Genomic DNA, 57671 nt, shown 5'->3' with positions numbered 1-57671 from the left:
TGGCAATGTTTTTACAAGTGAAGCTAACTTTGAAAATCCAAAGAAATTTCAAGCATACCAATCACCCTTTGCTTTCGATTTTATAGAGAAAGATGCTGTAAAAATTTATATAAAAATGAGTACTTAGTAATTACTGTTCTTTCTAACATAACTTGTTATCTACTGAAAAAACGTGTATAAGCATCCGCAAGGTTGCGAACAGACCACTGAATCGCAATACTATCCACTTCTTTTAGCCAAACAAACTCTCTCTTCATGACAGGTAGTTTGGCAGAGCATGTACTATAGGTCAATCCTTTTCCTGTCTCTTTATATGCGTGATCCCATAAAGATAGGAAATGATTGAATACAAAGCGAGAACAACCAATCGTTTTGTTGATTAGAATTGCTTGTGCTTGATTTGGATAGATACGAAACTTTTAGACTTTATCAATCATCATTTCATTCACCTTCATTTCGGTATATGACTATCCCGAACCGAACCAAACATACATTCCATTCGTAGTGAAGTAACACTTTCTGTATGTCGAACAATTAAGATGGCTTCCTTCCATCCCTTGTTCGAAGCCAATTCATCTCCCACCTACTCACTAGTTTATGACCCTTCACCCGAAGGATTCTTCTTCGCTAAAATGATAAATTAAAATCTAATGGTAAAGAGAAATTCACTTTTTATTTTTTAAAAAATAAGAAGTGAGTTTTCCGTCTATTATTAATGATAATATTTAATTTTTAACACTATAAATGTTAGTCGAGCATATATTATAGTATTGGAATTGGTTTCACTCACTTATTTCAATTTTATAGCTTCCTTTTAAGAACATCAACGGACATTGGTGTTCTTTTTAAGTGGGTTGACCTTGTAAAATAAGAAGTTTTCTGAGTTAAAAATTTATAAAACAAAGAAGCACTCAAAATGAGTGCTTCTTTGTTTTATCCTAGTACTTGTACTTGTTGTACTTGTAAAACTTTTAAAGTAAGGTCTAGTACAATTTTTTCACGAAGAGTATCAAATGATTCGTTTAATTCTGTTGGACAAGGGGAAAAGTCTAATTCAAAAAATTGAGCACTGACTAATTCACAATATGGTTGTTCGTTATAAAAAACTGCATTTTCGAAAAAGTATTTGTCTAGACGTGGTAAATCACCATTTTTAGGATTAATAAAGTGCGATGTTGTGTCTGAAGAAGAAGCTACTAAAGCTAATGATAGAAAATCATCTTCCGTCAGATCTGCAAACCCACTAAAATTAATATTAGCGATACGATCAAATAAAGGTGCGTTACACTCGCTAGATGCATACTCAATGTTTTTACGAATATATCCTTGTACAAATAATTTTGCTCTTGTAACTCGGCGATAAGGTGTACCATCTACTGGAGTGAATGCAACAGGAACTAACTTACATTGTGTTAAAAATACGTTTTTTAACACACGTTTAATTTCAACTGCTGGAGGATCTAATGGAACATCCGATTCTACAACAATTTGAATTGTTCTTTCTGCTAATACAACTGGGATTTTTACAATCGGTGTTCCTGGCGTAGTAATTGGTGCTGCAGCTGCATCACTTAATGGTGTTTGAGTTTGTCCTACTGCCTGACAAGGTACATTGATTGGACATTGTTCGCTCATATTATCTAATCTCCTTTTAAAATCACTTTAAATTTTTTAAAACTTTTCAATGACAATATATTCGTTTTTTTTATTGATGTATAAGCTTGTATAATAGGTTTTCAATTTTTTTTATGTTTTGTAGATATTTTATTAGCTTTCTCATTAAAATTTTAAAAGTTGCAGGTTTTAGGTTAAAAAAATGAGTAAGTTAATTTAAACTACGATCTTAACAGCATGGATGTTAAGATGTGCGTTAATTTAACGAATTTCCCGAAAGAATTCTTCTTCCTCAAGCGTGTGAAGGGCGTAGCCCAACGATAGGTGGGAGATGAATTTCGGTTTGACGTAGCCAAAAGGTTTTCCTTTTTATTTCGCCTCTGATATAATCAGTCTTATAAATTATAAAGGCTGGTATATAAATGAAATTAGATAGTAATAACCATTCAGTATTCTTGTTGTATTATCACCTTGTGTTGGTCGTGAAATACAGAAGAAATGTGTTTGATGATGATATGTCAGACTATGCAAAAGATATGTTTGTTCGACTATCTGAAAACTATAACATCACATTAGTTGAATGGAATCACGATGTAGACCATGTTCATATTTTGTTCAAGGCACACCCTAATACAGAAATGACAAAATTCATCAATGCTTATAAAAGTGCAAGTTCTCGACTTATTAAAAGAGACTTTCCACAAGTGAAAAAGAAACTTTGGAAAGAGATGTTTTGGGCAAGAAGTTTTTGCTTGCTAACTACTGGTGGTTCACCAATAGACATAGTAAAAACATATATTGAAAATCAAAGTGAAAAGTGAGGTGAAATGATATGACAAAGCTGAATAAAGCATATAAATTCCGTTTGTATCCAACAGAAGACCAAGCACATCTTATGCGTAAAACCTTCGGTTGTGTACGTTTCGTGTATAACAAAATGTTAGCTGAACGGAAAGAAGCGTATGAAAAACATAAAGATGATAAGGATCAACTCAAGAAACAAAAGCTTCCCACTCCTGCAAAATACAAAGCAGAATTTGAGTGGTTAAAAGAAGTTGATTCATTAGCTTTGGCAAATGCTCAACTAAACTTGCAAACTGCCTATAAAAATTTCTTTCGTGGTCAAAATGACTTCCCAACATTCAAAAGCAAAAAAGACAGAAAGTCTTATACAACGAATGTAGTGAACGGAAATATTATGTTGCTTAACGGTCATATCAAATTGCCAAAACTGAAAATGGTACGTATCAAACAGCATAGAGAAATACCACAAGACCATATAATCAAGTCATGTACGATTTCTATGACACCTACTGGTAAATACTATGTGTCCATTTTGACTGAATACGAAAAAGAGATCGTACAAAAAGAAGTAGAAACAGTTGTTGGATTAGACTTTGCGATGGATCAATTATACGTCAGTTCTGAGGATGAGAGAGCCAATTATCCTAAGTTCTATCGTGAAATGTTAGACCGATTAGCAAAGGCGCAACGAGTATTATCAAGACGTACAAAAGGTTCAGGGCGTTGGAATAAACAACGTATCTGTGTAGCTAAACTGCATGAAAAAGTAGCAAACCAACGTAAGAACTTCCTTCATCATAAGTCTAAAGAGTTAGCTACTCATTTTGATGTTGTAGCTATTGAAGATCTAAATATGAAGGGAATATCGCAAGCACTTCATTTTGGAAAAAGCGTCGCTGATAATGCTTGGGGTATGTTCACGTCTTTCTTAGCTTATAAACTACATGAACAAGGCAAACAGCTTGTGAAAATAGACAAATGGTTTCCTTCCACAAAAACATGTAGCAGTTGTGGAAATGTGAAAAATATGTCATTGTCTGAGCGAGTCTATTCTTGTATATGCGGTGTAAATCTCGATAGAGATTATAACGCAGCTATCAATATCAAAAATGAAGCAATACGCCTATTGGCGTTAGCATAGATAGCAATAAAATAACCCTTGGAACAAGGGAGTTAGCTCGGCTGTCTTAGGACGAATTCGTTAGCTACCAAAAGTAACGACTAACCGAGAAGCCCCCACTTCAAACAGTCCGTTAGGACGTTAAGTGGCGGGTAGTTCACAAACAGCTCTTTATAATATCCTTTGTGAAAATTTTACATAATCATACATTTAGGTTGAACTTGAGTCACTTCACCCTTTAAACATGTAACAGAATAAGGAAATCAATCATAGAAGTTAGGATTTAGTTAATATAGATCCGCCTATTACGACTATTAAAAGCATCACAAAAAACAGGATTTTTTTATCCAACCTCTTTATTTACAACTACAAATTTAGACCTCTTCCTCTTCTTTACTATCTTCTTTTCCTCTTCCCTCATACTAATCACTGACTGTGAACTACCCGCCACTTAACGTCCTAACCAACCATCTATCTCATTTGCGGTGTACACTATCTCCATTCCTGCCATAGCACTACCCCACCTCCTATAAGGAAAATTCAATACGCCTAGTTTCTTTTCCGTTTCTAATAAGTTTGCTTGCTACATCTTATTAACTTCTTATATTCTAGTCCAAAAATAAAATATGAAATACATAAGCATTTTATCGCCATCTCTACAAATGCTAATGATGCAATAGGAACGATAAAAACGGAAGGTTTCGCCACAACTAGGATCAGTGCACCCACCGTCCATATAACACAATGATTGATTATAAAAAAGAAGCTATGTTGAAGATTCTTCAACATAGCTTCTCTACATTTCATTATTATCGACTAAATCTAAGAGCTGTTAGAGTATTTACTCCTTGTACAAATAAATTAGGATTTCCTACAGTTACTCGAACTTGGTATCTAACATCAAAAAGTTGAGTTGTTGGAACATCTACATGTGAAAAAGGAGTTTGGATTTGATCATCATCACCCTCATTATCAATTTCAAATACTTGTGTATAAATGACCTGAGGTGTTCCTGATAATGGAGATGTTTTTGTAATAGTTAATGTAACTGTTGAAAATACATTGTTATTGTTATTTAGACTGACGATACCACTCAGCCATACACGGTCCCCTGTATTTATTTTATCAAAATTTACTGTTAATATTGTAAGTGGTGCCGCTGGAGCAGGAGGAACAAGTATAGGAGTGGTAATTAATCTTTCGTCATATTCAAATTCAATAGATTCTTTATTATGGCTATGACAAGATGAACCTTTATAGTACTTGTAATCGCCTTCACCACAAGATGAACTTTTATAATATTTGTATTTTCTATCATAATAGCTTCCTATTGTAATCACCCTTTCTAAATTAGAATATATAATTCTATATAATTTATTCATGCAAAAAAAAATAGATTGTACTATATCCTATTGAATCTATAAAGGTTTCAAAATTTATATAAAAGGTGCGATACTCTGTCATTTGCAATTCAAGACTTCTAAATGAGTTTTAATCAAACCTTATTTCAAAATTACATAAACAAGTAAACGTGGATTAAAGAAAAAAAGAGTAAGGAGTGAATTGGTTGTTCACTCCTTTGAATTATAAACATAGAGGTCCGTTTAGCTTTGAATTAAAAATTGATAAAAAATTGCTTTAAGCCTTATTTAATAAAAAATGTCAGGAATTAAGTAGCATAAAAAACTTTCATGTATAAGTTTCTGAAATGAGTTAGTAGCGAATTGTTAACCAATATCATTTATTGCTTTCAATGAATATCAATTTTCATTTTTTCTAGCGCCTGTATATGCCCATCAAGATACTATATTGAAAACACCATAACAATTTAAACATATTATTTCACTTTTTGAATGAGTAATTTTTTAGATTGAAAAAGAAATAAACTTTGTTCTTTTCTTTTTATGTAAAATACTCTAGCTTTGCATTAGGAAAGAACTGTTTCATATATGAATACAGATATTTTTTTATATCCTCTTCTTCCTTTTGATAAATGTATTTTCCAATTCCCCCCCATTTATATCTTCTTTTCTCTTAATCTAATTCAAATTTTGTCATCGGATAGTTTTTTTTATCACTCTCTTAGCTGATTTTGTAAAACGATGTTGAATAAATTCAAATGTTTCTCCAGGCTGTAGTTGCTTCAAAATCTGTTTCACATCAATTTGTATATGTTCCGATTGTTTCTTAATTGTACCGTTTTTAAAGTATTCTGGGTTTGGATTTTTCACATATACATTCGTGTTTAATTTCAAGCGAGAAATATAGTATGTACCTCGTTGATCCATTTGATCTAAGTTCTCCAATAAAAAGCAACCCAAATCGCGAATACATAACTCTCCTGGTCGTAAGGTATCTAAGCACTCCGTACCAAATGTTTTGTCATTATTTTTGCCAGGTCCCACTTGAAAATCAAGAAATTTTCCACTATGTAAATCATATTGATACCCGCTGTTTAAGCCCATCTTCCAGAGCCTGGATATATATTCTCTAAAGCATTTGGCACTTGAAATACGGTGGCATCTAGGATACGGATTCGCTCAAAATATGAAACAACTTGATTTTTAAACGACTCTATTGTTATATCTTTAAGTACAGTGAAGTATCTTATATCGAAAATTAAATAACTATATTTTAACCCCGTTCTAAATTTAGAACGGGGTTATGCTTGTTTTAGGTTTTAAAATTAAATAACTTGATTGTCTTTTTACAATAAAATCTTTCTACACTTTTTTATTACTTAACTAAATCTAATTTCTCTTATTTAAATTTCTAATTACCTTATTCAAAATTAAAAAGAAACAATATATTACACATTTTATTATGAACAAGATTATCATTTAATTTACCATAATATTTTAACTATACAGTCTATATACAATTAATTCTTTTTAATAAATCATTTCTTATTTTAGATTTTCTTGTTTTGGCACGATTTTAATAGATTTCTTACTAATCCGTATAAGCATGCCAAAAGAGAGAAAGATAAAAAAACCGCCAAATAGAGCAAATACAACGGTAGGCTTAAAATGTGCTAATAATAATCCCGAAACAATTGGTCCGACAGCCATTCCCATATATCTAATAAAGTTAAACATTCCCATTGCACTTCCCCTATTATGTTCAAATTCATTTGCAATCATAGTAGCAAATAAAGGAGTGAGGATACCAATTGATATTCCGTGGAGAATTAAAGCAACTGTTACACCAATTAAAGTATTCGAGTGTGTCACAGCAAATAATATAACGCTCAAAGCTAAGACTACATTTCCAGTTATAAAAAGCTTTTTTTGTGAAATTTTTGATTGAATTGTTTTAAAAGTCATGCTGCCAGTTATTAAACTAATAGCCATTGGTAAGTAAAGTAAACCCACTACCTGTAAACTTAATTGATAATGATCAGTTAATAAAATTGGTAAGTAAACAATGAAGGAGAAATAAAGAAAAAATGCAAAGAAACTTAATATTAATATGGAACTGCCCACTTTGCTTTTAAATATAGAAGCATAGTGAGATATAAGTGTTTTCCCACTCAATTCTTTTTTACTTCCTACACGATCCTTAGGGAAATATATCCAATTAGTTATAAATAGAATTACAGATACTGCTACAAGTAGCCAGAAAACACCTGGGTAATTATATTTTTCCCCAATAAAACCTCCTAGCACAGGTGCAACAGCAGGAGCAATGGATAACATGGTTTGATATGTACCCATTGCACTTCCTCGTTGTTCTCCTTGAAATACAGTACCAATTGTAGTCGCAGCAATAAGTGGTATTGCTGCTGTCCCTACAGCCTGTAAAATTCTACATATTAAAAATACTGTAAAGTTACTTGTAATTGCACAACCAATACTCGCTATAATTGTTAAAATAATACTCGGAATAAGAATAGTCCTAGCACCTTTAAAATCAATTATAGAACCAAAAACAATTTGCATAATTGCCGTAATAAAAATAAATATGGAAACGGAAAGGTTAACCATTGTTATAGATACTTGGAATGAATCCCGAATTATGGGGATTATTGGAGAATATATATTTTGATTTAAAGAAGCGAAAAAAGCACTAATACACAACAAATATAAAAGAAAAGAAGCACTTGATTTAACACGGTTCATGCTATCCCTCCTAAAAGATTATTAATAATTAACTAATGTATTTAAGTTATAATAACTTTATTTTTCCAACATTTTATCATTTATATTTTGTAAAAACTTCAATATTGCGTTTTGTTCAATTTCAGAAAATGAATCAACGAACTGATAAAATTCATTTTCTTTCTGGTCATGAATTTTCTGATGTAATTCACAAAGTGATTGTCCTGCCGGAGTCAGTTGATAAAATACCTCCTTTTTATTATCAACTGACTGAAAACGAGTGATTAAATTTTCTTTTATTAATTTGGTGTTAATTTTTGTGATATTCGCTTTAGATAAATTCATTTTCCTTGCAATTGTAATATTATTTATTGGTTGATTCTCACCAATACAGGCAATTACGTGTATACTTGTCATATTTGTCGGTACATGTTCTATTTCTTCCATTTTTGCTTGCTTAAAAAAAGTCTCAATATCCTTATCTGCCTTTTGTTCATTGAGATGTAACAAATGTAGATAATTATCGTAAATTTTCTGTTTTATGCCCTTATTCATTTAAATGTTTCTACCCTTCTTTATCTATTTCATTTATTTTTGTTTACCGGTAAACTATTTTGATTTTATATCCTCATTTAGCAATTGTCAATTGCTAAATTGGAATTTAACTAATTATGTAAGAACCTTTAATGTATCTGTTTTTCATAATTTACCCTAATAAAGCCCTATTATATTAAAGAGTTAGTTTCAATGCATAAAATTCCTTTTTTAAATTGTTGACCTAATTATTGTTTACTGGTAAACTTTATATTGTTAACCGGTAAACAATAATTCTAGATAGGGGAAATTATTATGACAAATTTTGTCCATGAACAAACCTTAAAAGCTATTGAAGACTTTGTCATAACAAGAGAAAAGAAAAAATATGCATCTCAAGAGATGATAAAAGAATTAGTTAGTGAATATGAAAATATAAATAAAAATTGGACTCTAACGCAACTACATATTGTTTCGGTTATTCATGAGAGTAAACAACAAATGAATAACACTCTACTATCTATGGAACTTAATATTTCTAAAGCAACCATCTCTAAAGCTATTCGCGTTCTTATTGATAATAAAATTTTATTGACGCATCAAAATACAGATAATAAGAAGGAAATCTTTTATACTTTAACTGATAAGGGAATACAGTTAGCTATTGTTCATAAAAAGTTACACAAAATTGCACATGAGCGTTACAGTGAGTTATTCCAACAATTTAATGATTCCGAGTTACAAGTTGTAACAAAATTTTTAGAAGCATGGAAACAATGTATTTAATTTTTTGTTATATCATCTTAGAAGGTATATATGTTGACCTTCTCATAAAAATAGAAAAACTAAGGGGTTTTAGCCCCTTAGCAAAAATTGAATTATATTAATAACTAAAATAGCCATGTTTTTTTAAACTAACTTATCAAAAAGAATAGGCATGGAAATAGGTCCACGTGTATAAAGCCCTTTTTCAACATATTGAAAATCTTCTTCTAATTTAATGTTTTTCATATTATCTAAGACTACATTTACAACTATTTCAATTTCTGATTTTGCAAACGCTGCTCCTACGCAATTATGGATACCTGATCCGAATGCAAGATGTCTTGCAGCACCACTAAATGCCTTTTTAATATCAAGATCCGGACGATAAATGTTGAATTCATCAGGTCTTTCAAATGCATTAGGGTCACGGTTCGCTGCACCAATCATACAAAATACCGTAGTTCCTTTGGATAGTTGGATACCACTTATTTCCGTATCTTTTGACAATTGACGTGGGATCAATTGCACTGGTGGATTGTAACGTAAAGTTTCTGCAATAGCTAATGGTACTAATGAACGATCACTTAATACATCTTGCAGTTGTTTTGGTTGGTTAATTAAATTATAGATTAATAAAGCAAGAGTCTTATCACCAGGTTCTGTTGCAGCTAATAATATATTTAAAATCAATGCTAGAATATCAGTATCAGTCATAGCTATTCCTTCATATTTTGCACTGCATAATTTAGAAATTAAGTCTTCCTGTGGGTTTAATCTTCGCTCTTTAATAATTGGTTCTAAATAATTAGCTAACTGTTCACTGCACCAAAGAGAATGTTTTTTTGCCTCTGGTGGTTGATTTATACTGGTAATAAAGTCAGCTACACCGCTATGCCATTCTCCTATCTTCTTATGATCTTTCTTATCTAATCCAATCATATCCATTGTTACATAAACAGCAAATGTTCTGCCAAAATCATTAATTAAATCTACCTTTCCATTTGGAAGGTGTGGAAATAGTAAATCTTCTGCATTCTTTTTAATTAAAGGCATTAATTTTTGTAAAGCATCTCCCATAAAACTTCTTAAAACAATTTTTCTTTTCGCAACATGCTCTTTTCCACGCATTTGTGCTAATACTGGTCCACGCATTACTGGCTCAGCACGTTCAGCTAATGATTTTGTTGTAAATGTTTCAGTATCGTTCAATATATTACGGACATCTTGATATCTACTAATAAAATAACTATCAATCTCAGGTTCATAATGTACTGGGTCATTCTGACGTAGGTATGAAAAATACTTATATGGATTTTCTTGAAATTCCTCTGTTAATATATTTACCGTTTGCATAGTATTTGACATATTACTTCCCCCTTGTATTAGATACTTACTATTTGCTAAGATAAATCTTCCAATTCTTGAACCATTAAATATCCTTGATTTGGTTTCATCTTAATAGAAAAATCATTTCGAACTATCTGTTGACCAAGCTCCCATGGTTTATGATAAATAAGTACAGCTTCTTGAGCTCCTAAAATTTCAGCTCCGCCAATGAAAAATGGGAGTTCTGCAATTACATATTCTACTGCAATATTTAGCATGTCATTTGATATTTGATCAATATCTATATTGGTACCCCTTGCCCTACCTAAGATGGCTGCATGTGACATTTCTAAGCAAGCATTTCGAAAATCAGTTTCGCTTAAAAAAATATGTTCTGCTTCTGCTCTCATGCAGCTATATGCATTGTTGTCATTAAAATCAGAAAAAGTATGGATAGCGTTTACATTACCACCATGCTCTTTAAGTGCCTTTTCAGCTGATCTTCTATTTCGAGATACTTCTTTCCTAACTTTTCTTTCCGCTTTACCTTTTGGTGTTCCTAGAGCCTCAAGTAAATTTGCAGCTTCTTTTCCAGCTAATAAAACACTAACATCATCAAAAGTATGTAATGCCCATTCAATGAGTCTATTAATATATTCATCAGAAAATCTACTATTAAACGGACTAATACCTATTATTGCATGCTTACTACGTTTTAATATTTCAGCACAATTAGTAGATAAGGGTTGAGAACTAAACTTTCGTACATTTCTTAACGCTATAGCATTCGTCATATAATCATCCCTTTATTTTTTTATCAATATAAACTATTTTATTAATTATTAGTGATTGAGAATACATCGCACTACATATATTAAGAGATAGAAAAAGTTACTAAATATGAATACTAAATAAAAAGCTACTTATAATGTTCACCGGTGAACAAAAATAATTCTATATCGCAAATGTTTATTTGTCAATATAGATTATTCTGAAAAATAACTAAAACAAAAAACTTATATTTTTATACACATTTTTGTGAACATTTAAAAAATTATAATAAAAATAATACAAATGTTTAAACATTATACATGCATTGCAGTTTGGATAGATTAGATAATTTCACAAAAATAATTTATTATTTTTCTATATTTTTAATTGTACCTAGATTAAAACTGAGCAGTATATAAATACAAAGTTAATTGCTTTCTCCGTTTTCCGAACTAAGCGATTCTCTGTATAACGAAAATATATTCCGTACTTTTTTATTTAACCACATAATAAATACATTTATTACTTTAAGAATATTGTAGTTTTTCATAAAGTTTGTCCATATTCTAACTCTGTACAAAAAATACGAAATTTTAGTTTTTATATTTTTTTAAAACCTTGATTTTTATAAGAATCTACATATTTATTTAATTTTGGATCCCTTGAGGAAATGTAAATATATTACACGGATCATACTCTTTATTTATTTCCTTTAAACGTTCGGAGTTTTCTCCATAGTAAGCGTACATATAATCTTTTAATTCGCTATAGGGAAAATTTATAAAGGAACCATTTGTAATAGTTTTTATATAGCTAAATCGCTGTTCAACCCATTTAACATTATCTTTTTTAAACATAGGCTCTTCCCATATAGATTGAATCCCCAAAATATAGTGAGCATCCCGGTAAAAAAATGCTGTATCGTTCTTATTTATATCATTTACTTTGCCCCCAAGAGCATAGAGGCTTATTGCTGCAAAGATACTGCCCCTTGGTCTCTCCTGAATAAGATGGATTATATTTTCAATTTCCTGATCATTATAATATCTATGGACAAATCTTCCTGTAGATTTAAATTGTTCTGATTTAGGATAAGATGCTTCAATTTTTTTCATTGCATCTAAAAAGCCAATATACTCCAAGCTAGTTGTTCCTCCCTCTATACAAACTAATGATTGCAAAATGTCCCTTGCTTCTTCTGGAGTTCCGTAAAATATCCCTCGTCCATATATGGCTAATCCTTCGTTAGCAGAGTTATATAAACTAACCCCAAGTGTAATCCTATAATCCAGGTCCACTAACCATTTTTGCCATTTCTGTAAGAACGCTCGCTGTATTTCTGGTGATGCTTTGGGCCAATATACTTCAATTAATGTAATTTTATCGACTTTTGGAGGTATTTTAAATGTCATTGAAACAATAACACCAAAGTTCCCACCACCACCTCCTCTACAAGCCCAAAATAGATTGCTATGACATTTTTTATTCGCTACAATTAACCTGCCTTTATAGTCTACTAACTCAATTTCTATTAAACTGTCACATCCAAGTCCAAAATTTCTACAAGAATATCCCCAACCGCCTCCTAATGTGTATCCTGATACTCCCACAGTAGGGCACGTACCTCCTGGAAAGGGATACCCTTTAGAGGAGACAAAATCATAAACTTGTTCATTTTTGGTCCCCCCCTGTATTTTTAATGTTTGTTTTTTTGGAGTAAATTCTAGACGGTCCATTTTACTAATATCAATAACAATAACGTTATTGCCCACAGAATATCCCTCATAATGATGGCCACCTGAACGTATGCGAATATCCACTTGTTTTTTCCTTGCCCAAATAATTGCATTGCTTACATCATACTTTGTATAGCAATAAACAATAATGAGTGGAAACTTTTGTACAGAGCGATTCCATTCTTGCCTCGCCTTTTCATACTCACAATGTGATTTTGTAACCACTTTCCCTGTTAGTCCTTTGAGATTCAATTTACACATTATTATAAGCACCCTCCATTTCAAGATAGAACTTATCATTTTTATAACTAGTGTATGTTATTGTCATATATAAGTGATTTTCAAGAAAATAATCATCAACGGGATTCTAAATATAAAAATATTAGGTTTATTTGAACATCTGCCATAAGATAACTCTTAGTACTTGATTAAGTTCTATTGCTTTGCATAACTTATATCTATGCCTCTTAAATAAATTATATTAAAATATACAAATGAATAGAGTATCCATTCACCTAAAGCGTTAATTAATGTTCTAAAGGAAAGAACGCATAAAATACGAAAAGATGTCAAAGAATTATGATCGTATTTATTCAGTTTCGTTTATCCTATTAATTAATACTTATTTGTAGTAGTGTGATTATCATAGGAGCTACAGGAGGAAAATATGGAGTGTTTTTATTGTTAACAATTTTACTTAATGCACGTATTACGAAAGAATCTCAAAAGAGTATGAGCACTATTCTAATAAAGGGCCTATTTAAAATCATACATATCTTAAAAGGAACAACCTAGATGTACATTCAAAATATCCCTTTATCCTCTCCTGTTAACTGGTAAAAGGAACTTTATATAAATCATTTTTAGCAATGTAGAAATAGAAACCGTATCCTAGTAAAATGTTATTTCCGTTCCTATAATGAATTATCCTTCTAGCATATTTATAAGATTTATATCATATATTTGGAGAAAAAATGCAAATTAGAAAGGAGTCTTATAGAATGAGTTATTCGGAAGGAAATGACTTGAGTGAACAACATATGGTAAGTACGCCTAATCCCTACGTATATCAGACATTACAATCAGTAATTGGTAAATATGTGGTTATTGAAACTGTAAGAGGTAATGTAAGAGGACAGTTAAAAGATGTGAAACCAGATCATTTGCTCATTGAAGATACGGCGCCATATATTGTACGCATTCAACAAATTGTATGGATTATGCCAAAGCAATAATCAAATTTATAAAAAATTAATGTCATAGTCCACCAAGTAAAAACACAGGGTTTTATCTCTGTGTTTCTTCAAATTTCCGTTTTTGAATATATGCTTGAGCATGAATAAGTTCTTCCTGAAGCTCTTTTAATTCTTTGGTAGATTCAGATTCAATAGCCATATAAGTAGTAACTAAACTAATCATCATATCCATCTTCTCTACTATATTTTGAATGACTTGTTCAGATTGCTCTTTTTTAGGATGTTGTATTGCTATTAATACATTCTCTATATAATTGTTCTTTCTTTGCTGGATATCATAAATAAACTGTTTTGTGTTTGAGTTCATTTGTTTTCCCTCCGTTTTGGATATATCTTCATTCTATCATATTTGAATAGAAAATATTGAATGGGCCGTTCTTACTCGCAACATTCATCGGTTAAAGGGATTGTCACAAATGATTTTGGTCAAGAACTCAATTATAAAATGGTATCTAATTAAGAGGTAGGTGAAAGAGTATCCTAAACCGTTTCACTCTTTTGTTGTATAATTTTTAAATGTTAATAAGTTAAATGTATTGTAAAGAAGAACAAAGTGATAGTGAACACAACAATTTTTTAACATTTTGTTTAGGAGGTGTTACTGTGAAAACTATAGAAATTGAAATAGTTAGATCTGGGAGTCGTAAGGATTTAAAAATGGAATTAGATTAAATTGTAAATAAGTTTCGTTCAAAAGGTTTAGAGGTTGTAGTACAATATCGAACACAAGCAATTGTAAATGGAATTGAATATTCAGCTTCAATCGTGGGGTGTAAATCAGAATGATTGAAGCTGAACGAGGAAAAGAAGGATTAGGAGAGAGTAAAAAAACGGGAAATAACATAGGGAGACCAAAACTAGAAAAAGAAAAACTTTTAATTGCACTACGTATATATAATAGTGACCAATATTCCATCTAAGAAATCCTAGAATAAACTATAATATCACAGGACTCTCCTTATCGAGCTATTAATAAACGAAAACTTGAAGAAACAAAGAAGTAAAAATACTTTGTGTTTCTTCAAATTATACTATTTTATGGAAGGGATTTTATTAGTTAATCTTATTTACAAATATCATTCAAAAATAAAAACCGATTTCTTAACGTACAGGGAATCGGTTTTTTCGTGTCCGAAATGTGTCTAAACTTACAATCTTCTTTTCTTGATATGGTGAGGCCTATAAGGAAGAAGCATATTGCTCCCATCTTCTCCGATTTCTCCAGGTAATCCAACTGGTGCTGCGTTATGTGATTTAAATCAAAACACGTATCTTTCTCTGTAGATTTCGCATCAAATGCTATAGCTCGTCCTTTATATACCGTCGTAGTCTACAGTGTTTTTAGATTCATAATATCCTGTTAATACCTACCCCCCCTTACTCTTTAGCCCTTTACAGGATTCGGACGCTTGTTTATAAGTGCCACTCTACCTCTTTGATACATTTCATTCGATAGATTAATAAGTTTTTCAAACGCCATTCCGCGGTTTCCTTGTCCCATTTTTATTCACCTCTTTCTACTAAAATGATTATTTCGTTGAGTTTTAATGTCCCCAATGGTCAACTGTTTCACGTGATGATGTCCAAGAACTATCATCTAATGTATGAATGGTTACTTTTACTGGAATCAACTCATCAGATGCATTATTTTCAACGATATACTTTGAGCCATCTCTTCAGTTGGTAAAAACAAGTAGCTGTATATCCTATTGTTGTATCTTCTTCTGCAAAATTATACTAAACATCTTCTAGTATAAATACGCTAATACCCAAAACTCCATTTATGTTCATCCTTCCTATTTGAAATACGGATAACTTTCAACTGTATACCTCCAGTAATCATTTTCTGTTAATGCAATTAACTCTTTGCCTTTCTCAATTGCTTCCTCTTCTTTTACGAATACACCATATATACCACTCTCATTTTCCTGTTCAAGTAACTCAAGAACGAATACTCTATCCATTTCCCTCTACCCCTGAATAAAACTCCAAATTCCGTCAATACTGTAGAGACATGGTTATCTTTCTCTGTTTTCCTTGGATGAGCAGTTAGCTTTTGCTATCTGCTCTTTTATTTTCTGGAATCACCAACAATAAGTCGTAATCTGATTTTACGAATTCTACACACAGCAATTTATTTGTTCCATTTCCTAAATACGTATCAATCAATCTCATTTCTTCTTTAGTGAAGCTTGTCCCTAAGCTTTTTAAAATCTTCGTTGACCAATAGCACTTAGTCCCATACTTATAGGTCTTGATAACCATGTGAACAATTTACATTTAAAATCTAATTCGCTTTCGACATCTTCTAAATGAAAATACATTTTGTTTTTAGGTTCAAATATTAGCTCGTTATAACTCTCTACAAATGACTTAGGAAAGTACATTAATGCCTTATCTACTAATCGCTGTACCTCTTGTTTCATATTCATTCCCCTTTTCTACAAAATGAAATTTTTATACAAAATACACACAACTACATCCACATAATTTCATATGATATATTGCATCATTTCTTTTTAGAGTGGATAGTCGTTACAGAGAGGCACTTTTCTAAGTGCTCTTCTATTTACATACCAAATAACGTTTTTGTTTAAAATAACAGTTCTAAATGAATCAGATAAATTTACCAGTACGTTTAAAAAATATTCATTTTAAAATCCCTTTTGAATACGACATAACTCAACCTTACGAAAACCTACAACTCTTCGCGCGCGGCTCTTTTTTATTTAAATTAACAATTTCATTAAGTGTTTTATACAAATAGTACATCCTTTATCACTGCCTATTTCCTCTTATTCTGCATTCCTATAAATAGACAACAGCATAGGATAAACAGAAAATGATAAAATTATGAGAGGAGCTTGAATATGCAATATAATCCACGTTATTATCAAAGTCAAAGCCCAATGGATTGCATCTGGAATAACAATAATTGGATTTACGCTTGGAATCCTTATTACTACAGTTACAACAATATTGCTTGGGACTACAACCGGAATCCTTATTGTGAAAATATTAGATTAACCGATTATGGAGCTAGACCATTTGTATTGAATATTAACCAAGCCACTAAACAAAACAATACTTACCGCACCGCTATCTGGACAGGGAAAAACTTACAAGTAACTCTAATGAGCATTAATGTTGGAGATGACATAGGTTTAGAAGTACACCCTACAACTGATCAATTCATACGTATTGAAGAGGGCCAAGGACTCGTTCAAATGGGGGATAACAAAGATAAATTAGATTTTCAAGAAATGGTCTATGATGATTATGCAATTATGATACCTGCTGGAAAATGGCATAATGTAATCAATACGGGGAATACACCACTTAAAATTTACGCTATTTATGCACCTCCAGAGCATCCCTATGGTACAGTTCATGAAACCAAAGCGATTGCCATGTCTACTGAAACAAATCGGTATTATTAATGAGAAATTATCTTGGTCTTAAACAAAATTATTGCGTAAATACTTCACCATAAAAACTTAAAATGACTCTTAGCCAGAGAGCCCCTTAAAAACCACTCTTTAATTTTTAAATAAAGATTTTATCTAAATCCATTCACTAACCTCATACTATGACATACAATAAACATAAAATGCAAAGAGCATACAAGACATAGTTTTTATATAATCGTGTACATTTTTTGCACACGATTTTTTAATTAAATAATGATCTTGTTTGAAATTCATTAACATTATTGGTTCCTTTGCATACAGTATTGCCACAAGGAATTCCACTGGTTACTCTGGTCAAGTTACCTTGAATTTCTTGCACACCTTAAGGGAAGAATCCATTTATAAAAAATGGGTTCTTTTATTTTTTCTCATACAATAAGATTTTTGTTGGAAAATCAATTAAATTCCCATCCTTGTGCATTCTATATCTAAAAGGACTAATCATAAAAACCTTAAAATACACCGCTCTTACTATTGGATGGATTATATTAATACCTCTTTGGTATGCTATATTCTTTTTATAATTATATCTTTGCCGTACTTTTAGTTTTTCTTTAAAAATTATCACCATTAGGCAAAAGTCACATATATTATTTATGGATTGTTATTCATAATTTTGGGCGGAGCACCCTAATCAGGTGCTCTTTTTTATTTACTAATCTAATAAAATAACTATTTTGTTAGATTCCTTGCACTTTAAAATGAGACAAGCATATGTTGTAGTATAGTGTTTCACCACTTATAAACACTTCCTCTTTTCAAGAGTACATATCCGATATGTACTCTTTTTGCATTAATATAATAAAATAACCTTTTTATTTCAAAATTATATTATTTTAAACTATCTATTCTACTTCTCTTGTTCATATGCCAAGCTCTTTATTCATAAACTAAAATAATTGACATAACTAAATGGAGGCTAACTATGTCTATTTCAAATATTATTAATTATGGACGCGTTCCCCACTATAATCCTAACTTCCCTTTAATTTTATTTTGGAGTCAAAAAAGTGGTTGTACCTCCCTTGCACATTGGTTTTTTTATTAAATTAATTTATTTAAACCGGCCATAAAATATAATTCTTTCATCCATCATTACGAAAATGATATATATATAAACTCCTCGGACTACTTTATTGAACTTGCTGCGGCTTTATATACAAAGGAAAAAGATACTTATAAACTAGTTAGAAATCCATATACAAGAGCTGTAAGTTCATTCTTTTCACTCATTGCTCCTCCTTACATAGAAAACCCTGCATGGAAGCCTATTCGAAGCTTTTATTATGTTACTAATAATTGTAATAAGCCTATTTCATTTAAAATCTTTCTCTATTATTTAAAAGAGCAAATGACAGATTTAGAACAAGTAGATCCACATTTAATACAGCAATATGTACCAGGTGAAGAGGAGTTTGTTACAGAGTATATCTACCTTGAAAATTTCTCTAACGAAATTGTACGCCTAGAACAAATATATCAACTAAAAACTTCTCCCATACACATACTAACCAAATCATGGCATCATCAGAAGGACAATGCGGTTTTTAAAGGTACTTTTGCAGATGCCGATATTACCGACCCTTTATTCCCACGCCTCCCAACATACGATAGTTTTTATAATCATGAAACTATCCAATTAGCACAAGATATTTTTAATAAAGACTTCAGTACGTACAAATACCCATTAACTCCTTTAAAAAATAAGTGATTTTCTAATTGCAGTTTCATATATTATAGAGAAACTTAAATTCACCTATTTAAGTTTCCTCATAAAACTCTCATAGTAAGTCGGGACACTGGAAGCAGTGTCTTTTTTTAATAAAATTCAAATTTTGTCTTACTTTGTTCCCCCCTAGATCCAAATCCACCAACAATTCCTTCAATAGCCAATAGCTCGTTCACCTCAACAAAATGTGCTGTTACGACTGGCGCTATGACGCCTTGAGTGATGCATGTACCTTTTTCAATTACATGAGCTTTCATATTTAAACTTATTGGTCTTTCAATGTTACCTACCAAAACTCTAACCTCTCCACGATAGCCATTATCCATGTTCATCCACCCACGGTAATTTTTAATTTAGGTATTGAAATTCTCTAAATCTCGATGTATTATATTTTGTATTTTCTCAGTTCCTAAGCCGAGAAAACATCATCACTTCTAAAAGGACCCAAACTCCAATGGGTCCTTTTTATTTACTTGAACCCATTTTTAAATTATAATATTTTATTATATGAATATTCATTAGGAGAATCTGCAGGTTTACAGATTCTTTTTTTGTTAAATAAAAAAGCAGTGGACACACCATTTTAAATAATCAACTTCAAATCAATATTTACACTATAATAATTTATAAAAATTATAAGAATATACACTTGAAAAAAGTCTATTCTATTGGGTATTTCTTGTATAATTAAAGGAAAATTTGGATCGGAGAATGTTGAAAATGACAAAAAAGCTATTTACCGAAAGAGAAATTCAGATTCTGTCAAATAACCTATACGTAAAATCTATAAGTCAGAAAGGTATCACTTATACAGAGAAATTTAAGCATATTTTTATTGAGAAAAATGAAAAAGGAATCCGCGGATTCGATTGACTGAAGGTGCTTATATTCATTCAGATCAAGGAACCCACGACACAAGCCCTACCTATCAAAAGCTAATCAAAAAGCTAAACCTTGGACAATCCATGTCAAGAAGAGGAAACTGTTGGGATAACACCCCACAAGAATCGTTTTTTTGGTCATCTGAAAGATGAAGCTCATATAAAACCTTGCGCGTCCTTTAATGAATTAAAACAAGAGATTAAGAAATATATGATGTACTATAATCACTATAGATATCAATGGAATTTAAAAAAGATGACTCCTGTTGGATACAGAAATCATCTTCTTGATGTGGCCTAACCTTTTTTAAAATGTCCTTTACAAAAGGTACAGATTAAATTATATCAACCTTTTATTTGTTAAAAACACTTTGTAACAGAACCCAGCACTTTATCTCGGTTCTTATTTTCATTTATCTTATGCTTTGTCTCATATAAATTGTTTAATACACGATTATACTCATTTCTTGTAATTTCTTTATTATACAACTGAATTAATAAATCTTTATGCTCTTTTGAAAAGGCCATTTTATCAAAAAACTTAGGATACATAGTACCATTCTCTCCGCTTCATGTTTTGTTTTATTTGATAAATCAGAAGTAGAAAAACCCATATCTATATAGAATAGGGATGGGGTTTTCAGTTACTGTTTTAGACGTCGTTGTATAGTATAAATATTGGATGAGTATTAAATTATAACATAAAAGTTATATTCCTATTCATTTTTCTAAAGGTGTCAGGTACCTGTAAATGTTTAAACGCCCTGTCCGTGGGCTTTAGAATCGAATCGTGGAGATTGCATGTTTATATACAAGCTGTTGCTTCCCCTCATATTCTATTAAAATAGAAAAAGTATCATATCCTCTTATTATTCCTTTTATATGTAGTCCTTTTATCAGAATTAAAGTGATATCCTTACTCTTTTGAAACGCTTCTTGTAATAAGTGTTCCTGTGAAAATAGTATGTTCTTACCTCTATCCTTTTGAAATGATTGTAATTTCTTTTCCATTGTGTTCTCCCCCTATTCTTCTCATACAGTCACTTTGTATTGTTCTAGTTCAGCTAACAGTTATTTTGCGCCGTTTTGAATTAGCGGTAGCTTTCCACCTACTAGTTTTACATTCTTTGAAGTATTTCTTCTGTGATAGGACAAGTACCATGAGCTGTATCTTTTTGTAGAATAAACGAATCTTTTTCTACAATAATTTCTAGCGCATCCACTGTATCCACCTGTGAATTTTTTTCTTGTTTCTTTTGGTATTACAATTCGTCCCAAATTATCTACTTTTCGTTATTTTAAAACTATATATACTATAAAAATTTAATCTCACCCTATAGAAATAAAGAGATTTTTCACGTCTTCTTACGTCCACTGTTGCAAACATTCTAATTCCTTCATACTCTCAATCACTTTTTCGTCACTCACTATATAATAAATCTCATTTCCTTTTCGCTCATAGGAAACCATATTAAACTGTTTTAACTTTATTAATTGCTGTGACATTGTAGATTGTGGAACACGTAGTAACTTCTGTAACTCGGATACATTTAATGGACCTTTCGAAATTAATTCTCGAACTATCATCAAACGCAGAGGATGTCCAAGCATCCGCAATATATCTGCAGGTCTCTCGTAATCATCAATATTCATATAAAAAGCTTCTGGCATAATCACTTCTCCTTTTTTAGTGAGCGTTTTCTACATCCTAACATCACCTATTTGTTTCGCCAATGTTTTAGATACACAAGGGCTCCCTTCAAGTGCTTATATTTTCATAACTATATTATTCCCGAAAAAATTCCTTACGTCCTCTTTGTATCTTACATTGCTTCACATGTATCTTAATAAATAACGCATTTAGTTCTCTTTGTTTTATATGTTCTAGTACTTCTAATCCCGGTCCAAACGTTTTACTCCAAGCAATTTTTACTACTTTAATCTGCTGCGTAGAGACCGGATTTTGAAGTTTTTCCTCTTTCTTTCCTAGTGACAGGGGAGTTTTAAGCTCTTAAAGATTCCTTTTTTGTATCTAAAATCAAAAAATAAAAAGATAAGATCAGGGAACAAGATCTTATCTTTAGCACAAGGAGTAAACAAAAGGATAACCATCATATTTATATTATAATTTATTTTTCCTTAATTATTAATATTAAAACCATAATTAAAAAGTATATCTATATTGAGAAATTTATTACAAATGTTTTTTAAATCAAAGTAAAATTTCACTCAAAAGTGTAAAGAAATTCATATTCAAGGGGGAGATCATCTCTTCTTTTTTGAATGAATAATCTATTTTTATATCCTCTGTTCATTTTTTATTTTCAATAAAACTTTATTAACTAAAATAAGCAACGGCAATAAAATCACAATAGACAGTACTGCCATTACCAACCATGTATTACCTATTCCAAACTCTCTTTCAATACATAGAATTTTGCCTTTCGTTTCTTCAATTTGATTTACCCTAAATATCCTTAACTTATTTTTACAATTCTTACAGATACATTTGGAATACTTGCAAACTGAGAATTATAGATATTTCCTCCTTGCGAATCAGCAGCAATTTCTAAAGTATTAACTGGATCAGGTGCTATAACAATAAATCCTGTACTTAAAGATTGAAATGTCCCAGGAGCTACTTGTGGACTAACAACACTAGCCCCAGCAATAGTAGAACCATTAAGAAGAGCTCTAGTAGATACAAAATTAGCTGTTGGAGCTTGTGACACAGTATTATATTCAACCAAATACGTACCAGCATCTAAATTTATAACACTAGAACCTGGTATTTGTGTTATCCCTGATGTCAATATTAAATTAGCATCTAATGGTATTCCGGTACCTTGGGGGATAAGAGCTGTAGTAGTAAAATTCACTATAAAAGCATTAATATTAGTGGCCAATGGCCCTGTTGGTCCTGTTGGTCCTGTTGGTCCTGTTGGCCCTGTTGGCCCTGTTGGTCCTGTTGCTCCTGTTGCTCCTGTTGGAAAAGTAATGGGAGGAATAGATGCAAGTGTTGGCCCCACGAGATTAGGTTCAAAGGCGGCAGCCTGAATTCCCTGCCATTTCTTTTTCTCATTTGGTTTATCGAACATATTATTACCTTCAAACAAAATACACTCATTCCTTGGATGAAAAAAGTTTTTACCTCTATATTAGTCTATGTAGAAGTGTGTTACCAATTCCCCTATATACGAATAGGTTATGAAAAAATGAGAGATTGGGATAGCAACACATCGCTACCAAGCCTAATGAAAAATGGTTCACGGATATCACGTATGTGATGTTCGGCAATAAGACTCTTTATTTTATATATATTATAGATGGTTTAACAATGAAATTATAAGTTATAAGTTATAAAATAGGTAAGACACAGGATGTTTCTCTTGTATTAGATACTCTAAAGAGGCTTTAAGGGTATTAAAACCTGGTGGCGAATTTATCTTCTTAGATTTATTTATGGATGAAAAAATATTTGGGGATACAGAAGAGTTGTTAAATGACCTAGAGAATCTCGATATCTGTAAATTGAATAGCTGCAAGCTTGCTGAAGAAATGGAATTACCAAAGCTCTTATTGAATAAAAAAGTATTAGGAAATGCAATGATTTTGAGTGGCAGAAAGTAAAAGAGTATAAATTGCTTACGGAAATATTGAAAACTCTTCTAAAAAAGATATTAACTTTATTTAACAAAGTGATTCAATTCTATGTTTTTTAATTAGCGAGCGAACATAGATCTATTTAAGATTAAAGTGTGATTAGTAATCAAACATACATTTTTTAAACGTAGTATAGTAAAGCACTATATATAAAAGCTAATTCTGTCTTATGAGTAAAATAGAATTAGCTTTTTATTACTTATTTTCTTGACATATTTTTCCCGAAATGCTGGCAGGAACCCATCGCTATCAAGCTAAGCTTATGCAAAGTCAATTTTAGGCGAAATTTTTTCTTTTTTCTAAAGGGTAAGTGTAGGTAATTTAAAGATTTGCATACGAAATAAACCCTGACGGGTTTCACTTTTTTGAATTAAGCGGCTTGATTATCAGACATGGTACAATTGTAAACGACACCTAATATATCAAAGACTGTTTTTTTCTCATATCGATGAGATTTCCGCCCGTTTTGCTGTAGAAGGTTGAACAGGTGGATTAGAATCTTTGATAGCTCTTGGGCGTCTTTCTGTATAGCTTGGAATAGAAGAAAGTAATCTTTAATCATATATATGGCCTTATATTCACTCAGTTTTCGTTTCTTTTTCATAAGCAGTAATTGCCGCATTTGAAACATGGTAGAAGAGCAAAGTAGAATGGCAATCAGTTGCCCATACAAATGGCATTCCAATCGTTCTCGTTTTATCTTTTTACAATGATGAATGTGAAAGAATGATTTCCACGTTTTAAATAAAATTTCGATTTGCCAACGTAAAGAATACCAATCATGTACTTGCCCCATCGGGACAATATCTGTAGAGGTGTTTTTCATATATACATTGATACCACTGAGTCGTTTACTACGCGAAGAATACTTCATTCCTTTCTTTTTTTCTCTTACAGTTTGATCTTGTAATCGTTTTTGTTGTTGTGCTTTTGTTAGTCGATGAACAATTACACGAGTTGGCACTTTATCAGTCATTCCTACATAAGCATCGGGTATTTCACATGTTTGTCCTGGCTGAAGAGAGTTCATTAAGACTTCCATATCTATCTTGTATATATTCTGTACCTTTCTTGATTCTTCCATCTTGAAAATAATCAGGGGTGGGATTTTTTTGATAAATACGTGTATTCGACTTGATATGAGAGATATAGTAAGCCTTGTTATCTTGTATATGCTGAAAATCTTTCAAATGAAAATACCCTAAATCTCGGATACATAAATCATTTGCCGTTACAGTTGGGACACACAGAGAACCGTAGGTTCGATCATGTTGTTTACCTGGACCTGTATGAATATGTAGGAACTTTCCACTTAATAGATCATACTCAAGCTGAATCTTCACCCCCTCTGTATGGCTGCATCCTCCTGCACCTGGATAAACGAATGAAAAGGGGTCAGGGAGTTGAAATGCAGTTGAATCTAAAATACGAATACGCTTGAAAACAGAAGTATATGAAGAAAAAATCGGTATAGATGAGGCCAATTTTCATCAAATCCTGCTTGTTTTAAATTATCCTTAACAACTTTCCCGTCACTGATTAATGAAATTGGTAGGTATACAGTTTTTGGTTTTAAACTTAAATCTTTTATTGTAGGAGATGTAAACTTAGTTTTTTTAGGACACCTATTTTTCCATTCGGTTCTAATATCATATACTCAACTTCTCGAATAGAAAAAATATCTTTTTGCTGTCGCAACATTTGTTGTAGCTGGTTTATATCCAAATGATTCGCTCTTAATTGTTCTCTGTCGATATATCCATTTCGTATGATAATGGGAGGTCTCCCTTCAAAAACATTTCGCGTTCTTCTCCTTTTTTGCGTTACCATTTCTATCGTATAGATGAGTACGACCCACACAAATACTGCACATAGAATGGAACCTACCTTCACTTTTGAATCGTATACAGTATTTCCTACAAGACTACCGAGAACAATCGCAGAAATAAAATCAAAGCGGGTAAGTTGAGAAATTTGTGTTTTTCCTAATAATTTAGCAGCAATTAATAGTACAAAAAAGCCAACCACAAGTTCTATGGTAATTTGCCCAATATGATCCATATGAAGTGTCACCTCGACAAAGAGTTTTTTATAATAAAACATAAAATATTTAACAAATTGAATTTTCGTTCACACATACTAAAAAAATCTTGATACACTATTTACCTTTAAAATGGGTATATTATAGGTAGATATCATTTTTTAAATAAATAAAATTACAAGCATATAGGGAATATAAACAAAATTTCATAGAAAAGCCAAACTTAGCTTGATGAGCATGTATGGTGAGCCTAATTCGTTTTTGCTGACTGCTCTATTTTAGAAATTTCTTAACAGGAGTGAATAAGATAAAATTAACTTTTACGATACTTAAAACTCTTTTCTTTATAATTGGGATTACCTTTTTAATTGGAATAGTTGGAACTAGTATTTACATGAACTTTATTAAGTAGTTCAACTTTTCATTTCTTTGAATAAAGTTCAGTATTCTTTCCCAAAAGTAGTCCTTTGTTACAGTGTTTGTGAGAGCTGTTAGCTTTCGCTAGCTGCTCTTTTTTATTTCTCACTTCAAATCATGATGTTTCAAATCAGGTTGTACATCAATTTCTTGAAATATACTTGAATTATTATTTTTAGCTTGTAAATCTGTTGGATTATTCGATAGTATATTTTGATTTAAAAATTGAGGTTGAATTAATCTTTTTAAGTCTCCTACTGTTAATGGCTTAGAATCTTCTTTTAATTCATATCCTAATTGACCATTGGGTTCTAACGTTGCTGTTTTTACATCTCCAATTCTTGAAATCCCTTGATTACGTAGTCTCATTTCTAATTGATCTACTGTTAAACGTATTTTCTTCAAGTTAGAAACATTTAAAATACCGTTTTCAATCACTATTTTAGATTTGCCAGTAATAAACTTCTCAAATGCATTAGATTTTAATTGGAGATATTCTATAATAACTACTGAAATGACAAATATAAGTGCACTTACAATAGCCTTTAATACACTTTTTTCTACAATAGGTTGTACAATAATTGCACCAATAGAAATCATCACTACAGTTTGTGCTAATGTCATCTGAGAAATAGACTTTCTACCTGCTACTCGTAATAAAAGAATGCCACTCAAAATTAAAATAAATGATTCCCATATAAAATTCATATAATCCCCCTCTAATAAAGAATCTCCATTTTACATTTCCTTTTTGTACACGAATTAATACTTTACTTAATATTTTGTAAGATGTGCTTTTGTTATAACCTTGCATAACATTTTTAATCTCGTATACACTATTTTTGTAACAATCAGTTACAAATTATTTCTGTAAGCCCAGCGTTTCTTTTGTGCAACGAGCAGTTAGTTTTATTAACTAGCTGCTTTGTTGTGCTTAATAAAGTTTTTATTTAACTTTCTTGTATAACATTTTTGTTTCTGCTCATACTATAGCTGTAACTTTAAGTTACAACGTGTTGTGGGTATCATTCTTGTTGAACAATAAAGCAGCTAGTTCATTGAACTAGCCGCTTTATTATTTAAATAAACACCACCATTTAATAAGTACAAACTAACGTTTTTGTTCACTTTTTATTGCAGATACGAAATATTCATGTGATATTCTTTTTCAATATTCATTTTTTGCAGAGAACACCTTGAAAAACGCTCTTTCATTTTCAAATGTAGTCTTTTCATAATTACTAAATGTAAAAGACATTTAAAAAGTTGCTGAGGATGAAAGAAATAAGTAACTTTTACTTTTTTATTGTCACTCATTATGTTTGAACTGATTCTTCTGTTCTAACAGATTGTTGTTTTTTCATGAATATAAGTAACATAAATACAGTTATTATTGAACGATAAATATGAAATGACGCTGTTAATTCACACCTAGATGTAAAACCTTTCCTTGAAATACAGGTGTAATTTCAAGCTCTGGTATATCAATAATATGCATATATTCTCCAGCAACGCCGACAATCATTCCTTTTATTGACTACACAAAACCAGTTACAATTCCAGTACTAGCTGCGTCCCCTGTGCCAATTTGTGAATGCCATCTCCATTGATTGATTTTCACTTTTTTTAGATTTTTTTAAGTACAGAATGAGTCTCTTACAACTTTTTTACTATCTCTCCCATACTTTTAAAGATATTTTCAAAAACAATATAAATAAAATAATCAATAACAGAATCTCGATCCCTATCATAAGCCACTTCATGCTTATCATCCTTTCATTCCACGTCTATTATCGAAATGTCCAAGTAATATTATAAAAATTAAGGAAATTACTTATGAACAAGCATCTTTAAACAATGAAAGACATGTAGCGTTCTATATTAAAATTTTTGTTGTACAATCAAGACACTTATTATCAAATAGCATGATAGAATGATGATCGTTAGAAAGAACAAAAAGTACACGAGTTTTGAGATACTACTATTTATAACTAAAACACCTCTTACTATCATATTTAATTAAATATGATAGTAAGAGGTGTCTTTTGCTTGTTCTATTCCATTTAATCACTCTTCATATTGCTCTACTCCAATTAAGCTGTTTGATAACAGTATGTTACTGATAACTCCTATATTAGGCTATTAGTGATTATTGTTTTCGCGAATTTCTTCGAAAGGTTCTTCCGTCGGATTTGGCTCATCTTCATCAACTCCATTGTAACCACATAACAAACCTACAGATAAAACATTAGACATAAAAGCAAATAAATATTTTCTTCAAGTGATTAACTAAATGCCTGTAGTTTACCGCAAAACATACCTCGAGTAAAAGTTGCTTTAGTAAAAAATATGCAAGATTATGTACTATGATTTATCAAAGGTGTCGTAAGCAGAGTGTCTCTAGTTCACAAAAATTGTTTTTCTATATACACTTATAATCCAGGTAACAAATGAATTAAATACATATGTAGTATTATCAATAGCCATACTGATTAAGATTCCTATAAAAGCACTTCCTATTATATCAAATGGATAATGATGTCCTAGCCAAATACGTGAGAAACCTGTCAAAATTGCTAAAAACCACATAATTGAGCCAAATAAGCGTTCGCGAAGTAAGACAGAGGTCGATAAGGCAAATGCTAAGGCTGTATGTTTACTAGGAAATGAAGAATTATTTTTTGATGGGATAAGTAAACGCACACGATGTATAACAAACGGACGAGGCTTAAAATAAAACAGCTGGATGAAACGGTTTATACATAATGAGAACCCAACTGATACACCAGCAAATAAAATAATTTTTTTGTAGGAATTGTCTCTAAACCACATTAAGGCTAATAAAAAAATGTACAAGAATCGAGTCTTTTGTGAAATAAATATCATACATGTATCCAAAGTTGAATTACGACCCGCTAGACGATTGATAGCCCTAAATATTTTGTAATTCATGCAGATGTTCTCCTTTATTTTTGAAATGTTATATACATGTTATTCCCTCCCGAAAGAGAAATATGTAGTATGCAGGTCCTTTCTTATTATTCTGCTCATTAAAAAAGCCGTTTATAAGTATAAACTAAGGTGAACAATTCTAAGTACTCTGTATACGAATTGTGTTTTTTCAAATACTTTAAGTAAAAAACTTTCAATAGGAGTGAAAAAAGTGATAAGAAACAAACTTCCATTGATTCATTTATTCTTATTATTGGTTGTTATGGCCGTTTGTATATGGTCTGTTATTAATCCTGCAAAATACTCAACATGGGCAGCAGAGGCTATTCCTGCCATTTTCGGTCTATTCATTATAATTGCAATGTATAATAAGTTTCGTCTCACCACACTCTCTTATATGATCATTACAATATTATCCATTATAATGTTTATCGGTGGACATTACACATACTCAGAGGTGCCTCTTTTTAATTGGATACAAGATGTTTTTGATTTAAAACGAAATCACTACGATCGATTTGGACATTTGATAAAAGGCTTGTTTACCATTGTGATAAGAGAAATCTTATTACGGAAAACCCAACTAACTGAAGGCCCTTGGTTAGTTACGATTAGTATAAGTATTTCACTTGCTATTGCTGCATTATACGAAATCATCGAATGGTTAGCTTTTAAAATAGCAAAGGGAGGAAAAGGGGCAAAAGACTTTTTAGGTATGCAAGGTGATATATGGGATGCACAATGGGATATGTCACTTACCTTAGTGGGTTCGATCCTTACGTTACTCACCCTTTCAACATTACATAACCGGATATTAAAAAGAATGTATAAAATCCCAACCCAATAATACATAGCTTTTCATTTCATTTTTGAATTTTTCATAGAACCATTGTGCATATTTTGATAAAAAACAATTAGGTAACATTAGTGGGGCCGGTTTAAAAATAAAGAATTATTAGTATAAGTTGGCATCATAAATTTCTATAAAATATCGCATCATAAATTATGTGGAATTGAACCTAGTGTTTCTTTTTACGATTTTTTACAGGGGGGACAAAAATGAATATTCTTAACTTCTTGATGTCATCATTGAATTCTGGAAAAATAATTCAACAAATGCTTGAGTTATTCGGAAATAAAAAGAAGAACAATAAAGGATGGATTTGGGCTTCTTTACTAGGATTAGGAACAGTTTTAGGGGTATTAGCAACACGTAATTCAAATATGATTAAACCTGCAAAACATATGTTCCAAGGTTTGCAAAATAAAACCAGATCATTTATTCCATCCAAAGTAAACTTAGCAAATATGGAATTTGCTGATGAAATTACACCTAACAACCAAAAAAGACATGGTAACCAAACTAATAATCATCACCATTACAAGACAAAAATCCCATCAAAACAACAGTAAATAGATAGCCGGTTCTTTATCTTACAGGGAACCGGTTCATTTATGTCTAAACGTACAATCTTCTTTTTTGAAATGGTAATCCCTAATACATCCTTAAAGTAATCATTGATTTATACAAAAAACTGCAAATTATCATTTTATATTTTTATATCTTTTATAAAAATGAGGATACTACATTATGAAGAATTTTTTAAAGTTTATCTTGATAGGAATATTAAATACACTTATCACAATTATTAGCTACATAGCTTTGGTTAAATTTGGTATAAATTACCTTACCGCTAACTGCTTTGCTTATTTAATTGGTGTTATTAACAGTTATTATTGGAATAAAAATTGGGTTTTTGAATTCAAAAATAAAGATATATCATTATTTTTGAAATTCCTAACTGTAAATTTAATTGTATTAATTTTTAACACAATTATCTTATTCATATTAGTTGATAAACTTTTTATCAATAAGTTTATCTCACAACTTTTTTCTATCAGTGTTGGCATGATAATGAATTTTTCTCTTCATAAACTTTGGACATTCAACAAACAAAATCATTTGCAATAATTCAACCAATCCCTACTACAAGGAGGATAAAAGCTTGGAGAAACTTATTTCAATTATCGTTCCTATGTATTTTGAAGAAGAAGTAGCACAAGAATGCTATAATTGTTTAAAATCTGTTATGCTACAAAATAATATTAATTATGAATTTATCTTTGTAAATGATGGTAGTACCGATCGGACGATGGAAATTTTAAAAGGTATTTCAGCCGAAGATTCTCGTGCTAAAATAATAAACTTTGCTCGGAATTTTGGACATCAAATAGCTGTAACAGCAGGAATTGATGTTGCTAAAGGTGATGCTATCGTCATCATTGATGCTGATTTACAGGATCCACCTGAAGTCATTCCAGAACTTATCGCAAAATGGGAAGAAGGTTATGAGGTTGTTTACGCGAAAAGAAAACGGCGTGATGGTGAAACTTGGTTTAAACTTGTAACAGCTAAATATTTCTACCGCTTCTTAAATTTCATGTCTGATATTAATATTCCTAAAGACACAGGTGACTTCCGTCTTATTGATTGTAAAGTAGCAAATGTATTCAAACAAATGACTGAACGAAATCGTTTCGTACGTGGAATGATGTCTTGGATTGGATTCCGCCAAACATATATTGAATATGCAAGAAATGAACGTTTTGCGGGTGAAACAAAGTATCCATTAAAGAAAATGATAAAATTTGCCTCAGATGGTATTATTGCATTTTCTACAAAGCCACTAAGAATGGTTATGACTTTAGGTTTAATCTCTGTATTAATTTCTATTGTAGTTTTAATATACTCAGTTATTGTTAAAATTATTGGACAAGACATCCAAACTGGATGGGCTTCTCTTATGGTTGCTATCACATTCTTCAGTGGTGTGCAACTGCTTGGTCTTGGTATTGTCGGTCAATATATCGCTCGTATTTATGACGAAAGTAAAAATCGACCAATTTATGTTGTAAAAGAGACTGTGAATATAGAAGAGGATATAGCTTTATACAATAAGGAGAAAATAAATAGATCTTAGATATACTAAAAAGAATTGTAGCATGTGCATTTCACCGCCATAATTCTTTTCTTTATTTAGATTAAATAATGACTGTAATCTAGTCTTTGAACCACTTAACTGTTAAAGCTTTTCTTTTTTATAAAACTAATCAAAATTAAAAAATAAAAACATTTACATCCGTTATCCCCCCTCTTTCACACTTAAGTTTATACAAAAAGTTTCTTAGTTACAAAAAATCACAACCCCTTATTAACCCTGGGATAATTTCTGTCGTTTGGGAAATTTTATAAATAAGCTTTTTTAAAATTTCTTGAGGTGCATTCAATGTTTTTAAACCAGAATAACAAAGAACTAAAGTTACTTGTTTTTGCAGCAATCATACTCATTATTTATTTGTCTCCTTTATTTATTCTTGGAGAAAATGCGCATATTCGCGTTCATGATAATCTTGATTCCAATTTGTCCTGGTATAAGGTTTTGGCAAGGAGCGGAGAGATAATAGGTCCGATTGATGCTACAATTCCACAGGTGATAAACAATCAATTGTCAAGAAACGCATTTAGTACGGAATTTAGTGGTATCGTTTGGTTGTATGCTTTTTTTCCAAATATGGTTGCGTATGCATTGAGTCAAACGATTACAAGAGTGGTTGCATTTATAGGGATGTATGTTCTTTTAAAACAACATTTTTTACCTAGAGAGGAATGGAGGGTCATTGCAGTAGGAGTTTCATTAGCTTTTGCTCTTACTCCTTTCTGGCCTTCAGGAATGCTTAGTACTCTCGGAATGCCTCTTGCACTTTGGGCATTTTTAAATATTCGAAAAGGAGAAAGGTCGTGGAAGAACTATTTCGTACTCACTCTTATTCCTCTATATTCGAGTATTGTTTTAGGTTTTTTCTTTTTTTTAAGCGGAATGGGAGTCCTTTGGTTAGTGGACTTAGTAATAAAAAAAGAATGGAACTTTCGTTTTCTTTTTTCAATTATTTATATGACGCTCATTTACATGATTGTAGAATATCGCTTAGTATCTTCCTTCTTTTTATCTACTGCACCTAACAGTAGAGATGAATATTTTCATGCAAGATTATCGTTATGGCGGTCTCTCCGCCTCACATTGAAAAATTTCCTTTTCGGACATACCCATGTCATGACAGTCCATACATTTGTTATTTTACCTGTCATACTTATTGCGTTGTATTTTATCATTACTAAGAAACAATGGAAGCAAGAAAAAGTCTTTGTTTTTTTATTTTGGTTTAACATAGCGTTGTCAATTTGGTATGCTTTTTGGTTTTATAAAGGTTGGCTTCCATTAACAAAACGTTTTCACATTTTAGATACATTTAATTTTGCACGTTATCATTTTTTACGCCCGTTAGTTATCTATGTTTTATTCGCTCTTGGATTAAAAGTTTTATGGTTACAAGGGAAAATATGGAGACACGCTGTAACAGGCTTTGTGGTAGCTCAAATTATTTTGTTAAGCTTTTTTAATGAAGAACTTATTTTTCAAAATAAACCTTCAGTAAAGGAATTTTTTGCAGAAGAACAATTCCAGGAGATAAAAGAGTATATCGATTTACCTTTGGAACAGTACCGTGTCGCTAGTATTGGTTTACATCCTGCTATTGCTCAGTACAATGGATTCTACACACTTGATACATATAATAATTTTTATCCTCTATCATATAAATATGAATTTCGAAAAATAATCGAGAAGGAACTGGCGAAGAATAAAACGATTCGTACGTATTTTGACGAATGGGGTGGCCGCTGTTATATTTTCACCGATGAACTTGGAAAACACTATATGTTTACAAAAAAATCAAACAAACGCTTAAGAAATGCAGAACTAAATATAGGACACTTCAAAAAAATGGATGGTCGTTACATATTTTCTGCTGTTCCAATTGAAAATGCAGCAGAAAACAATTTATCTCTTGAAAAAATATTTACATCAAACACATCCGCTTGGAAAATTCATTTATATAAAGCAATATAGATAATTGAACTACTCACCATAAAAATTGCGCCTAGATATATCTAGGCGCAATTTTTATGAAACATTATTTTTGATTTGCTTATGAACCACTTTATTATAGCAACCATGTTTTACTACTTGCCTAAAATCATCTATTTCACTTCCCATTATCTCTGTAATATCAACAACAATTGTATTCTGTAGAACACTCACTACATATCCGGTTAATTGTAAATTAGGATTTTTACGATATAAAAATTGAACATAATCCCCAATTGTTACTTTTGTTCTATGCTCCATTTGGTACCCCCTGAATCATCATAAATTATATGTTAGGTTTCCCTTTTTTTACTTCTTCATACTGTTTGGCAAGTTTATAAAATGAAAGATACTCAATATCATGTTTCTTCATAGCTTCTACTCCATTAATTGCATCACAAAATTTTAGTTAGTAAATTAGAGATATATACTTTATTAATGTTTCTGCTATATTTAAAGGGCTTTTTTCTAATACAATAAGAAAAGCAAAAAGAACTGGTAGAAATCACTACAAGTTCTTTTTGCTTTAAAGCGAATACACGGAACACACAAATTATCTCATTATTTATAACGGGGAAACCATATTGATTACGGCTTGATTCTATTATATAACAAATATTAACATCCAGGGTTTTAATGTTTGAAAATTATGTGAATTAATACATAAAGATCCACTCTTCCTCTAAAAATCTCAATCATATATTTCGTGTAAAATACTTTTAATCAATATCTATATAGTAATAAATTATAAAAAATATAAGAATAGGTAAATAGAGAAGAATGGTGCATTCTTACAGAAACATGTATAAAAATATTCAAGATTAATTAACTATAAGAAAATGCGTTTTGCGTTATAACTAACTATAATTCTTGAATATATGTAAATGGGTGATTTTTATTTATGTGATGAAGAAGTTTTGTGTAGGAGAATTATACAAACGTTTGTTTTAAATATTTTAGTTATGAATCAATATATGATGCAGATGAGTTACAGTATAGTATTCAATTGTCTGGTTAGTTAATTTCACATTTATTATATAAATTTTATATAGCAAAGAAAAAAGCGCCCTCTATCGGTGCTTCCTCTAAAAATTTATCGCTACAATTTCTTCTTAATACTTTTTCTTCATGAGAAGTAATTAATTTTTAAACTCTTTCCAATATTCGTAACCACTATTTGTAATTCAATCCACATTTTGTTGATACCATTACAGTTACAGGTGTGTTAAAATCCATTTGAAACATTGCTTTTGGGAATACAATTGCTATTATAATCGCAATTTATTTTCTACAAACTGATTGGGTGTCAGCCCAAATTGCGGTTCTATTCCGCAGTCCTTAACAAGTTATTAAGGACTTTTTTTATCGTTTTCAGATAGAAAATTTCTTCCTCAAAAATGTGAAGGTGTGAAACACCAATTTTAGGTAAAGATGAACTTCGGTTGGCATATAAAAGAATTCATGATAGTGCTTTTTCTAAATGAATATGTTACTCTTTAACGGCTGGTATTTATCATCGTAAGAAATCCAGTAACTTCATCAAAAAAATGCTCCTAGATTGATCTAGGAGCATTTTTTATGAAACATTATTTTTTATTTGCCTTTGATTCACTTTATTATAGTAACCGTGTTTTACTACTTGCCTAACATCATCTACTTCAAATCCCATTATCTCTGTAATATCTACAACAATTGTATTCTGTAGAACACTGATTACATATCCGGTTAATTCTAAATTAGGATTTTTACGATATAAAAATTGAACGTAATCTCCAATTGTTACTTTTGTTTTATGCTCCATTTGGTACCCCCTGAATCATCCTTAATTATTCGTTAGGATTCCCTTTTTTTACTTCTTTATACTGTTTAGCAAGTCTATAAAATGTAGAATATTTAATAACCTATTTCTCCATTGGTTCTACTACATTAATTTTATTGAAAAATTTTAGTTAGCAAATTAGAGATAAATGCTTCATTATCATTTCTGCTATATTTAAAAATTTTTACTCTAAATACAATGAGGGGTATCACCACATTGCCATCAACCTAAGAAAACAGGTCACCCCCAAAACGATAAATAAGTTTTTTCGCTACAAGAAATCCTAAAAAATCCGTTCTGGGGGGTGTAATAAAACTTTAGGTTGATGGGCATGCGGCTGAACCCCTACCTCAGATTTTTCCTTATGTCTCTTATTTCTAGCATATTTCTCTAAATAGCCCACGTTATCACTTTATATAGATTCATAATGTATACATTCTGTATTCGTTAACTCAGTTCCTTCACTACAAAACGAATACAAGTGAATACAAAAAAAGTGTGAGAGTGTATTCACCCTCACATTTATTTAAGTTAAAACTCAGGATATTTAGTTTGTTGTTCCATATGTTTTGCAACATCAATTAAAGGTTGCATCTCCTTCAAAAAAGCATTTACATCTCTAAATGAATCCATGAAGTAATATTCACTAAACTCATCATAACAACCAGTGAATTCGATTATAATTCTAGGTGCATTCTTATACTCAGGTTCAAGATAACGCATATTACATCGGCAAAGAATCGTAAATAACTCATTGTATTTGCCACCTAGAATAAAAGTGGCTTCATAGTTATCATCAAAGGATACTTTATGGCTAGCTTCATATTGAAACCGACCGTTTCTAAAAATAGTTCCTGTAATTTCTCTATACCTTATTGATGTTTCCACTGTCATAGTCATCACCTCTAAGAAGTGATTCTATGCATGCCTGCCAAACACCTTTTACAAGGTTTAATACCTGATCTGCCTTAAATGATTTAGTTAGGGTCAACATACATGCCCATCAACTTAGCATTTTGAAGTATCCCCAAACGAAAAAATTGCACTATTAAAGGTAAATATAAAATTAGAATATAGGTTATCAAGAATTAATAATTAGTAAAGTAGAAGATCCTAATAAAAATTGGTAAAATAATAATCAAGTATTGAAATTAGAAATAGGACTGTATCAAAAAAGGAGATTCTATACCATGGAGCAAATTATTTCAAACAAGAAGAACGGATATACAGAGATATATTATAAATTATTCTCTATGTTATCTTTGTTAACTTTTCGTAAGATCACATCCATTGAAAAGAAAAAAAAAGCTTTAAGCTTTCCCTTGAAAACGAATTAAAAAATTTAACAAAAAATAATCCTCATAAATTATAGTACGGTTCCCAAAGATTAAATTCCATAAGAGAATTTATAGAACTTTATTAGGGGTTCAGCCGAGATACATGTAATTTTGGGTCATGTACTGTACTTCATTTCCAGTATCCAATTATGTTGTAACAAAAAGCTATTTTGATAATAATGTTACGTATTATTTTTGATATAGCTAGTTCAACGGCTAGGATATTTCATATTTTCAAATACAAAACGTAACAAAAACGAATGTTTATGTTACAAATATTACCGATAAACAACTTTTAGTAAAAAATGTATTACTCTGACCTAGTTTTACATGTATCTCGGCTGAACCCCTTAGTGTATTTGATTGATTGTGTATCTAAATGAATTTGCCATTAGTTCTAAAATTAATATACAAAGAGCAATTGATATAGCAGGTGCAATTACAAAGAAATATTGTTAAAATCCAGTCAATCAATAATAAAAAAGATTAGATATTATGATAGAACAATATCTAATCTTTTTTATTATTAACATATGGTGATCTCTGATTAAAACTAATCAACTGACTAATACTCTATCAAGGTTATTTTAACGTGGTCCGAAAAATCTATCTCCGTTGAGGTGGAGCATATGATCTGGATTGTCAGCTATCCAAACTTCTGTTTCCCACGCAATCTTGTCTATAAATTTCTTAAATCCATTTTTACTGGACATATCTAAAAATGCAGTAACGTATATAATTCCACAATTACAATTTTCTAACATAGCTTGTATTTCGTTTACTCGCTTTACAGAAATGGGCCCTACACTTGTGACAGCTTCCACAAAGTACAACCAGTTCTTTTCAGCTACGTATAGGACAACATCTGGTAACTTATCGTGGTCTGTAATAAGAACACCAATTTCTTGCAATTTCTCTTTGTTTTTAATCAAGTCTTTCTTTTTTGTATCCCCAACATAAAGAACTTCTGCTCCTTGAGCAAATCTTGGAGCAAATTCTTCTATTATAGCTCTTTGTAATTCATTATGTGCTCCTGGACTAAACTGTAGCTCTTTTCCATTAGCAACCACAGGGATCATAGCCATTTCACGAACCTGGCTATATTGTTCAACAAGGGTTTCATGGTTTTTCAGCCATTTTTGCAATTTTCCTTCCCATTCTTTCGTACCATATGCTTGAATCACCTCTAATGTTTCATCAGCAAGTCTATAAGAATATTTAGGGCTATTCGTTGCTCTTTCGTCATCATCATCGTTACTAACCGCAATTGCACCGTCCACAAATTGGTGAATAGATTCTTTTCTTATCGTCTCCCTAGAATTAGGTTTATACATCTTTCCATAATGTTCAGCCATAAAACTCATCATATCAACAATTCTCAAAGAATTAATAGAAGCGTTATTCCAACTATCATCCTCCCTTACACCTGCCAATGCCAATAACACATAACCACTTCTGTCGTTGTACTGTTGTTTGGGCATCCCTAATTTTTTTAATATTTCTTTTGCCTCTTCCAATTTCCCCATTTGTTATGTCAGCTCCTTTTTATTCTGTACCTTTTTCTTTCATTGGGTTGTTTTGAAACAATGCTTTTATTATCGTATCACAAGATTCTGTTGTTATAGAGTTCATTTCCATCAATCGTTTTCCCATCTTTTTAATATCATTCAAAGAAGGAAGAGGAATAGCATTTACTTCAGTTGCATTGACCTGTGTACTTCCGTTTAAAATTCGATAGTATGTATCGATAAAGGTACTATTGAAAAGTACAAATAATCCATACATTTCTTCCTTATTCATGTCTCCATTTAGCTTAGTAACATAATTTAAGTGATTTTCAATGCCAATTTTTTCAATAGGAAATTCCTCAGCAAAGTATAGAGAACATTGAACTCTTCTTCGTTCTTCCTTACTCGTAAGTCGCTTAACCAATAAGTAATTTTTACTATCAAGTAAAATTTTTTTACTTTCGACTGTATTGATAATATATTGCGGATTTTTAGAAACAGCAACTGGGAAAGAAATTCGATTATTATTGAAATGGTTAGCCCATAAAAGGGGCACAGTATTTGCTTCTGGTTCCTTTTTTATTAATTCCAATGCTCTAAAATCTACAACAGGACCCGTTTTTAATTTAAATCCCAAGTTTATCAAATTATAATTCCATGAGTTTATTACCGTAAGCAATTCAACTTCTTCTAAAGAGGTTGGAATCAAAATAAAAAGATTATATGAATCCATATCTACTACAGTTTGATAGGGGACTTTATGTATAAAACTCTCATTAGTGTGCAAATCTTGACTTGTTGAAATGAGAATAGAATCAGTCACTTGTTTAGTTTTAATTGCTCTCAATATAATTGCTTCCTGTAATACCTTTTCACCATCAAATACATCTAATCTAGAATTAAAAAGATGTACGTTAGTTAATCGGACCGTATTTAAAAAATACTCTCTAAACTTTCTAAAATATAGACCACTTGTAAAACTTCTTGGCGTAATAAAAATCATTTCTCCATTTGGCTTTAATAATTTAACTGACATTGCCATAAATAAAAAATAAATGTTTGGCTGACCATGAACCACTGAATCCATCACAACAGATTCAGGTTCAGCTTTTGCAATCTTCTTATACGGAGGATTACTTATGATTACATCATATAAATCATCTTCTAATTTTTCTTCTCTACCATTCCAAAAGTCGTCATTTGACAATATAAAATTATGCTCAATTATAGAATAAGTAACTTTTTTTTCATTCTGTTCCATTTTTGTTTGGATTAATTTCATATTCTCCCTTAAAATGGGTAGAACCTTTTCATCATTTTCATACAGATCGATATGTACATTCGTAATAATAGCATTATCCAAAATACTTTCGCATAATGCTCCCGTCAGTATGCCTGTTCCTGCACCTGTATCTAAAATTCTAACACTCGACTGTCTGTATTTCATTAACCCTGCCATGTAACTTGCAACCGCAGGCGGAGTGAAAAATTGCCCTAGTTTCTTTCGGGTATTTTTCCCTACTTTTTTTCCGTATTCAATTGTTGTTTCATTAATATGATTAACTATCATTATTCGCACCTCAAAATTAAATCATAATGTATCATCCTATTTTAACACAAAAAACACGCAGTTATTTTTTTATAATCATTACCAATTATTCCAATCTAATAATAAATATAAACTAATTTTTATCCGCATTTTTATTGTCTTTGTTCCAAAATAAAATAACTATAGATTTACACTCTAAAAATTTTAAAAATCGTAACCTTTACTTTTGAGCACATTATTTCGTTAATACATAGAAAAACAAACCTTGCCGAGTTTTCGTTTACTCCTAAAATGAAAAATCCATTAGGCTTCACCATATCGAAAAAATTTATATGCTTAGATATAGTTTAAAGGTTAGTTGTATGTTAAGGCTATTTTTCAGCTAAATAGGGATTATTCGATACTGAAAAGTAGATGGTTTCTAAAATGGAAACTAAAATATCCCTTTCGTTAATAGGAAAAGCAAACCGCCGTTTGTAAAGGTATACCTTTACAAACATATGGAGAACATCTATGAAACATTGAAATATCAAGTTTATAAAGGTGGATGGAATTGTTTTATAAACGTTTATTTTTAATGAATACCTTTATAAACGAAAGTGGTATAATTGTGGTAACAAATGTAAGGAGCATCTCAAACGTGGCAAATATTTATGGATATATACGTGTAAGTACAAAAGATCAAAACGAACAACGTCAATTACATAAGATGATGGAACGAGGAGTGGAAGCTAGGCGTATTTTTGTTGACAAAGCAAGTGGACGACACTTTGATCGTCCTCAGTATCAATTATTACGAAAAATATTGAGTGCAGGTGATATTGTTTACATAGATGCTTTAGATCGTATGGGACGTAACTATGATGAAGTCATTTCGGAGTGGAAATACATAACAAGGGAATTACAAGCTGATATTGTTGTTTTAGAAAACGAAACTTTGTTTGATAGTCGTAAATTTCGTGATATGGGTGATATGGGACGATTAATGGAAGACCAATTCTTATCTTTGCTTTCCTATGTTGCAGATCAAGAGCGTAAAAAAATTTATCAGCGACAAGCGGAAGGGATTGCAATAGCTAAATCTCAAGGAAAGCATTTAGGCCGTCCTCAAGTGAACCTTTCAACCTTAAGCAAACAACAAATAAATATAATAGAAGAAACTCATTCAAAATGGAAGAGTGGCGAAATTACTGCTGTTATGTTTATGGAAATGTTAGAGCTAAAGAAAAACACGTTTTATAAAATAATGAAGGATTTTGAAGAGAACAAATTACAGCCCAAATAAAATATATGAGCCGAATATTCCTTAGATTAGGAAGTTCGGCTCATTTTATGTCGAATTTTGCTTAACGTATATTTTCGTTACAATGTTAATGGTACACCTATAAGAAAAAACTAACGTCGACGGCAACCCTGATGATCATATATTAAAAACAAAAAAATTGACATTATTTCCTCGCGGAAATAGGTGGAGCTGTAAGAACTACGTCATTATCTTTTAAATGTACGCGAAAAATATATACAGGTTGAGCAAAACCTTTTGTATCAGTGGCGTGCTCTAAATTATACTCTGTAATGACTAATGTCTCACCTTCAAATTCTTCACCTGCTCCGAAAGGCCCCATAGGATAAATGTCTCCTTGTTTCAGTTTTTGAAATGCTTCTTTTGGAGAAATAGTTTCGACGTCTCGCACTTTTTGACCTTTGGAATCGTAAACAGGTATTTTTTTACCTTCCTTACTTAACTCTAGTGATGTTTTTATAGTGACATGAGACATATCTGTTTTTCCATAAGGATCAAATGGCATATTACCAAATTCCTTCATTTGATATGAAATAATTATTCCAAGTGTGACGAAGCTTACTACAGTGGGTAAGATTAAATATTTGACTATTTGTGTGTGTGATTCTTTTTTTTTCAAAAAAATAAGAACTATATTTAATATACAATACCCTAGCATCATACCTATGGTATTATGAAATAAATCGTCTAATTCCGCACTTCCACGAAGTGTTATAAATTGAAGTGTTTCAATAAATAAAGATGTTGTAATTGAACTGATTAACATCCATTTTGTTTTTAAAAAAACTTCACTAAATAGAGGTAATAAGATCCCTAGCGGAAATAGCATACCTATATTAACAATGATATGAAAAAAAGAATTAAATGAAAATTGATTCCATGCTTGTTGATACTGGCTCAGTACATCGAAATCAATTGTTCTTACAAAGATATTCTCAGCTGAACGGCCAAATGTGGTAGCTAATATTACAAGGGAATAATATCCTATTATTAGTATAAGTAATATAATTTGTTTTTTAGTAAGTTTTTTTTCTTGTTCATTAATAAACTTCATTTTACACCTCTTTAAAATAATATATATTTTATCTGCCATGGAAATCCTTTTTTAAATACGAATAATTTAAACTGTAATTCTTAATCGAAAGTTTTAAGCACTAAAATAACTTGATATCGCACCACAGGTTTTTCATGAATGCTTCTGTTATTCATTGTAGTGGTAAGATTATTTTTCTCATATTGAATTTCCTTTCATTTTACTTACATGCTTGTGGTTTTTTCTGAAAATACAGTTTATAAGATCTTTAGTGATGATTCTAAAAATTGGAAATATCTTATCAAAACGGATGGTTATCGTAATGTAAAACCAGAGCAATTAGAATGTCACCTTTATGGGCAACTCATTAGTATTCTATTATGTTCTTCTACTATGTTTAAAATGCGAAAACTCCTGCTACGTAAGAAAGAGAAAGAACTAATTGATAATGCAAACCCTAATTACAGACATAAGGAGAAGAATGTTTATTATTCTCCTCCATCTATTTATTAACAATACTTGATTATAGCTCTGTAACCTTTTTATTCATCTCGTGTTATTCTACGAATAGTTTAAGGTATAGGTACTTCTTATTTGATATTTAGTGCTGATTCACTGAAAACATATATTCTTTGTATGTTTTTCGTGTGGATAGAATAAGCCCCATCATTAGCATGTTCGAAAATAAAGAGCTTCCGCCATATGATAAAAATGGAAGTGCAATACCTTTGACAGGCATTAATCCCACAATCATACCGATATTTTGAAAAAATTGTAACATTAGAACGCCTACAATTCCTGCGCATAGTAAGGTGCCGAATAAATTATTTGCGGAATTACCAATTATAAGTATTCGGGAAAGCAGTAAGAAGAATATGCATATTATAAAAGTGGCAACTATAAAACCGCCTTCTTCGGCAATTGTGGCAAAAATGAAATCAGTATGTTTTTCTGGAATATAAACATTTCCAGAACCGAAACCTTTTCCTTCTATCCCTCCACTACCTACAGCTAAAAGTGATTGTTGAGTTTGATATCCCTGATCTGTATGCTGAAATGGATCTAACCAGCCTAAAATTCGCGATTGTTGGTGGGGCTTTAATAAAGTAACTAACTTATTGAAGAAAATATCTGGATATTTTACGTATATAAATATTAAAGCAGACAATACAGTCATCGGAATTCCTGCACATAGTACGATTAACTTTTTTTGAATTCCTGACATAAATATAATACATGCAATAGCTGCTATATATAGAAACACCATTCCCGTATCGGGTTGACTATATACAATTAACGCAGGTGGAATAGATATCAAACATATTTTACCAATCAAAAGTAAATCGGTTTGAAATGTCCGTGCCATATACTGTGAATTATGTTTTACGACTAAACTTGCGACCAGAAGAAGTAAGGCAAGCTTAAAAAATTCAGCTGGTTGAGTAGCACCAATAATTGGAAATCTAAACCATCTTTTTGCACCTGATATTTCTGGTGTAAAGCTTGATACTGGTAATACCTTTAAGATGATAATTGAGATGAACCCCACTATATAAGTCGGCCAAGCTAATTTTTGTAATTGATCTAAATCGATATTGGCAACAATTAATAATAGTACAAAGCCGATAGCATAATTTACCATTTGTTTCATAGCAAAATTTTGGTTACCATATTGCCCGGTTTGCTGACTACTGTATATTGCAACAATACTGGTGACACATAATATGAATAAAATGAATATTAGTTTCTTATCTAATTTTTTTAAAAAAACTATTTTTTCCACCATTATCCCCCCTAGGCATTGTTGTATTTACTTTTTATAGGAACTATCCTGTTTTTTATGTGTACATTAACATTTATTAATATAATTTTACAATAATAAGGATAGATTGAACATTCTCAAAATTATCCATACTAATTAGACTACTTTAAAAAGGTGTATGATTAGTGTGGATAAGGAAAGTTTATTTAAATGGAGACATTATCAACCTACTATTATTTTGTTGAACATGAAATGGTACCTGCGGTAAAACCTAAATTTTCGTGACTTGGTGGCGTGCTTTTTAAATCCTGCCTACTTTGCATGAATCACTCCAAACTTATCTGAATCAGACATGTAGTCAGACTACTTTTAGAATACGGGTACGGGTATCACTATGACCTGATTTAATAGATCTCTCACATGAATTTTAAAGTTCTTACATTAAAAATTTTCCGAATTATATTTTGAATTTTTTCGAAGAAGTTCTTCAATAAGTTTTGCTTTTTCATTCACCTTTGTTGCATATGTGAAATCACCATAACAATATGGATACCTAAAATTATTTTTATTTCCACCACAAGTGTACATCTCTGGATTTTGATCAACTTTCATCTTAGAAAAATTTTTGGCCGAATCTTCCGAGTGTTGTTTAACTTCTTGACTCGCAATAAAATCAATATACCCTGGTCCCATATTATAGCTTTGAATAATTGTATCCATGCTAACATCTTTTTCCGTTCCATATTTGTACATTTGAGCAAAGTGTTTTACCCCTTGTTCAATGCTCAGGCTTGTCTCTTGAATTTCATTTGGCTTTAATCCCAGTGATTCAGAAGACTGCATAGGGTCATTTCCCTCACCTCTACTCTCTTGGTACATAATTCCTAATAAAACTGCTGTTTTCTCTCCTAAATTATATTTTTCTAATTCTTTTTTCAAGGTAGACTCATATTGCAATACACGTTTTTCGGCAGCAATCACTTTATTTCTTTGAATATTGGTTTTATGCTTTACATAAAATATTACAAGCATGGTTCCTAAACCTAAAATACTTATAATGAATAATATAATAAATCGTGATTTAATCGTATCCTTCATGCATTACTCCTCCTCGTATAAAAAATTCGTACCTTTTTGGGTTCAAAATTATTTTTTTAGGTGTAAATTTTAATATAGGAATTTAAAGGAAAAACAACCGCCTGAATTGGAGGTTTTTTCAAGGCGGGTTATTCTTTGAATCGTTTCCTTCTCCCTACAAGTATCACACTTTTTTTTTGAAACTTTTTGTTCTTTGTTTTGCCCAATTGATACATTTCTTTTCAATTAAATGATACGATAATATAGAACAAAGTATTGTCGTTGTAATACATAAGATAAGAAGAAAAAGGGTAGGTATCTTTGCATACAAAAGTTTAAAGAGTACCATCGTGATTGGAAAATGACATAAATAGATACTATATGAAATTTCCCCTAAATATACAAATACACCCTTATTTAAAATAGCTTTTACCTTTAGGTTATTCATTGCCATAATGATTATTATACTCACACCAATTACGACACCCCAATCTTTTAATAAGAAAGTAGTATCATTACTAGAAAGCCCATAAATTATAATGGAATATAGATATAGAAAGATCCCTAATACGATAAGAAGTTTTCTGTTTAAGTTTTTCATCCTTTTATATAATTGAGTAAGTTCTTCCTGATGTTTAAAAAGTAGCATTCCAACCATAAACATAGATGTGAAATGCAGTGTATCGGCATAACCATTATAAAACCCCTCAGCTTTCCCAATATGCAACTTATTAAGGAAAATACCGATTAAAGAAAAGCTCATAGCAAACAGTATCGTTTTCTTCCAACTCTGTTTATAAAACAGAAGGAATAACAAGGGAAACACGATAGATATACGCATTTCTTGAGCTAATGACCAGATAACCGGATTATAATTATCCGTAAAAAAGTTATTAAGAAGTACAAAGTGATTCATAATATCTAATTTTGTTATAGGCCCTTGCCACTTATCATAGAACCAGTCTCGTAGTCCCGTAACTTCATATGGTGAAAACAAAATAAATAAAGCAAAGGTAATGATTATCCAAAAATAATAAGGAATATAGATTCTTACAAATCTCTTAATTAAATATCCCCAATAATTTGTTTTTGAATGATAGAGTGCCATAGATAGCACAAAACCACTGAGTACATAAAAAATGATTACAGCTTCCCCACCCGCCCATAAAAACCTAAGAGGGGAAAATTTAATAGAATTGGGCAACGATGGTAGCATTAAACAAAAGTGCCCAAATACAACTGTAATTGCGGCTAAACCTCGTATTGAGTCTAATTCGTTTATTCTCTTACTCATAAAGTATTCTCCTTGTAAATTGTAGTTTTTGCTGTTAATAAAGGTCATTTAAACCCTCAATACTACAAAAAAGTTGTGTATCTTTTAAACAGATTTTTCATATTCATGCATAAATTATAGAATAATTATAGAAAGAAAAAATAAAATATATCTAAAGTTTTTTTTAAGATAATATCCCAATTTAATGAAACTCATAAAAATATTTATTTATCTTAAATATTAAATGTTATGTTTGTTCACAGCGTTTTTGTTGTAACAATAAAGAAAAATATGTTATAAAAACAAAACTGCCTTTGTATTTAAGCACTCAAGGCTGAGTAAGGTACCAGTGGCTGCATGAAGTTTACTACATACTTGTATTAAGGGAGCACTTGCTACTCGTTGACTGATTAAATTCTGTCTGTTTCTCTGCCCATTGAACACCCTGATTACAAGTCCAACCTGAGGTATTAGTAACATGCTTTAATAGATCTGGTCCTTTTAAACTTTTCTGTAAACCACGGTTAAATGCACGTTTCATATTAGTTATTGTAATTCGAGTATTGGTTTCTGCATTTTTCAAATCTTCATTCGTTAAATCTCTGGGTGCTAATCCCCCTCGATGGATTTGAAGCAGTCCAAGGGATGTGCCCTGATCTCCAACCGCATTTGGATCAAACTTGCTTTCAAGGTGCATATCCAACCATAATTAGTGATTGAGTATGCACCTTCAATTTTTCGGTTATTTTTTTATGAATATATTTTTGTACATATGCGTTTTATATAGTGATTTCTAATACTAAGGAAGTAAATAATTTGCATACAAATAAGGCTTACTAATAATTGTTGAAGTTCATTATACGTTGAAAAGGTGGAGTCTCTTTGAAGACTTAGCCTTTGTTTATATAGAGCGTGAATGGTTTCAATACCTTTTATCGTACGTGAAGCATGACGGAGATTTTAAAACCCTGCAGATTTGCCAAAACGTCTCGTTACATGCCTATAACCTTGTTCAATTAGATTGTTTAAATGCTTGATTGTACAATGGATTGTAGTTTGATAAGATCTCAATCCTAACATCAAACGAACTCTCATTTTAATAAAACGATGAAAAAATTCTTTCCTGTTTTCTCTCTATTTTTTGGTTGTTTACATTAGAAATGCTCAACTGTATAATGACACATGTTAAACTTACAAATAGACTTGCTAATAACGTTTCATACTGATTATTCCTTTCTTTATGCTGTAATATTTAATAGACAATCTAAACAATAAAGTTGTTCCACATTTACAAAAAAAATAATTAAATATAAGATGAAATAGGCTACATAAGGGAGGGTTATATGTTACATACAAAAAGATGGAGATTTTTTGCGGTTCTTTCTATTGTAGGTTTGATTTTACTAATTTTATTAAAAATCAACTTCATTTCAATTACTATCGCAACTTCTTCAGCTGAAAGAGGAAAGATTTTTGATAAAAATGGTGTAATACTAGCTACAAATAAGAAAGTTAAGTCTCTATATTGCACTTCTAATGATGAAAGGCTATCGAAACAAGATACATCAAACACACTAGCTTTTTTCAATCAATTTTCAAGCGAGTTTCAACATGATATTTCTACAGAGAACATAAAATCTCAATTACAACAATCTTGTAAAAAGCAGACTATGAATGATATACCGTTATACTCTGATATAACTGAGAATGAACTTGCATTCATAAACAAAAACAAACCCAATAATGTAATAATTAAAGATGAATGGATTCGATATTATCCTAAACACGAAATTGGTTCACAGGTAATTGGGTATGTAGAAAATGACCTTAATTCAAAGCATATGACTGTTGGAAAAAGCGGGATTGAGCTGCAATATGAAAATGATTTAAAAGGAAAATCAGGCAAAACTCTTATTTTTAAATTGAATAATAAAAAGTTCTTATGGAACATTCAAAAAGTACAAAAAGGAAAAGATGTGTGGCTAGCTTTAGACTCTAAGTTGCAGCAAAAGGCAGAAGAAGCATTAAGATCTCAAATAAAGAATACACCTGATGCTAAAGCTGGTTATGTTGTAGTGAGCGATGCAAAAACTGGGGCAATTTTAACTATGGCCAACTCGACAGCTTTTGATCCAAATATATTACATACACATGTATCATCTAAAAATGAAAACATTAAATCTCTTTCGCAAAATAAAGCAATTCAAAAATTAAAGTATGGTGAATCTTATGTAAATATGGCTTCTACTATAAAACCACTCACTATTTTAATTGGATTAAATGAAAAGCTTTTCCAACCCGAAGATACTTATTTAGATAAAGGTACTTTTCAGTATGATAATCAAAATAACATTACGAATGGACCTGGAACGCCAACAGGTGAGATTACACCAAGGCAGGCTATCATTAATTCATCTAACACATTTATGACAGCAAAAGTAGCTCTGCCCTTATTCAACCAAAATAATGGGAATATAAAAAAAGTGGCACATATATGGACAGATTATTTAATGCAATTCGGCCTACGTTCTAAAACCGGGATTGATTTACCCTTTGAAGAAGACGGACAATATGAATTCCATCCATCTAATAAATTTGAAAATGGAATTTCTGCTTTATTAAATGCCTCTTGGGGAGGAAATGAAGTGCATACTCCTCTTCAACTCGCTCAATATGCAGCAACATTGGCAAGTAAAGGTGATAAATATAAACCTCAAATCGTAAGTGCTATTATTGGTCAGGACGGTAAAGAAACCAAAAAGTTTAAACCAATTTTGGAAAGTTCAAATCATTATCCTATAGAATTTTGGAGTGTCGTGCACGGTGGAATGAGTCAAAATATAGAGGAGATTAAAAATTTACCCCTTCATGTCGCAGGTAAAACAGGTAGTACAGGTTCTCCGAATGAGCAAGAAAAAATGATAAATCATTCTCTTTTCATTGCATATGCTCCTACTGAAAATCCACAAATCGCCATTTCTGTCGTTATTCCTGGTAGTAATCCCGAAAAAAACATCGCTGCTCTCGTTACATCAGAAATTTTAGCGTCCTGGCATACACTTCAAAAAGAAAATTATAACAAAGAGGAAGGTTCATTAAAGTGAACCTTCCTCTTTTACCATATAGAATCTATATTCATTATTTTCCACTCACCTTCATGATCCTTTTCAAACACGAATGAATATTTAATATCAGTTAAAACATACTCTTTTTGTACATAACCAGTATTACCGTTAAATGTCGATATTTTTATATATCCATCATTCTGCACTTTTTCCGGGATCCAAGCTTTTACCATTTCATTAGATACTTCATATAAAACCTTTGATTCTCGTTTTGGTTCAGCTAAAATTTTCGTTTTGTTTCCAGTAACAGTTGCATATATAAAGTGTTCTTGCTTTGGTTGGTTACTTTCCGTCAATCCACTTGGTACTTTATATACTTGCTTTGTATCATTTGCAAACTCTCCCCCCATTGTAAGGGCGACTTGCAACTCATGAAAAATATCTTCATCAAACTTCAGTTCATCCTTCTTATAACTCTTCCCTTTAAATAGAACTTCATTATTTAACGCTTTGTACAGGTCATTTTCATTTTTTGAGTTCGTACTTTGATATAGTTCATTCATAAATTGTTTTAATGATGGATTTTGAGCAGACTCATCTTTTGTTTGAGGCTTAATTTGAGTACTACTTTGTACAGGTGATTTATTATCATCAAGCCAAGGTTGTTGAACAATGAAAAATAACATTGTACAAACCAAAACAACTACAATAGGTAATGCTTTTTTACGAAATGGTCTTTTATGTTTTACAAAATCCACTTCATTATTTTCATATATAGACTGCTTTATTTTAGAAATAAATTCTTCTTCATCTTTACGATTCTCCATTGGCCCTTTTTTTATTTTTCTATACCAGTCAGGATTTTGTTTATTGTTCATCACTACTACCCTCCCCTATTAATTTTGAAACCTTACTTCTTGCTCGGCTTAATCTAGATTTGACTGTTCCAATTGATACTCCTAATGTTTCAGCCATTTCTTCATAAGATAATTCATATTTTGCGTCCAATATTAGTATTTCACGGTGTTTTTTAGGTAGTTTCAATACAACATCCCACACTTCATTTAGTTCCTCTTGCTCAAAAAACTGTTGTTCTGCCGAAGAAGACTGCTTGTCGTCACTAAAAAATCCCACTAAAGATATCCTTTTAAAATAAGCGGATTTCAAATAGTTTATTGCCGTATTTCTAGTAATTTTTAATATCCACGTTTTCATAGATGACTCCTGTCGAAACAAATGCCAATGTTTAAAAACCTTTATAAAGACATCTTGTGTGATATCATCTGATAAGTGTGGATCTTTTGTAATAATAAATGAATAATTCCATACATCTTGCCAATAGTCTTTTATAACATAGTCGAGCTCGTCATGATTACATTTTCCAATAAACGTCTGTTCCATTTTCACACCTCAAACTTATTTGAATAAACATAAAACCGCCCTCACTTTTAATATGGTTTCAATATATAGACATGATACAAGTTGCATTTGTTCCCTTGTTTATTTTTTTATATTACCATTGTAATTAACGCCAATGGACAGTATAAAGTACACACTATGAATAGATATAAAGACTAATTTAATTAAAGACAAGAATATCATTGAAATAAGCTGACGCGTTATGATTTTCATTCGCTCTCTTCCCCACTCACTTTTTCGAGATAAATGATTTATGATTGCATAGAAAGATAAGAAAAAAGACGCTACCATTTCTCATACCATGATTATGCGTTGCTTTCATCAGTATGGCCCTGAATTGGACAAACGAATTCGTCATCACCTGAAGCAGACCAATAATTCTTGTAAAGTTGATGAAACATATATAAAAGTAAAAGGACAATGGCTGTACCTGTACCGTGCTGTTGATTCGAAAGGAAACACAATCGATTTTTGTCTAAGCAAAACAAGAGACCACAAGGCTGCAAAGCACTTTTTCAAGAAAGCTTTGCGGTCTTTTTATGTTTCAAAGCCACGTGTGATAACAATCGATAAGAATCCAATAAAGCGTATATTTGTTGTTACTTAATTAATAAATTGAATAGGAATTGTTTCTATCTTTTTTCTTTACTTAAGTCGATTCTTTTTTAAACACACAAAAAGACCGCCACAGTTTTGTGACGGAAAGACAAAAAAATTTTAATAACTAATTACTATTATTATTTATTTGTAGTTTTTAAGGTATTTAACACTATTTTGGTTGCTTCTGCAATAAGCTTATCATCGTATTTAGCATCCTCTTTATCATGATTAGAAAGTATCGCAAGAACAATTGGCTTTTTATTTGGTGGCCAAATAATTGCGATATCATTTCTGGTTCCATAAGATCCCGAGCCCGTCTTATCAGCTACTTCCCATCCTCCTGGAACTCCAGCACGAATTAAGTTATCTCCCGTAGTGTTCCTTATCATCCAATCTATTAATAAATCTCGTTTCTCAGTTGAAAGTACATCTCCTAGTGCAAAAGCCTGAAGGCTAGTAGCTAATGCCTTTGGGGTACTAGTATCATGTACGTCTCCTGGATGCACTTCGTTTAATTCTGGTTCAAAACGTTCAGGATTCGTAACTGTATCTCCTATTTCTCTCAATAATTTTTTGAATTCACTAGGTCCACCTAATTGTTTAAGAATAAGATTTTGTGCAGTATTATCACTATATCGGAGGGAAGCATCTGCAAGCTCTTTTAGAGTCATACCTGTATCAACATACTTTTCTGTAATTGGATTGTAATTAACAAGATCTTCACGAGTATACAAAACTCTTTGATTTAGATCTTCTATTGATTTCTTTTGTAAAAGTACTCCCACTGCTAAAGCTTTGTGGGTAGATGCGTATGCAAACCGTTTATCTGATTGATACGTAACGGTTTGATTCGTATCAGTGTCCAATGCATAAATACCGAGTTTAGCATCAAATTCTTTTTCAAGCTTAGCAAAAGAATCATTACCAGTAGTTTCTTGTTTGATTTGATTTGTTTGTTTCGTTTGTTTAAGTGATTCAGATTGAGTATTACCATCGGAACAGCCTATAAGCGTTGCACATGAAAGAAATACGATAGGTACCATCTTTTTGTAATGTAAAATGTTAAAAAACTTGTTTAAGACTATCATACATTTTCAACCTCTTTCAAGAATATATGGTTTTTCTAGGTGTTATACATATCGATACAATTAAAGAGGATATCGGATATCACTCTTCTTGCATCTCACTTTTCATAAAATGAGCGAACTATAATGAACACCTGTTTTATACGTATACTTAATAGACAACCTAAGTAATAAGTTTGTTCCATACATTTAAAAGTATTTTAAATCAACAACAAAGCTATTAGCGATCACCATATCAAAAAAAGAAAATTGTACGTTAAGGAACCGGTTACTTACTTTTTATATAATTTTTCTCTCGTAATGGTCTTAGATTATTAAAATTTGTTTTTTGGTTTAAACTACACAAATAATCTAAGAAACCAAAATGATTTTAATTTTTGCATTCATCTGATTGAAAGATGAATGTTTTTTTGTACATATAAAAAAAAATAAGAATTTTTGTCACAAAAATCATTAATTCGGGTTCTATATAATACAGGCATCAAATGAGAGTGAGGTTTTAACCGACATGTTTAAGATTAAAAGGGAAGAAAGGCCTGTTTCGGATGTGACATTTGAAGATTTGTTTAAACAAAACTATGTGTACGTTATGAAACAGATTGTTTGGATTGTCAAAAACCAGACGATTGCTGAAGAATTGGCACAAGAAGTATTTTTACAGTTATACCGCAACAATTGGAAGGGGATTGAGAACTTATCTGGATGGCTAATAAAATCTTCTACTTTTGTAGCTTATAAGTATTTACGATCCGAAAAACGTCATCAGGCGAGAGTAGAAAAAAACATACAATATCATGAAGTACAGCATATTTCATCCCTAGATGATGATTGGATTAGAAAAGAAGAAATTACACAAGTACAAATGGCGCTAAGTGAAATGAATGAGAAAGATCGAACCATTTTATTAATGAAATTTTCTGGTTTTCAATATAAAGAAATTGGAGAGGTTCTACAAATCGACATATCATCTATTGGAACATTATTAGTACGAGCCAAGCAAAAGTTTCGTAAAATCTATCAACAATTAGAGGAGGCGTAATAAATGAATTGTTATGATATGGGGTTTATTCAAGCATATCTAGACGGTGAATTATCTGATGGGACAAGAAAAGAATTCACCAAACACATAGATACTTGTAACGCATGCCAAGATTTATTACTCGAAATCACCAAATTAAATCAATGGGAAAATGTCAAATTAGAGGAAGCAACAATACATTCATCAAAAGAAATCGAGATTGATGTTGACCAAGCGTGGAAAGTATTTGAAAGTCACGCAAAATTAGAAAATGTTTCTTATATCAATGAAAAAACTGAACCGAAGAAGGGATTGTTTACAAATATGAATAAAAAATCAAAACGTTTCATGTATACTGCAGTAGCGGTAGCAGGGCTTTTTGCAACAGCCATGATTCCACAAGTTCAAGTTGCAGCTACAGATGTTGCCTCTTATTTTTCCAATGCAATTTCAAATGATACGATTATTGATGAAGGAAGAGACGTTACAAAAGGGCAATTTATTCCTCTTGATGAAAAGATTACAGATCAAGGTGTTACAGTACATCTGAAAGAATTATATGTAGCGGATGCACGTATATCCGTTCATTACAAAATTGAAAAAGAAAATGGAAATGTAGTACCGTTTGAATTTGATACAACAGGGTTACAACTTGAAGATGACGGCAAAGTAAATGGTCAACAAGAAAAAAACCCAGAGTATAAGAAAAATGGGTACTACGGACAATTAGCATTTATTCAAGGAGCAAGTGATGGGCCATTCGAACTAAAAGCATCAGGTGCAGAATTAAAGGAAATTGGTATTCGTTTTAAGGATAGACCAGAAGGTGTCATCACATTTATAGAAGGCCCTAAAGGAAAAGATTCTTTCAAACAACCGCTCACGTTAGATGTAAACATAAACAGAATTGGAAAAGTATCTGGATCTTGGAAAGCACAACTTCAAATTGACCCTACCAAATTAAAAAAATAAAGTAAGTTCAAATGAAAAAAAGAATAGAACGATGTGTTTCCAATACCATGCTTATATTCTTCCTTGTGTTACTTACATTTATTTCATACATGATTTCTACTCTATCTTTTTTAATTTCATAATCATAAAAAGGTAGTAAAGTAAGTAGCCGGTTCCTTAACGTACAGGGAACCGGCTGAAATGCGTCCAAATTGTGTCTAAACGTACAATTTTCTTTTTTTGATATGGTGACCCCATGCCCATCAACTTAAGCTCAAAAATAAGATAAACTTGCATTTACATAAATGAAGAAATTCTTAAAATGTGTGTTTTCTTTAAAAATAAGCATACGAAATAAACCCTAACGGGTTTCATTTTTTTACTTATGCAGCTTTCTTTTGCTTTCTCAATCCACTATATTCATAGATAACACCCATGATATCAAAGACAGTCTTCTTCTCATATCGATGAGATTTCCGCCCATTTTTCTGTAGAAGGTAGAACAAGCGAATCAGAAGATTTGTTATCTCTTGGGGTTCTTTTTGTATGGCTTGATATAAGAGAAATAGATGATCTTGTATCATCCCTATCGCTTTATATTCACTTAATTCTTTTTTCTTCTTTTGTAAAAGAAGTTGGCGCATTTTAAACATTGTAGAGGAACATAGGAAAATAGCGATTAGCTTTCCATATAGTTGGCACTCTAATCGCTCCTGTTTTACATTACGATAATGGTCTATTTTAAAGAGTGATTTCCACGTTTTAAAGACAATCTCTATTTGCCAACGTAAAGTATATAACTCATGTACCTGTTCCATCGGAACCCATTCCCAAGGTGTATTCGTCACGTACACGTTTAATCCCGCTATCATTTTACTTTTCTCTGAGTACGTTCTATTTTTAAATTTTTCTTTTTCCGCGATCTTCGCTCGTCGTTTTTGGAGTTGTTTTTCTGTTAATCGATTAAAAATAACGCGTGCAAACAGTTGTTGTTTATCACCAATATAAGCATTTTCTAATTCAAATGTTTCTCCAGGCTGTAGTTGTTTCAAAATCTGTTTCACATCAATTTGTATGTATTCCGATTGTTTCTTAATTGTACCGTTTTTAAAGTATTCTGGGTTTGGATTTTTCACATATACATTCGTGTTTAATTTCAAACGAGAAATATAGTATGTACCTCGTTGATCCATTTGATCTAAGTCCTCCAATGAAAAGTAACCCAAATCGCGAATACATAACTCTCCTGGTCGTAAGGTATCTAAGCACTCCGTACCAAATGTTTTGTCATTATTTTTGCCGGGTCCCACTTGAAAATTAAGAAATTGTCCGCTATGTAAATCATATTCTAATTGAATTTTGATGCCAGCTGTTTGGGCGCATCCTCCAGAGCCTGGATATATATTCTCTAAAGCATTTGGCACTTGAAATACGGTGGCATCTAGGATACGAATTCGCTCAAAATAAGAGAAAAGTTGGTTAGGGATTTGTGTTTGTTCACATATTTTTTGTTGTAACAGTAAAGAAAAAATATGTTTTAAAAACAAAACTGCTTTCGTATTTAAACGTTTATTTAAGCCCTCAGGGCTGAGTAAAGTGCCTGTCGCTGCATGAAGCCTACTACATAATCGAACCAAGGGATCACTTGCTACTCGTTGACTGATCCAAATGCAAATAGTAGCTAAGTCTGAACCAGAAAATTTACGTTTTCGTTTTATAAATCCGATTTCTCTTGCAAGTTCTTCTAAGAATACAGGTGTAACATATCGTTGTAATTCTTCCGCAAATGATTGTAATTTATCTTGAATCGAAAAATGCATAAGAAAACATCATCCTTTCTAATTTTAGTTTATTTAGAAAGAATAACGTTTTTTAGTATTTGAGGGTATTAAAATCTCTTAAGCTGATGCCCATGTATGGTGACCCCTAATATTAAAACGGATATATGTAAAAAGTATTTGACACATATCCGTTTTTTATTTATTATATGATATGTAAAACATATTTTACATATCATCAAAAAAGATGAGGTATTTGAGATGCATAACCAAATTAAAAAGTTTAGAGAACATAAAGGTATTTCTCAAGGGAAATTGGCAGAAATGTGTAATGTAAGTAGACAAACAATAAATGCTATTGAAAATAATAAATATGATCCTAGTTTAGAATTAGCATTCAGTATTGCATTTATTTTAGATTCTACAGTGGATACACTCTTTATTTATCAAAAAACTTATAGGAAATGAGGATAGTTTTATGAATATTATTATTGTAATAATTGCAGGGATTTTGGTTTCGTTGATTATAACATTTACTAAACGAATATCAGGTGATGAAACGGGATTTTCTAAAGAAGATGAGCGTCAAAAAATAATTTTAAAAGATGCTACACTAACTAGTTGGCAATTTATAATATTATATGCGTTCTTTAGATTAATGAATATTATCCCTTATTTTAATGAGTTAGTGAATCCTTCAAAAATACAATCTAATGTTTTCTTAGGTAACGGTGGGGATATCTTTCTTATATGCTTAGTAGGATATGTTGTTGGGGCTTCCGTCTCATATTTCCGACATTCCTAATTGGGATACGGCCACATCACTATCAAGCTAACAAAATAAAATACCCCTTAAAATGAAAAAATACGCTTTCTTTCTGTAGACTTATAGGAAAGGATGGCGTTTTTTTTACACTTGGGGGTAAAGCA

46 protein-coding genes and 20 pseudogenes (1 of these 66 running past the window's edge) are annotated in these 57671 nt (G+C 31.4%); 26 read left to right on the top strand and 40 right to left on the bottom strand.

Translation table 11 applies throughout. The features are described 5' to 3' along the window. Positions 1 to 127: the final stretch of a hypothetical protein gene (locus ACTFN4_RS28500; RefSeq protein ID WP_439963184.1), read on the top strand. The gene continues 449 nt to the left of window position 1, outside the view; 127 of the gene's 576 nt are visible here — the last part of the coding sequence; its start codon lies beyond the left edge, outside the window; its stop codon occupies positions 125 to 127. A gap of 31 nt (positions 128 to 158) precedes the next feature. Here ACTFN4_RS28500 and ACTFN4_RS28495 read toward each other — a convergent pair. Together ACTFN4_RS28495 and ACTFN4_RS28490 are read right to left on the bottom strand one after the other, a co-directional pair. Further along, positions 159 to 410, bottom strand: a pseudogene (locus ACTFN4_RS28495) (helix-turn-helix domain-containing protein); the annotation flags it as partial. Positions 411 to 933: 523 nt separating this feature from the next. Next, positions 934 to 1635 (bottom strand): CsxC family protein, encoded by a 702-nt coding sequence (locus ACTFN4_RS28490; protein ID WP_439963183.1) that lies wholly within the window; start codon positions 1633 to 1635, stop codon positions 934 to 936. Positions 1636 to 2036: 401 nt separating this feature from the next. Between ACTFN4_RS28490 and tnpA the strand changes: the two genes are divergently transcribed. Both tnpA and ACTFN4_RS28480 read left to right on the top strand, forming a co-directional pair. After that, on the top strand, positions 2037 to 2435 hold the full coding sequence (gene tnpA, locus ACTFN4_RS28485) for an IS200/IS605 family transposase (protein ID WP_439963182.1): 399 nt from the start codon (positions 2037 to 2039) through the stop codon (positions 2433 to 2435). Positions 2436 to 2446: 11 nt separating this feature from the next. Continuing rightward, the gene (locus ACTFN4_RS28480) at positions 2447 to 3559 is read left to right on the top strand and encodes an RNA-guided endonuclease TnpB family protein (protein WP_439963181.1); all 1113 of its coding nucleotides are present in this window, start codon (positions 2447 to 2449) and stop codon (positions 3557 to 3559) included. Positions 3560 to 4347: 788 nt separating this feature from the next. On the opposite strand, the gene ACTFN4_RS28475 is transcribed toward ACTFN4_RS28480, so the two are convergent. The 4 genes and pseudogenes from ACTFN4_RS28475 to ACTFN4_RS28460 form a co-directional block, all read right to left on the bottom strand. Next, the gene (locus ACTFN4_RS28475) at positions 4348 to 4878 is read right to left on the bottom strand and encodes a hypothetical protein (RefSeq protein WP_439963180.1); all 531 of its coding nucleotides are present in this window, start codon (positions 4876 to 4878) and stop codon (positions 4348 to 4350) included. A 562-nt stretch (positions 4879 to 5440) separates the two neighbouring features. Further along, positions 5441 to 6101, bottom strand: a pseudogene (locus ACTFN4_RS28470) (spore photoproduct lyase family protein); the annotation flags it as partial. A gap of 343 nt (positions 6102 to 6444) precedes the next feature. Continuing rightward, positions 6445 to 7659: an MFS transporter gene (locus tag ACTFN4_RS28465; RefSeq protein WP_439963179.1), complete on the bottom strand. Its 1215-nt coding sequence runs from the start codon at positions 7657 to 7659 to the stop codon at positions 6445 to 6447. A gap of 57 nt (positions 7660 to 7716) precedes the next feature. Beyond that, entirely contained in the window at positions 7717 to 8193 is a 477-nt protein-coding gene (locus ACTFN4_RS28460; protein ID WP_151920331.1) for a MarR family transcriptional regulator, read from the bottom strand. Between the two features lie 294 nt (positions 8194 to 8487). Here ACTFN4_RS28460 and ACTFN4_RS28455 point away from each other — a divergent pair, with 294 nt between their 5' ends. Then, positions 8488 to 8958: a MarR family transcriptional regulator gene (locus tag ACTFN4_RS28455; protein ID WP_048530229.1), complete on the top strand. Its 471-nt coding sequence runs from the start codon at positions 8488 to 8490 to the stop codon at positions 8956 to 8958. Positions 8959 to 9081: 123 nt separating this feature from the next. On the opposite strand, the gene ACTFN4_RS28450 is transcribed toward ACTFN4_RS28455, so the two are convergent. From ACTFN4_RS28450 to ACTFN4_RS28440, 3 genes are all read right to left on the bottom strand, one after another. Further along, entirely contained in the window at positions 9082 to 10302 is a 1221-nt protein-coding gene (locus ACTFN4_RS28450; RefSeq protein ID WP_439963178.1) for a cytochrome P450, cyclodipeptide synthase-associated, read from the bottom strand. Between the two features lie 35 nt (positions 10303 to 10337). After that, positions 10338 to 11057 carry a tRNA-dependent cyclodipeptide synthase gene (locus ACTFN4_RS28445; protein WP_409532428.1) on the bottom strand — a complete coding sequence of 240 codons (720 nt, stop codon included), beginning with the start codon at positions 11055 to 11057 and terminating at the stop codon, positions 10338 to 10340. Positions 11058 to 11681: 624 nt separating this feature from the next. After that, positions 11682 to 13031, bottom strand: a complete 1350-nt coding sequence (locus ACTFN4_RS28440; RefSeq protein WP_439963177.1) for an FAD-binding oxidoreductase — start codon at positions 13029 to 13031, stop codon at positions 11682 to 11684. Positions 13032 to 13336: 305 nt separating this feature from the next. Between ACTFN4_RS28440 and ACTFN4_RS28435 the strand changes: the two are divergent. Then, positions 13337 to 13534 (top strand): annotated as a pseudogene (locus ACTFN4_RS28435) (hypothetical protein). 237 nt (positions 13535 to 13771) lie between these two features. Further along, positions 13772 to 14005, top strand: a complete 234-nt coding sequence (locus ACTFN4_RS28430) for a YuzF family protein (RefSeq protein WP_070183909.1) — start codon at positions 13772 to 13774, stop codon at positions 14003 to 14005. A gap of 52 nt (positions 14006 to 14057) precedes the next feature. Here the strand turns inward: ACTFN4_RS28430 and ACTFN4_RS28425 are convergent, their stop codons facing one another. Continuing rightward, positions 14058 to 14333: a hypothetical protein gene (locus tag ACTFN4_RS28425; RefSeq protein WP_059304073.1), complete on the bottom strand. Its 276-nt coding sequence runs from the start codon at positions 14331 to 14333 to the stop codon at positions 14058 to 14060. A 472-nt stretch (positions 14334 to 14805) separates the two neighbouring features. On the opposite strand from ACTFN4_RS28425, the pseudogene ACTFN4_RS28420 reads away from it, so the two are divergent. After that, positions 14806 to 15030, top strand: a pseudogene (locus tag ACTFN4_RS28420) (recombinase family protein); the annotation flags it as partial. Positions 15031 to 15089: 59 nt separating this feature from the next. Here ACTFN4_RS28420 and ACTFN4_RS28415 read toward each other — a convergent pair. The 3 genes and pseudogenes from ACTFN4_RS28415 to ACTFN4_RS28405 all read right to left on the bottom strand — a co-directional run bounded on the left by ACTFN4_RS28415 (position 15090) and on the right by ACTFN4_RS28405 (position 16452). Further along, positions 15090 to 15506: pseudogene (locus ACTFN4_RS28415) on the bottom strand (Holliday junction resolvase RecU). Positions 15507 to 15822: 316 nt separating this feature from the next. Beyond that, the gene (locus tag ACTFN4_RS28410; protein WP_409532436.1) at positions 15823 to 15990 is read right to left on the bottom strand and encodes a hypothetical protein; all 168 of its coding nucleotides are present in this window, start codon (positions 15988 to 15990) and stop codon (positions 15823 to 15825) included. A gap of 243 nt (positions 15991 to 16233) precedes the next feature. After that, entirely contained in the window at positions 16234 to 16452 is a 219-nt protein-coding gene (locus ACTFN4_RS28405) for a hypothetical protein (protein WP_257206319.1), read from the bottom strand. 444 nt (positions 16453 to 16896) lie between these two features. Between ACTFN4_RS28405 and ACTFN4_RS28400 the strand changes: the two genes are divergently transcribed. Both ACTFN4_RS28400 and ACTFN4_RS28395 read left to right on the top strand, forming a co-directional pair. After that, positions 16897 to 17466: a cupin domain-containing protein gene (locus ACTFN4_RS28400; RefSeq protein WP_409532437.1), complete on the top strand. Its 570-nt coding sequence runs from the start codon at positions 16897 to 16899 to the stop codon at positions 17464 to 17466. Positions 17467 to 18421: 955 nt separating this feature from the next. Next, positions 18422 to 19207 (top strand): annotated as a pseudogene (locus tag ACTFN4_RS28395) (sulfotransferase family 2 domain-containing protein). 107 nt (positions 19208 to 19314) lie between these two features. Here the strand turns inward: ACTFN4_RS28395 and ACTFN4_RS28390 are convergent. Next, a pseudogene (locus ACTFN4_RS28390) lies at positions 19315 to 19551 on the bottom strand (hypothetical protein); the annotation flags it as partial. 525 nt (positions 19552 to 20076) lie between these two features. On the opposite strand from ACTFN4_RS28390, the pseudogene ACTFN4_RS28385 reads away from it, so the two are divergent. Next, positions 20077 to 20407 (top strand): annotated as a pseudogene (locus ACTFN4_RS28385) (IS3 family transposase); the annotation flags it as partial. 59 nt (positions 20408 to 20466) lie between these two features. On the opposite strand, the gene ACTFN4_RS28380 reads toward ACTFN4_RS28385, so the two are convergent. From ACTFN4_RS28380 to ACTFN4_RS28360, 5 genes and pseudogenes are all read right to left on the bottom strand, one after another. Next, positions 20467 to 20658, bottom strand: coding sequence for a hypothetical protein (locus ACTFN4_RS28380; RefSeq protein WP_151920305.1), 192 nt, complete (start codon positions 20656 to 20658; stop codon positions 20467 to 20469). A 225-nt stretch (positions 20659 to 20883) separates the two neighbouring features. Further along, a complete protein-coding gene (hfq, locus tag ACTFN4_RS28375; RefSeq protein ID WP_098853128.1) occupies positions 20884 to 21117 on the bottom strand; it encodes an RNA chaperone Hfq in 234 nt (77 codons plus the stop codon). A 60-nt stretch (positions 21118 to 21177) separates the two neighbouring features. Further along, a pseudogene (locus tag ACTFN4_RS28370) lies at positions 21178 to 21384 on the bottom strand (AbrB/MazE/SpoVT family DNA-binding domain-containing protein). 87 nt (positions 21385 to 21471) lie between these two features. After that, positions 21472 to 21777: an ArsR/SmtB family transcription factor gene (locus ACTFN4_RS28365; RefSeq protein WP_439963176.1), complete on the bottom strand. Its 306-nt coding sequence runs from the start codon at positions 21775 to 21777 to the stop codon at positions 21472 to 21474. Between the two features lie 806 nt (positions 21778 to 22583). Further along, entirely contained in the window at positions 22584 to 23204 is a 621-nt protein-coding gene (locus ACTFN4_RS28360) for an exosporium leader peptide-containing protein (protein WP_439963175.1), read from the bottom strand. Between the two features lie 134 nt (positions 23205 to 23338). Here ACTFN4_RS28360 and ACTFN4_RS28355 point away from each other — a divergent pair. Beyond that, positions 23339 to 23457, top strand: a pseudogene (locus tag ACTFN4_RS28355) (IS3-like element ISBt2 family transposase); the annotation flags it as partial. A gap of 54 nt (positions 23458 to 23511) precedes the next feature. Further along, positions 23512 to 23736 (top strand): annotated as a pseudogene (locus ACTFN4_RS28350) (SAM-dependent methyltransferase); the annotation flags it as partial. A gap of 403 nt (positions 23737 to 24139) precedes the next feature. On the opposite strand, the pseudogene ACTFN4_RS28345 reads toward ACTFN4_RS28350, so the two are convergent. From ACTFN4_RS28345 to ACTFN4_RS28325, 5 genes and pseudogenes are all read right to left on the bottom strand, one after another. Next, positions 24140 to 25256 (bottom strand): annotated as a pseudogene (locus ACTFN4_RS28345) (IS4 family transposase); the annotation flags it as partial. Further along, positions 25190 to 25830 (bottom strand): annotated as a pseudogene (locus tag ACTFN4_RS28340) (DUF421 domain-containing protein). The pseudogenes ACTFN4_RS28340 and ACTFN4_RS28345, both read right to left, overlap by 67 nt. A gap of 502 nt (positions 25831 to 26332) precedes the next feature. Further along, positions 26333 to 26935 carry a DUF421 domain-containing protein gene (locus tag ACTFN4_RS28335; protein ID WP_439963173.1) on the bottom strand — a complete coding sequence of 201 codons (603 nt, stop codon included), beginning with the start codon at positions 26933 to 26935 and terminating at the stop codon, positions 26333 to 26335. A 608-nt stretch (positions 26936 to 27543) separates the two neighbouring features. Next, positions 27544 to 27913: pseudogene (locus ACTFN4_RS28330) on the bottom strand (DUF2953 domain-containing protein); the annotation flags it as partial. Positions 27914 to 28627: 714 nt separating this feature from the next. Beyond that, positions 28628 to 29179 carry an undecaprenyl-diphosphatase gene (locus tag ACTFN4_RS28325; RefSeq protein WP_439963172.1) on the bottom strand — a complete coding sequence of 184 codons (552 nt, stop codon included), beginning with the start codon at positions 29177 to 29179 and terminating at the stop codon, positions 28628 to 28630. 211 nt (positions 29180 to 29390) lie between these two features. Here ACTFN4_RS28325 and ACTFN4_RS28320 point away from each other — a divergent pair, with 211 nt between their 5' ends. The 5 genes from ACTFN4_RS28320 to ACTFN4_RS28300 all read left to right on the top strand — a co-directional run bounded on the left by ACTFN4_RS28320 (position 29391) and on the right by ACTFN4_RS28300 (position 34146). After that, positions 29391 to 30026, top strand: coding sequence for a DUF2238 domain-containing protein (locus tag ACTFN4_RS28320; protein ID WP_439963171.1), 636 nt, complete (start codon positions 29391 to 29393; stop codon positions 30024 to 30026). 212 nt (positions 30027 to 30238) lie between these two features. Beyond that, complete coding sequence (locus ACTFN4_RS28315) at positions 30239 to 30592, top strand: hypothetical protein (RefSeq protein WP_439963170.1); 354 nt, start codon at positions 30239 to 30241, stop codon at positions 30590 to 30592. Positions 30593 to 30770: 178 nt separating this feature from the next. Then, complete coding sequence (locus ACTFN4_RS28310) at positions 30771 to 31151, top strand: GtrA family protein (RefSeq protein WP_439963169.1); 381 nt, start codon at positions 30771 to 30773, stop codon at positions 31149 to 31151. A gap of 34 nt (positions 31152 to 31185) precedes the next feature. Continuing rightward, on the top strand, positions 31186 to 32160 hold the full coding sequence (locus ACTFN4_RS28305) for a glycosyltransferase family 2 protein (RefSeq protein WP_439963168.1): 975 nt from the start codon (positions 31186 to 31188) through the stop codon (positions 32158 to 32160). 306 nt (positions 32161 to 32466) lie between these two features. Further along, on the top strand, positions 32467 to 34146 hold the full coding sequence (locus ACTFN4_RS28300; protein WP_439963167.1) for a DUF6044 family protein: 1680 nt from the start codon (positions 32467 to 32469) through the stop codon (positions 34144 to 34146). Between the two features lie 54 nt (positions 34147 to 34200). Here ACTFN4_RS28300 and ACTFN4_RS28295 read toward each other — a convergent pair whose 3' ends face one another. The 3 genes from ACTFN4_RS28295 to ACTFN4_RS28285 all read right to left on the bottom strand — a co-directional run bounded on the left by ACTFN4_RS28295 (position 34201) and on the right by ACTFN4_RS28285 (position 36877). Further along, positions 34201 to 34425, bottom strand: a complete 225-nt coding sequence (locus tag ACTFN4_RS28295) for a DUF2187 family protein (RefSeq protein ID WP_439963166.1) — start codon at positions 34423 to 34425, stop codon at positions 34201 to 34203. Positions 34426 to 35740: 1315 nt separating this feature from the next. Beyond that, positions 35741 to 35965: a DUF2187 family protein gene (locus ACTFN4_RS28290; protein ID WP_016123864.1), complete on the bottom strand. Its 225-nt coding sequence runs from the start codon at positions 35963 to 35965 to the stop codon at positions 35741 to 35743. A gap of 549 nt (positions 35966 to 36514) precedes the next feature. After that, positions 36515 to 36877 carry a hypothetical protein gene (locus ACTFN4_RS28285; RefSeq protein WP_439963165.1) on the bottom strand — a complete coding sequence of 121 codons (363 nt, stop codon included), beginning with the start codon at positions 36875 to 36877 and terminating at the stop codon, positions 36515 to 36517. 296 nt (positions 36878 to 37173) lie between these two features. Between ACTFN4_RS28285 and ACTFN4_RS28280 the strand changes: the two are divergent. Further along, a pseudogene (locus tag ACTFN4_RS28280) lies at positions 37174 to 37355 on the top strand (hypothetical protein). A 552-nt stretch (positions 37356 to 37907) separates the two neighbouring features. Here ACTFN4_RS28280 and ACTFN4_RS28275 read toward each other — a convergent pair. Together ACTFN4_RS28275 and ACTFN4_RS28270 are read right to left on the bottom strand one after the other, a co-directional pair. Next, a complete protein-coding gene (locus ACTFN4_RS28275; protein WP_439963164.1) occupies positions 37908 to 38846 on the bottom strand; it encodes a BsuBI/PstI family type II restriction endonuclease in 939 nt (312 codons plus the stop codon). Between the two features lie 19 nt (positions 38847 to 38865). Next, positions 38866 to 40398 (bottom strand): Eco57I restriction-modification methylase domain-containing protein, encoded by a 1533-nt coding sequence (locus tag ACTFN4_RS28270; protein ID WP_439963163.1) that lies wholly within the window; start codon positions 40396 to 40398, stop codon positions 38866 to 38868. Positions 40399 to 41017: 619 nt separating this feature from the next. On the opposite strand from ACTFN4_RS28270, the gene ACTFN4_RS28265 reads away from it, so the two are divergent. Continuing rightward, on the top strand, positions 41018 to 41662 hold the full coding sequence (locus ACTFN4_RS28265; RefSeq protein ID WP_439963162.1) for a recombinase family protein: 645 nt from the start codon (positions 41018 to 41020) through the stop codon (positions 41660 to 41662). A 163-nt stretch (positions 41663 to 41825) separates the two neighbouring features. Here ACTFN4_RS28265 and ACTFN4_RS28260 read toward each other — a convergent pair whose 3' ends face one another. Next, on the bottom strand, positions 41826 to 42734 hold the full coding sequence (locus ACTFN4_RS28260; protein WP_439963161.1) for a VanZ family protein: 909 nt from the start codon (positions 42732 to 42734) through the stop codon (positions 41826 to 41828). A 580-nt stretch (positions 42735 to 43314) separates the two neighbouring features. Then, positions 43315 to 44499, bottom strand: a complete 1185-nt coding sequence (locus ACTFN4_RS28255; RefSeq protein ID WP_439963160.1) for an FtsW/RodA/SpoVE family cell cycle protein — start codon at positions 44497 to 44499, stop codon at positions 43315 to 43317. Between the two features lie 163 nt (positions 44500 to 44662). On the opposite strand from ACTFN4_RS28255, the pseudogene ACTFN4_RS28250 reads away from it, so the two are divergent. After that, positions 44663 to 44740: pseudogene (locus ACTFN4_RS28250) on the top strand (IS6 family transposase); the annotation flags it as partial. Between the two features lie 176 nt (positions 44741 to 44916). Here the strand turns inward: ACTFN4_RS28250 and ACTFN4_RS28245 are convergent. The 5 genes and pseudogenes from ACTFN4_RS28245 to ACTFN4_RS28225 all read right to left on the bottom strand — a co-directional run. After that, positions 44917 to 45573: a lysozyme family protein gene (locus ACTFN4_RS28245; protein ID WP_439963159.1), complete on the bottom strand. Its 657-nt coding sequence runs from the start codon at positions 45571 to 45573 to the stop codon at positions 44917 to 44919. A 163-nt stretch (positions 45574 to 45736) separates the two neighbouring features. Beyond that, positions 45737 to 46846: an acyltransferase family protein gene (locus tag ACTFN4_RS28240; protein WP_439963158.1), complete on the bottom strand. Its 1110-nt coding sequence runs from the start codon at positions 46844 to 46846 to the stop codon at positions 45737 to 45739. 229 nt (positions 46847 to 47075) lie between these two features. After that, a pseudogene (locus ACTFN4_RS28235) lies at positions 47076 to 47236 on the bottom strand (IS4 family transposase); the annotation flags it as partial. After that, positions 47193 to 47513 (bottom strand): annotated as a pseudogene (locus tag ACTFN4_RS28230) (transglycosylase); the annotation flags it as partial. The pseudogenes ACTFN4_RS28235 and ACTFN4_RS28230, both read right to left, overlap by 44 nt. Positions 47514 to 47662: 149 nt before the next feature. After that, a pseudogene (locus ACTFN4_RS28225) lies at positions 47663 to 47887 on the bottom strand (DDE-type integrase/transposase/recombinase); the annotation flags it as partial. Positions 47888 to 48168: 281 nt separating this feature from the next. Here ACTFN4_RS28225 and ACTFN4_RS28220 point away from each other — a divergent pair. After that, positions 48169 to 49929 carry a peptidoglycan D,D-transpeptidase FtsI family protein gene (locus ACTFN4_RS28220; protein ID WP_439963157.1) on the top strand — a complete coding sequence of 587 codons (1761 nt, stop codon included), beginning with the start codon at positions 48169 to 48171 and terminating at the stop codon, positions 49927 to 49929. Between the two features lie 11 nt (positions 49930 to 49940). Here ACTFN4_RS28220 and ACTFN4_RS28215 read toward each other — a convergent pair whose 3' ends face one another. Together ACTFN4_RS28215 and ACTFN4_RS28210 are read right to left on the bottom strand one after the other, a co-directional pair. After that, positions 49941 to 50768 (bottom strand): SH3 domain-containing protein, encoded by an 828-nt coding sequence (locus ACTFN4_RS28215; protein ID WP_439963156.1) that lies wholly within the window; start codon positions 50766 to 50768, stop codon positions 49941 to 49943. After that, positions 50758 to 51291: an RNA polymerase sigma factor gene (locus ACTFN4_RS28210; protein WP_140158920.1), complete on the bottom strand. Its 534-nt coding sequence runs from the start codon at positions 51289 to 51291 to the stop codon at positions 50758 to 50760. The genes ACTFN4_RS28215 and ACTFN4_RS28210 overlap by 11 nt, the downstream gene beginning before the upstream one ends. Positions 51292 to 51598: 307 nt before the next feature. Here ACTFN4_RS28210 and ACTFN4_RS28205 point away from each other — a divergent pair. Then, positions 51599 to 51889 (top strand): annotated as a pseudogene (locus tag ACTFN4_RS28205) (IS6 family transposase); the annotation flags it as partial. Between the two features lie 157 nt (positions 51890 to 52046). Here ACTFN4_RS28205 and bla read toward each other — a convergent pair. After that, entirely contained in the window at positions 52047 to 52997 is a 951-nt protein-coding gene (gene bla, locus ACTFN4_RS28200; RefSeq protein WP_439963155.1) for a class A beta-lactamase, read from the bottom strand. A gap of 505 nt (positions 52998 to 53502) precedes the next feature. On the opposite strand from bla, the gene ACTFN4_RS28195 reads away from it, so the two are divergent. Beyond that, on the top strand, positions 53503 to 54033 hold the full coding sequence (locus tag ACTFN4_RS28195) for an RNA polymerase sigma factor SigX (RefSeq protein ID WP_439963154.1): 531 nt from the start codon (positions 53503 to 53505) through the stop codon (positions 54031 to 54033). Between the two features lie 3 nt (positions 54034 to 54036). Continuing rightward, positions 54037 to 54984 carry a DUF4179 domain-containing protein gene (locus tag ACTFN4_RS28190; protein ID WP_439963153.1) on the top strand — a complete coding sequence of 316 codons (948 nt, stop codon included), beginning with the start codon at positions 54037 to 54039 and terminating at the stop codon, positions 54982 to 54984. Positions 54985 to 55346: 362 nt separating this feature from the next. Here the strand turns inward: ACTFN4_RS28190 and ACTFN4_RS28185 are convergent, their stop codons facing one another. Then, a complete protein-coding gene (locus ACTFN4_RS28185) occupies positions 55347 to 56783 on the bottom strand; it encodes an IS4 family transposase (protein WP_439963151.1) in 1437 nt (478 codons plus the stop codon). 219 nt (positions 56784 to 57002) lie between these two features. Between ACTFN4_RS28185 and ACTFN4_RS28180 the strand changes: the two genes are divergently transcribed. Together ACTFN4_RS28180 and ACTFN4_RS28175 are read left to right on the top strand one after the other, a co-directional pair. After that, positions 57003 to 57209 carry a helix-turn-helix transcriptional regulator gene (locus ACTFN4_RS28180; protein ID WP_000551853.1) on the top strand — a complete coding sequence of 69 codons (207 nt, stop codon included), beginning with the start codon at positions 57003 to 57005 and terminating at the stop codon, positions 57207 to 57209. A gap of 10 nt (positions 57210 to 57219) precedes the next feature. Continuing rightward, on the top strand, positions 57220 to 57546 hold the full coding sequence (locus ACTFN4_RS28175; RefSeq protein WP_017674599.1) for a hypothetical protein: 327 nt from the start codon (positions 57220 to 57222) through the stop codon (positions 57544 to 57546). The last annotated feature ends 125 nt before the right edge of the window (positions 57547 to 57671 follow it).

The organism is Bacillus cereus group sp. MYBK95-2 (assembly GCF_051915225.1).
GTDB lineage: Bacteria > Bacillota > Bacilli > Bacillales > Bacillaceae_G > Bacillus_A > Bacillus_A cereus.
Note: the sequence above shows the minus strand (reverse complement) of the source record. Positions and strands in the feature narration are given on the sequence as shown.

Coding starts and splice junctions, on each gene's coding strand:
- ACTFN4_RS28270 (WP_439963163.1), bottom strand. CDS start 40,398: ATGATAGTTAATCATATTAATGAAACAACAATTGAATACGGAAAAAAA.
- ACTFN4_RS28300 (WP_439963167.1), top strand. CDS start 32,467: ATGTTTTTAAACCAGAATAACAAAGAACTAAAGTTACTTGTTTTTGCA.
- ACTFN4_RS28310 (WP_439963169.1), top strand. CDS start 30,771: ATGAAGAATTTTTTAAAGTTTATCTTGATAGGAATATTAAATACACTT.
- ACTFN4_RS28455 (WP_048530229.1), top strand. CDS start 8,488: ATGACAAATTTTGTCCATGAACAAACCTTAAAAGCTATTGAAGACTTT.
- ACTFN4_RS28175 (WP_017674599.1), top strand. CDS start 57,220: ATGAATATTATTATTGTAATAATTGCAGGGATTTTGGTTTCGTTGATT.
- ACTFN4_RS28405 (WP_257206319.1), bottom strand. CDS start 16,452: ATGAAACAAGAGGTACAGCGATTAGTAGATAAGGCATTAATGTACTTT.
- hfq (WP_098853128.1), bottom strand. CDS start 21,117: ATGGAAAAGAAATTACAATCATTTCAAAAGGATAGAGGTAAGAACATA.
- ACTFN4_RS28425 (WP_059304073.1), bottom strand. CDS start 14,333: ATGAACTCAAACACAAAACAGTTTATTTATGATATCCAGCAAAGAAAG.
- ACTFN4_RS28480 (WP_439963181.1), top strand. CDS start 2,447: ATGACAAAGCTGAATAAAGCATATAAATTCCGTTTGTATCCAACAGAA.
- tnpA (WP_439963182.1), top strand. CDS start 2,037: ATGAAATTAGATAGTAATAACCATTCAGTATTCTTGTTGTATTATCAC.
- ACTFN4_RS28185 (WP_439963151.1), bottom strand. CDS start 56,783: ATGCATTTTTCGATTCAAGATAAATTACAATCATTTGCGGAAGAATTA.
- ACTFN4_RS28380 (WP_151920305.1), bottom strand. CDS start 20,658: ATGTATCCTAAGTTTTTTGATAAAATGGCCTTTTCAAAAGAGCATAAA.
- ACTFN4_RS28465 (WP_439963179.1), bottom strand. CDS start 7,659: ATGAACCGTGTTAAATCAAGTGCTTCTTTTCTTTTATATTTGTTGTGT.
- ACTFN4_RS28410 (WP_409532436.1), bottom strand. CDS start 15,990: ATGGATAGAGTATTCGTTCTTGAGTTACTTGAACAGGAAAATGAGAGT.
- ACTFN4_RS28360 (WP_439963175.1), bottom strand. CDS start 23,204: ATGTTCGATAAACCAAATGAGAAAAAGAAATGGCAGGGAATTCAGGCT.
- ACTFN4_RS28215 (WP_439963156.1), bottom strand. CDS start 50,768: ATGAACAATAAACAAAATCCTGACTGGTATAGAAAAATAAAAAAAGGG.
- ACTFN4_RS28210 (WP_140158920.1), bottom strand. CDS start 51,291: ATGGAACAGACGTTTATTGGAAAATGTAATCATGACGAGCTCGACTAT.
- ACTFN4_RS28190 (WP_439963153.1), top strand. CDS start 54,037: ATGAATTGTTATGATATGGGGTTTATTCAAGCATATCTAGACGGTGAA.
- ACTFN4_RS28460 (WP_151920331.1), bottom strand. CDS start 8,193: ATGAATAAGGGCATAAAACAGAAAATTTACGATAATTATCTACATTTG.
- ACTFN4_RS28400 (WP_409532437.1), top strand. CDS start 16,897: ATGCAATATAATCCACGTTATTATCAAAGTCAAAGCCCAATGGATTGC.
- ACTFN4_RS28240 (WP_439963158.1), bottom strand. CDS start 46,846: ATGAGTAAGAGAATAAACGAATTAGACTCAATACGAGGTTTAGCCGCA.
- ACTFN4_RS28195 (WP_439963154.1), top strand. CDS start 53,503: ATGTTTAAGATTAAAAGGGAAGAAAGGCCTGTTTCGGATGTGACATTT.
- ACTFN4_RS28260 (WP_439963161.1), bottom strand. CDS start 42,734: ATGAAGTTTATTAATGAACAAGAAAAAAAACTTACTAAAAAACAAATT.
- ACTFN4_RS28315 (WP_439963170.1), top strand. CDS start 30,239: ATGAATATTCTTAACTTCTTGATGTCATCATTGAATTCTGGAAAAATA.
- ACTFN4_RS28445 (WP_409532428.1), bottom strand. CDS start 11,057: ATGACGAATGCTATAGCGTTAAGAAATGTACGAAAGTTTAGTTCTCAA.
- ACTFN4_RS28220 (WP_439963157.1), top strand. CDS start 48,169: ATGTTACATACAAAAAGATGGAGATTTTTTGCGGTTCTTTCTATTGTA.
- ACTFN4_RS28490 (WP_439963183.1), bottom strand. CDS start 1,635: ATGAGCGAACAATGTCCAATCAATGTACCTTGTCAGGCAGTAGGACAA.
- ACTFN4_RS28290 (WP_016123864.1), bottom strand. CDS start 35,965: ATGGAGCATAAAACAAAAGTAACAATTGGAGATTACGTTCAATTTTTA.
- ACTFN4_RS28295 (WP_439963166.1), bottom strand. CDS start 34,425: ATGGAGCATAGAACAAAAGTAACAATTGGGGATTATGTTCAATTTTTA.
- bla (WP_439963155.1), bottom strand. CDS start 52,997: ATGATAGTCTTAAACAAGTTTTTTAACATTTTACATTACAAAAAGATG.
- ACTFN4_RS28450 (WP_439963178.1), bottom strand. CDS start 10,302: ATGTCAAATACTATGCAAACGGTAAATATATTAACAGAGGAATTTCAA.
- ACTFN4_RS28245 (WP_439963159.1), bottom strand. CDS start 45,573: ATGAAGGATACGATTAAATCACGATTTATTATATTATTCATTATAAGT.
- ACTFN4_RS28365 (WP_439963176.1), bottom strand. CDS start 21,777: ATGCCAGAAGCTTTTTATATGAATATTGATGATTACGAGAGACCTGCA.
- ACTFN4_RS28335 (WP_439963173.1), bottom strand. CDS start 26,935: ATGAATTTTATATGGGAATCATTTATTTTAATTTTGAGTGGCATTCTT.
- ACTFN4_RS28180 (WP_000551853.1), top strand. CDS start 57,003: ATGCATAACCAAATTAAAAAGTTTAGAGAACATAAAGGTATTTCTCAA.
- ACTFN4_RS28325 (WP_439963172.1), bottom strand. CDS start 29,179: ATGAATTACAAAATATTTAGGGCTATCAATCGTCTAGCGGGTCGTAAT.
- ACTFN4_RS28275 (WP_439963164.1), bottom strand. CDS start 38,846: ATGGGGAAATTGGAAGAGGCAAAAGAAATATTAAAAAAATTAGGGATG.
- ACTFN4_RS28255 (WP_439963160.1), bottom strand. CDS start 44,499: ATGGTGGAAAAAATAGTTTTTTTAAAAAAATTAGATAAGAAACTAATA.
- ACTFN4_RS28440 (WP_439963177.1), bottom strand. CDS start 13,031: ATGTGTAAATTGAATCTCAAAGGACTAACAGGGAAAGTGGTTACAAAA.
- ACTFN4_RS28430 (WP_070183909.1), top strand. CDS start 13,772: ATGAGTTATTCGGAAGGAAATGACTTGAGTGAACAACATATGGTAAGT.
- ACTFN4_RS28285 (WP_439963165.1), bottom strand. CDS start 36,877: ATGACAGTGGAAACATCAATAAGGTATAGAGAAATTACAGGAACTATT.